The sequence below is a fragment of the Methylobacillus pratensis genome, from assembly GCF_054072455.1.
In genome coordinates this window covers 633,415-690,344 of the sequence record NZ_JBSUSR010000001.1, presented here as the reverse complement: position 1 = coordinate 690,344, position 56,930 = coordinate 633,415, and the positions used below count along the sequence as shown (strand labels likewise).

Here is a 56,930-nt window from a genome sequence, read left to right as displayed (position 1 = left end):
TTAAATTTAATTTAATAAAATTATGTTGTTATAGGTAATTCTCGAGTGGAATGAATTTTGCGAAATAAAAATGCGTATATCGAACACACCTATAAACGGAGGCGGGAGAGTATGGATGAGGAAGCCGTTTTAGATGCATCATTGCCACTGATGTCTGCAATTAGGCCGCTATCGGACAAGGCAACCATGGGATGCTGCATGCTTTTGCAGCCAGCGCCTTAAGGCATGCCGTCCATCCCCGAAACAAATCAGCTCGCGGATAGCCAGCCCCTGTCCCTGGAGCCTGATTCAAAAGCACTCTTGCAAGCGGCAGACTGGTATATTCAATTGCAGGCAAAGGAATGTACAGAAGTAGATCGCACCACGTTCAATGCATGGCTGGCGCAAGATGCATCTCATGCCGTGGCTTATGGCCGCATCGAAAAAATGTGGGCCAACCTGCATGACGTCAGTCCCAATCCAAGAAACGGCACTGAGTGAGGCAATATCTCTAGCACCTTTGCTGCTGTATCGCGTGTTTCATTCTTCTATGACATGGGCTTTTCTTGGCCTGCTTTGCCGGGCACGCTTTTGAAACTGGTCATTCTTCTGGGCGTTTTTCCTCTTCTCGCTTGGTAACTGAACATGTTGTCTTGGCAGCGGCAGAAGGCTGATTATCCTTAATCCTCAAAGCAGTAAGGCGGGGCATAATCTGGTAAAATCCCGCTTTTGCCATCACTTCGAATTTCTTCATGTCCAGCCCAATGATCAGTCTTCGTGGCAGTGCCGCTTTATCCCCGTTCCGTATCGAGAAAATCCTGGCTGCGCTCAAGGGTGCAGCGCCGCGCATTACGCATTTGTACGCCGAATTCTGGCATTTCGCCTGGTCTGATCAGCCTTTGAGCGATGCGCAGCAGGAGGTGTTGAAGCAGATTCTCACCTATGGGCCGCGCATGAGCGAGGAAGCGCCGGCAGGGGAGTTGTTCGTAGTGGTGCCGCGTCCGGGGACGATTTCGCCCTGGGCTTCGCGCGCGACGGACATTGCGCGCCATTGCGGCATCGAGGCCATCCAGCGCCTGGAGCGCGGCATTGCGTTTTACGCTGCCACCGCGGATGGCAGCCCGCTCACGGATACGGAAAAGGCTGCATTGCGCCCCTTGATCCATGACCGCATGACAGAGGCGGTGTTCGCCGCCCTGGAAGACGCGCAAAAGCTGTATCACACGGCAGAACCTGCGCCCTTATCCACGGTGGATATCCTCTCGGGCGGCAGGGCGGCACTGGAAGCCGCCAATGCCGAAATGGGCCTGGCGCTTTCCCCGGACGAAGTGGATTACCTGGTGGAGAATTTCCAGCGCATGGGCCGCAACCCGACCGATGTCGAGCTGATGATGTTCGCGCAGGCCAATTCCGAGCACTGTCGCCACAAGATTTTCAATGCGGACTGGGTGATCGACGGCGTGGCCCAGGCGCAATCGCTGTTCGGCATGATCCGCAACACGCACAAGCTCAACCCCGGCAAGACCGTGGTGGCTTATGCCGACAACGCCTCCATCGTCGAGGGCGGCAAGACCAAGCGCTTCTATCCGCAGACGGACGGCCAATACGGCTTTGTGGAGGAGGACATGCATTTCCTCATGAAGGTGGAAACACATAACCACCCGACCGCGATTTCGCCGTTTGCGGGTGCTGCGACCGGCGCAGGCGGGGAAATCCGCGACGAGGGCGCGACCGGTTCCGGCTCCAAGCCCAAGGCAGGGCTGACCGGCTTTTCGGTGTCCAACCTGCATATTCCCGGCTTCAAGCAGCCGTGGGAGCAGAACAACGGCAAGCCCGGCCGCATCGCCTCGGCGTTGCAGATCATGGTGGACGGCCCGTTGGGCGGCGCGGCGTACAACAACGAATTCGGCCGCCCGAACATCGCCGGTTATTTCCGTACGCTGGAACTCGAGGCGGCAGGGGAAATCCGCGGCTATCACAAGCCCATCATGCTCGCGGGCGGCGTGGGCAATATCTCGGCCAAGCATTCCAAGAAAAACCCGATTCCTCCGGGTGCGGCGCTGATCCAGCTCGGCGGCCCGGCGATGTTGATCGGCCTTGGCGGCGGCGCGGCATCGAGCATGGATACCGGCGCGAACACCGAGAACCTGGATTTCGACTCCGTGCAGCGCGGCAATCCCGAGCTGGAGCGCCGCGCGCAGGAAGTCATCGACCGCTGCTGGCAGTTGGGCGATGAGAACCCGATCCTGAGCATTCACGACGTGGGCGCGGGCGGCATTTCCAATGCCTTCCCTGAACTGGTGAACGACGCGGGTGTGGGCGCGAGGTTCCAGTTGCGCGACGTGCATAACGAAGAGCCCGGTATGGCACCGCGCGAGATATGGAGCAACGAGGCGCAGGAGCGCTACGTGATGGCGGTGCGCAAGGAGGATTTGCCGCTGTTCGCCGAAATCTGCGAGCGCGAGCGCTGTCCGTTCGCTGTTGTCGGCGAGGCGACCGAGGAAAAGCACCTGACCGTGGCTGACAGCCACTTCGGCAACAACCCGGTGGACATGGATTTGTCCGTGCTGCTGGGCAAGCCGCCGAAGATGACGCGCGACGTGACACATGTAGCGCGCGAGCTGCCCGCTTTCGACCATTCCCGCATCGACCTCAAGGAGGCCGCGCAACGCGTGCTGCGCCTGCCCGGCGTGGCGGACAAGACCTTCCTCATCACTATCGGCGACCGCACGGTGACCGGCATGATCGCACGCGACCAGATGGTCGGCCCGTGGCAGGTGCCGGTGGCTGACGTGGCGGTGACGCTGGATGGCTTCGAGACCTATCGCGGCGAATCCTTTGCGATCGGCGAAAAGGCGCCGCTGGCGCTGATCGATGCGCCTGCTTCCGGCCGCATGGCGATTGGCGAGGCGATCACCAATATCGCCGCCAGCCTGATCGACGATATTGCAGAGCTCAAGCTTTCCGCGAACTGGATGGCGCCTGCGGGGCATCCGGGCGAGGACGCCGCCTTGTTCGATACCGTCAAGGCCGTGGGCATGGAGCTGTGTCCGCAGTTGGGCATCAGCATCCCGGTCGGCAAGGATTCCATGTCCATGAAGACCGTGTGGGAAGAGCGTAACGAGAAGAAAGCGGTGACCGCGCCGATCTCGCTGGTGGTGACGGCGTTCGCGCCCACGCCGGACGCGCGCAAGACCCTGACGCCGCAATTGCGTACCGACCTGGGCGATACCCGCCTGATTTTGATCGACCTCGGCGCGGGCAAGAACCGCCTGGGCGGCTCCGCTCTGGCGCAGGTATACGGCAGCGTGGGCAATGCCGCGCCGGACCTGGATGACGCGGATAGCCTCAAGCATTTGTTCAATGCGGTGCAGAAGCTGAACCGCGAAGGCCGCGCGCTGGCCTACCATGACCGTTCAGACGGCGGCTTGTTTGCCACCGTGGCGGAAATGGCGTTTGCCGGCCGCACGGGCCTGGAGCTCGATATCGCCAGCCTGGGCAGCGATGCCGTGGCGGCGCTCTATAACGAGGAGCTGGGCGCGGTATTGCAGGTGCGCGCCGCCGATGCGGACGCCATCGTTGCCGAACTACGTGAGACCTTGGGCGGAAAGGTGCATGTGATCGGCGCGCCAGCCAGCCATGGCGATATCCTGATCCATCAGGGAGGCAGGCTGGTGTTTGCCGAGAGCCGTGTGGAGTTGCACCGCGCCTGGTCGGAGACGACTTACCAGATGCAGAAGCTGCGCGACAACCCGCAATGCGCCCAACAGGAATACGACCGCTTGCTGGATGAGCGCGATGCCGGCCTGCATGCCAAGCTTAGCTTCGATCTCAACGAGAATATTGCCGCGCCTTATATTGCGACGGGCGCACGCCCTAAGATGGCGATCCTGCGCGAGCAGGGTGTCAACGGACAGGTGGAGATGGCGGCCGCATTCGACCGTGCAGGCTTTACTGCTTTCGATGTGCATATGAGCGACATCATCAGCGGGCGCGTCAGCCTCAAGGATTTTGCCGGTTTCGTCGCCTGTGGCGGATTCTCTTACGGGGATGTGCTCGGTGCCGGCGAAGGCTGGGCCAAGTCCATCCTGTTCAACCCGCGTGCGCGCGACGAGTTTTCCGCGTTCTTCAACCGTACGGACTCGTTTGCGCTGGGCGTGTGCAACGGTTGCCAGATGATGAGCAACCTGCACAGCATCATTCCGGGTGCCGAGCATTGGCCGCATTTCGTGCGTAACCGTTCCGAGCAGTTCGAGGCGCGTGTCGCCATGGTGGAAGTGCTGGAATCGCCATCGCTGTTCTTCAGCGGCATGGCCGGCAGCCGCATGCCGATAGCCGTGGCGCATGGCGAGGGTTATGCCGAGTTCGCCGATACGGCGGCGCAGCAGCGAGTGCAGGCGGAGCAGCTGGTGACGCTGCGCTATGTCGATAACAACGGCGCCCCGACCGAAGTGTATCCGTTCAACCCGAACGGCTCGCCCAAGGGGATTACCGGCCTGACTACCGCCGATGGCCGTTTCAGTATTATGATGCCTCATCCTGAGCGGGTTTTCCGCACCGTGCAGCATTCATGGCATCCCGATGGCTGGGGTGAGGATGGGCCGTGGATTCGTATGTTCCGCAATGCCAGGAAGTTCATCGGCTAGCGGTCAACAACGGGTACGAGATGTGCGTTAGGCTATGAGGTGCGGAGGCGATGTCTTCGCGCCTCGCAGCCTCAACAATAATAAGCACACTTAATTAAATGATGATTACTATGGAGAAGTCGCATGAAGAAGATGTTGAAAGTTATCCTGGCAACGTTGGTGCTGGGCTGGGCCGTGATGGCCCATGCCGAGGATCCCCAGGTCGAGTACACCGACGCCATCGGCAAGGGGGATATGAAGGTTGTGAAGAAGTACTTCAACAACCCTTACAAGGTCGATGAATTGTTCTTTGCCTGGACCGGCCTTGAAATCGCGGCCAACAAGGGCCAGTTGAATGCCGTGAAATTCTTTATCGAGAACGGTGCCGATGTGAACTACAAGCACCCGATCACCAAGATGACCGCATTGCACCTGGCTGCCTATCAAGGCAACAAGGAGGTGGTCAAATACCTGATCGACCATGGCGCTGACGTCAATGCCAAGCTGCGCGGGAATGTCTCCATCATCCGCGCCTTGAAGGATGAGGGACGTACCGACATGGTGGAGTTCCTGACCGCTGCCGGCGCCAAGAACGACGGCTGCCAGGAAGAGAAGTGCCATTGATCTAGCATGGTTGCAAACGCCATGTCAGGCATGGCTTTGCTTACTGCATGTTAAATGCCGGACTTGTTCCGGCATTTTCATTTCGTGCGGGGAACCTAAGAGCCTGTTCAAAGTCTTTTTATGGGATACGTTGCTCCGTCAAGGCAGCCGAAGCAAGGCGCAAACCGCAGACGTGCTCATTGCCCGGCGAGGATTTGCAACGCAGCAGCAGCTGCCTTGACGGTTCAACCCACAGGGCATGACTTGAAAACGCGCCCGCTCTGCGTTGCAGTCCTTGGCAAGGCAATGAGCATTACCTGCGGACTGCGTCTTGATCGGGCGCGTTTTCAAGTCATGCGTACCTATAAAAAGACTTTGAACAGGCTCTAAGCCTGATCCCGGGCTCGTAATCTGTGTCGATCCAACTTGAGCAGATATAGGAAATCGCGATGAAGAAACCTTCGATGAGTGTGCTGCCCGCGCTGGCCGCCAGTGCAGCCCTGATGGCGTGCACCACCGTAGCCGCGGTGAGCAAGACGCCGGACGATATTGCAGGCAGCCTCACATTGCCGCCGGGTTTCAAGATCAGCACCTTTGCCAAGCTCAACCCGGCCAAGGGCGATTATTTCCGCGGTCCGCGCTTCATGGCGTTTGGGCCGGACGGCAACCTGTACCTTGCCAGCAGCGTGGACAACACGGTGTATATGCTGCCGGACCGCAATCATGACGGCGTGGCCGATGACGTGGTGCCCGTGGTGGAAGGGCTGAACGCGCCCAATAGCCTGGTTTTTGCCGGCAATACCATGCTGGTGGCGAACCAGGACGGGGTGGTGCGCGTCGAGCAGGCGCAGGATAAAACCCGCCCGGCCGCCAAGCTGGTGCCCTTGATCAGCCATCTTCCCAGCGGCGGGCATACGCTCAAGACGGTCAAGCTGGGGCCGGACAACCACCTTTACCTGAACGTAGGCTCCAGTTGCAACGTCTGCGTGGAAAACGACCCGCTCAGGGCCACGATTTTGCGCTATACCCTGGACGGCAAGCCCGCCGGGGCGCCGGACGGCAGCGTGAGCGGCGCCAGGAGCGCGGTCTGGGCGAGCGGGCTGCGCAATTCGCAAGGATTGGCCTGGCAGCCTGGCACGGGCGATCTCTATGCCACCAACAACGGCGCGGATATGCGTTCCGAAACCAAGGGCGGCGCCATGAACGACGAATTGCCGCCTGAACATATCAACAAGATCGAGCCGGGCAAGCATTACGGCTGGCCGCATTGCTGGGGCAACAGGGTGACGGACCCCAATTTCCCCGGCAAGCCCGGTTTCTGCGAGAATACCCAGCCGCCTGCCATCACCTTGCGCGCTCATTCCACGCCGATAGGCATCACCTTTCTCGATAAGGCTAATTTCCCCGGCGAATACAAGCAGGATGCGATCGTGGCCCTGCACGGCTCCTGGAACCGCGTGCAGCCATACGGCTACAAGCTGGTGCGCATCCGCTTCCAGGACAATAAGCCGGTGGCCGTAGAGGATTTCGTCACCGGCTGGCAAACCAAGAACAGCGCCTGGGGACGCCCGGTAGATGTGATTACCGGGCCTGATGGCGCGTTGTACGTCTCGGATGACCGGGCGGGTTTGGTGTATCGTATTACCTACAACAAGAAATAACCCGTGTGAGGAACAATGCAATGAAAAAATGCGTGATGGGATTGGCAGCCTTGCTGTTGGCGTCGAGCCTGGCCCATGCCGAAGAGCCGCAGCCGACCAGCAAGGTGGCGGTGTACATCAGCCCGTACGAATACACCAACGAGATCAAGCTCTGGCACTTCATGAAGGATTACTGGTTTGCCCAGGGTCCCTTGATCGAGCCGGTGCTGACCAGGACGCTCAGCACCAAGCTGGGTGACACCGTGATGTGCGATGCGGGCGTTACCGCCAATGTGCTGCTGTGGGTCAAGCCCAAGATGTTCTACAACCCGCACATGCGCAATTTCTACGGCACGATCAATGCCACCGTCTATACCGGCAGCGGCAGGGCGATCGCCAGTTATACCGGGGAATCGCGCTTGAGCGGCGATCTCGACATCCTGCCTGCCAACACGGTGCAGGCCACTTACGACCTCGCAATCCAGCAAGTGGCGGACAAGATACAGGCCGATCCGGCCATCAAGAAGCTGATCGACGACGGCCTTTCCGACAGGGAGTCGTATACGCCCTGTGCCATGATCGCGGTATTGCCCGGCCTGAAAAAGCCATAAGTGGTGCGACCTTGCGTAGCGCTTGATCCGCGCTACGCAAGATAACGTATGGTGCATGGCGCTGCCGCCATACTATATTGCTGCTCATCCTGATCATGTATGAGAGCATCCGCCCATGGCGACCTCCCTTGAGGCTGCGACCTTGCCGCAGCATTCCTCCTGGCCTGTTTCAAAGGTTCCTGTCGGTTTTGCCATCGCGGCGATCATTCTGGTCGCAATCGCATTGCGCCCCGGCATTGTCTCGATGGGGCCCTTGCTTCCCGCCATCATTGACGAGTTCCAGCTTTCCCACAGCACGGCGTCGTTGCTCACCACCATCCCGGATTTATTGATGGGCCTGCTTGCCTTGCCCACCCCTTGGCTGGCCCGCCGCTACGGGCGCGACCCCGTCTTGTTGCTGGCATTGCTGTTGCTCTGCGTGGCGATTGCGGCGCGGGCGTTTTCCCGCAGCGTGGACATGCTGCTGCTGAGCACGGCCGGCGTCGGCGCCGGGATCGCCATCGCGGGTGCGTTGATCGCCGGGTACATCAAGGGCAATTTCCCGCACAAGGCGGCGATGGTCATGGGCATCTACGCCACTGCGCTCTCTTTCGGCAGCACCTTGTCCGCCGCCGTCTCTGGCCCCGTCGCCATGCACTCCGAAGCAGGGTGGCGCATGGGCGCCGGCATGTGGAGCCTGTTTGCCGCCATTGGCTTGCTTTGCTGGTTCTGGGTCGCAAGGCTGGAGCGGGGTCATGCGCAGCAGGCAGGCCATCCGGCCCGCTTGCCTTGGGGCAACCGCACGGCGTGGCTGGTGGCATTGTTCTTCGCTGCCGACAATTTCCTGTTCTATGCCGTGCTGTCATGGACGGCGCCCATGTATATCGAATACGGCACCGCACCTTCGGTGGCTGGCTTCATCCTCGCGACGTTCACCACGGTATTCATGATATCCAACCCCATACTGGGCGCGATCAGCAAGTCGATAGATCGGCGGGGCTTGCTCGCCGCTTGTGCGGCCCTGGCCGTCCTCGGCTTGTTGCTGATCGCGCTCGCGCCTGCCTGGTCGCCGTTCCTCAGCATTGCCATTTGCGCTTTCGGCCTTGGCGGTGCGTTCACCCTGGGCATGACCTTGCCATTGGATAACACGCATAGCGTGGATGAAGCCAACGCCTGGAACGCCTTCGTCTTGACGGTAGGGTATTTGATTGCGGCCGCCGGGCCGTTGTCGGTGGGGTTCCTGCGCGATCTGACGCACGATTTCCATCTGGCGAGCTGGCTGCTGGTGTTGGTGGCAGTGCTGATGCTGCTGGTGACGCCATTGTTGAAGCCCCATCATAGCCAATAGGGCGCATACCTGCGTGCCAGGTTGAGTTCGCCTGCGTTCGACCGCATAATCCCATGCATGGCGTCATGCCAGGACAATAATGTAGATGAACGCAGGAGGAGTAGATGGTTAAAACCGTGGTGGCTGCCTTGCTCGGCAGTGCGTTGATGTTTTCCGGCGTGGCCTCAGGGCACGAGTTGAAGGTGGTCAAGGGTTTCAAGAACCCGGAATCCGTGATTTCGGACAAGGCGGGCAGGGTGTTTGTCTCCGAGATCGGCGAATTCGACAAGGACGGCGACGGGCAGATCAGCGTGATCGAGCCGGACGGCAAGCGCAGCGTGTTTGCCAAGGGCATGAACGACCCCAAGGGGCTGGCCTTGGTCGGGAGCGAGCTTTATGTCGCGGACAAGGACCGCATCCTCAAGGTGGACAAGGACGGTGAATGGATGGTGCTGGTCGATAAAAGCGCTTTCCCTGCGCCTCCTAGCTTCCTCAATGACCTGGAGCCCGATTACGAAGGCAAGTACCTGTATGTGAGCGACAGCGGCGACATCGCCAACCAGGGAGGCACCAGCGGCGCTATCTACAGGGTTACCCTCGCCACAAGCAAGGTCGATACCGTCATCAACCACCAGCAGGATGCCAGGATCAAGGCGCCCAACGGACTGTGGATGGACGATACGGGCGAGGTGCTGATCTATGTCGATTTCGCGAGCGGCGTGCTATACAAGCTCGACTTGCTCAACCGCCACCTGATCGAGTTGGCAACAGGGTTTGGCGGCGGCGACGGGCTGGTGCTCGGGGCGGACCGCAAGCTGTATATCAGTGACTATATCAATGGCAAAGTATTCAGCCTCAGTATCGACGATGAAGTCACGCTTGAACACGAGGGATTCCAGAGCGCAGCCGACATCGGCATTACGCCAGACGGCAAGGTATTGCTGGTGCCTGACATGAAAGCGGGCACAGTGACCTGGTTGCATTTGCATTGATGAGCGCGGCTGACATTCTGGATTAAGTTTGCCGGTTTTATCAGCCGTTCTTGCTCTCAGCCTGTCCCGCATTGTTGTATGTGGCAGGCCCTCAGTGATGGTAAACAGCGCAGACATGAGGAGCTGTTTTACCAACTAATTGATTCTTTTGAGCAGGTGCTTGCTCAACGACTTCGTCGCTTCAATCACGTATTTCCGGTCTTTTTCCTCCAGGTTCTGCAAGATCGCGACCAGTCCCTCTATGTCGGGGTCGACGGATGCGGGGCTTGATGCTTCAAAAAATTCCTGTATCGGGCTGGATAATTCATGTGCAATCTTGTTGAGGGTCTTGAGCGACGGTGCGGTGACGCCGCGCTCGATTCTCGACACAGTTTCGATCTCAACCCCCAGCCGCTGGGCGACGAATTCTTGCGTCAATCCCAGGCTTTTCCTGCGGGTTGCGATGGACAGGCCCAATTTCTTTCTGAGTGAATCCTTCATGGACTTGATCCTATATGTCTACATTTTAATAGACATATAGGATCGCTATTGACCTTGCCGTTTATAAGGAACTAATATGTCTATTAACAAATAGACATTAAATATCTATATTTTGTGCGATTTATTTAATGGACTGATTTGCAATGAAAAATAAGGTGGTGGCGTGCTGCTGACCAAGGCAGGGGAGAAATCATATGTATCGGCACTGGACTGAACTTAGCGGTCAATATGGCGGTAGTGCATGCTAATACATAAGTATGTCAAAACGTTGAGGCAGGTTGAGCAACTGAAGGACGAGATATTCAGGCAAAGACAGGAGTTTGAGCGCCAGATCCATCTCCAGCTGGTGCATATCACGGATTTGCGCGACGAATACCAGACGGAGCTGGAAAGCAAGGATGTTGCTTACCGTACGGCATTGCGCAAAATACATGAGGAAGCCTTTCATGCAGGGGTGCTCAGCGAACGCAACGCCATGCGCAGCAAACCGGAGCTGATGCTGCGGGTTGCCCCTTGCATCCAACTGGTGCAGCAAGCCGGCCTGTTGCAAAGCGCTATTGTGAGTTCTGCCTGCATTATCAAGTGATGCTGCGGGGCACGCCATGCCTGGAACCGCATGTCCAGCTCCTGGAAAGCCAAGTCGTGGCTGATGCCGAGCATGATTGGGATATCCTGCTGAAGAAGGCGAGGGAGATGACCAAGGCCGTTAGCCAGGACAGCCTGGATGGGGCCGGCTATCTGGTCGAGCTTTCCGAAAGCACCGTGATCAACAAGCTATCAGCCGATCGCACCCTGCTTGAGTCGATCAGCCTGGGGCCATCCAATCCCGCCAGAGCGGCCCTTGACGAGACCTTGCCGCAATTGCCCTGAGCCTCCGCGTATCCAAATCATTAAGTATTGGCAGGCTGCCATCTCCAATCCCGGATTTCCGGCATGTCCTCGCCGTGCTGCCAGATGTATTGCTTGTGCTGCGCGAGCTTCTCATCCATGAGCGCATCCAGCACCGCGGCGTTCTCGATATGCGGCAGCCAGCGCAAGGTGTTCTTGACCAGGCTGTAGCGGTCCAGGCGGTTGAGCACGGTCATGTCGAAAGGGGTCGTGGTCGTGCCTTCCTCCAGGAAGCCGTGCACGTGGAAATTGGCATGGTTGTGCCGTTTGTAGGCAAGTCGGTGAATCAGCCCGGGGTAGCCGTGGAAGGCGAAGATCACCGGCTTGTCCTGCGTGAACAGTTCGTCGAAGGCTTCATCGGTGAGGCCGTGCGGATGCACTTCGTGAGGCACCAGGGCCATGAGGTCGACCACGTTGACGTAGCGTATCTTGAGTTCGGGCACATGCTCGCGCAACAGCATGACGGCAGCGAGCGACTCCATCACCGGCACGTCGCCCGCGCTGGCAATGATCAGGTCGGGCTCCTCGTCTGTCGCGCAGTTGCCGGCCCAATCCCAGATGCTGGCGCCGCGGCGCGCATGTTCGATCGCGGCGGGCATGTCCAGCCATTGTCCTTGCGGCTGCTTGCCCGCGACGATGACGTTGATGAGGTTGCGGCTTTGCAGGCAATGATCGGTCACCGCGATCAGGGTGTTGGCGTCGGCGGGCAGGTAGATGCGGATGATGTCAGGCTTCTTGTTGGCGGCATGGTCGATGAAGCCGGGATCCTGGTGCGAGAAGCCGTTGTGGTCTTGGCGCCAGACATGCGAGCTCAGCAGGATGTTGAGTGAGGCGATCGGCTTGCGCCAGGGGATGTGCCCGCACTCCTTGAGCCATTTGGCATGCTGGTTGAACATTGAGTCGATGATATGGATGAATGCCTCGTAGCAGGAGAAGAAGCCATGGCGGCCGGTGAGCAGGTAGCCTTCCAGCCAGCCTTCGCAGCTATGTTCGGAGAGTATCTCCATCACGCCGCCATGCGGCGCGAGGTTCTCGTCGCCTTCTAGACGCTCCGCCATCCATTGCCGCTTGGTGACCTCGAACAATGCCTGCAGGCGGTTGGAGTTGTTTTCATCCGGGCTGAATACGCGGAAGTTGTGCTGATTCAGCCGCCATACCTCGGCCAGGTACTTGCCTAGCTCGCCTGTGGTGCTGGCCTGGCGTTCGCCCGGCTGAGTCACGGCATAGGCGAACTTGCGGAAATCAGGCAGTTCCAACGGCTTGAGCAGCAGGCCGCCGTTGGCGTGCGGGTTGGCGCCCATGCGACGTTCGCCCTTGGGGGCGAGCGCGCGCAGCTCTTCCTTGAGCCGGCCTTGTGCGTCGAACAGTTCGTGCGGCGCGTAGGATTGCATCCAGTCTTGCAACAGCTGGATATGCTCGGGCTTGTCCAACTCGCCGAACGGCACCTGGTGCGCATGGAAGGTACCGGTATTCGGCTTGCCGTCCACTTCCACAGGCCCGGTCCAGCCCTTGGGCGAGCGCAGGATGATCATGGGCCAGCGCGGACGGCTGACTTCGCGTTTCAGGCCGGCTTCGCGCTTGATCTGCTGAATTTCCCCGATGGCCTGGTCCATGACGCTTGCCATACGCTGGTGCATGAAGTCCGGGTCGCTGCCCTCGACGAAATAGGGCTTGTAGCCGTAGCCTTCGAACAGTTTCTGCAGTTCCTCATCGCCGATGCGCGACAAGATGGTGGGATTGGCGATCTTGTAGCCGTTGAGGTGCAGGATGGGCAATACCACGCCGTCGGTCTTGGGGTTGAGGAATTTATTGCCGTGCCACGAGGTGGCCAGCGGGCCGGTTTCCGCCTCGCCGTCGCCGACCACGCAGCAGGCGATCAGGTCTGGGTTGTCGAATACCGCGCCGAACGCATGCAGCAGGCAATAGCCCAGCTCTCCGCCCTCGTTGATCGAGCCCGGCGTCTGCGCCGAGGCATGGCTGGGAATGCCGCCCGGGAAGGAGAACTGCTTGAACAGCTTGAGCATGCCGGCCTCGTCCTCGGTGATTTCCGGATAAAGCTCGGTATAGCTGCCTTCCAGGTAGGTGTTGGCGACGACGGCCGGGCCGCCGTGTCCCGGCCCGGTAATGTAGATCATGTTGAGGTCGTGTTCGCGGATGACGCGGTTGGCGTGGACATAGACGAAATTGAGCCCCGGCGTCGTTCCCCAGTGGCCCAGCAAGCGCGGCTTGATATGCTCCGGCAGCAATGGCGTCTTGAGCAGCGGGTTGGCGTAAAGATAGATCTGGCCGACCGAGAGGTAGTTGGCGGCGCGCCAGTAGGCATGCAATTGCGCCAATTCTTGTTCATCCAGGGCGTGGTCCGCGGCTTGGGGCTGCATTTACATTCTCCTTGGGAGGGGCGTTATTTCATGATAACAGCAGGGACGGGTATGGCAACCTTGAAACTGTGAAGTTTCATTGCTGGCGGCTTAGGCAGGCTGGTTCTATACTTTGCGGCATGAACGTACAGACCCTGATGCAATTGCTGCAGGAAATAGAGAGCGAAGATCCGGTCGATTTCTCCGGCTTGCCGTTTGATGCCGATGACTTGCGTCAACTCGCCTGCATCAATGTAGCCGAGATCATGGAAAGGTTTCGTGAAGACAATCCTGCCGAGGATCGGGAAATGGTGATGGCGGCGACCGTGACGCGCCTGATCCTGGAAAACATGGTGCTGCAGGCGAGGCTGGCCATCCTGTTGCAGGATGAGGGCTGATTGCCCTAGCCGATCAATACGTAGATAGCGCCAGGCGGCATGACGTAGCCGCCTCTTCCGGTAGGGTCGCCTATGCGGGCCGCGGGCAAGCCATTGATCAGGACGGTCGGCGATCCCTCCACTATGACATCGGCGCCGGCGCCATGCCCCACGCAGGCTGCAGGCATGCCGCCGATCAAGACCGTGGGGCAGCCATTCATGATGCGGCTGATGCGGGGCATCATCATCCGGTCAAGGGTCAGAAGGTTGTCTCCCGCGCGTGCAGCTGGTTTCATCGGGTTCCCTGCAGTTAGTTGATGCTGACCAGGCTGCCCTTGAGCTTCAGGTTGCCAGAGGTGCTTATTTCCATATTGGTTCCGCTCTTCAGGCGCAAGGAGTGTTTGGCTTCCACGTCCACATTGAAGCCCTTGAGCTTGAGATTGTCGCCTTCCAGGAAGAATTGGTGGCTCTGCAGATGCATCCCGTCGCTGGTAAAGCGGATTCTATTCTGTTGCTGGTCCTCGAGCAGGAAGGTTTCAGCGGCATCCTGGCTCAGGTATAACTTGGTGCCGTCCCTGGCGCTGATCACGATTTGCTGTTTCTCGTCGTCAAAAGCCAGCTTGAGCTGGCCGGGGCTTTGGAATCCGTGCTGATCGGCATTTTCCCAGGGCGCAGGAGTGGCGCTGCTGTGGCAGGCCCCCAATACCACAATGTCGTCCGGATTCGCGCCGAAGAGCCCCAATATCACCTCGCTGCCTACGACCGGGCGGAACACAGTGCCTGAATTCATGCCGGCCTGCAGGGTGGCAAGCCTGGCCCATGTGCCGGCTCCGTGCGGGTCGATCAAGGGCGAGGTGACCTTGATCCTGCCGGCGGCTTGAGGGTCGTTGTCGGTTTCGAGCACTTTCCCGATCAGCAGGCTTGAAAACGCCTGGGTTGATTCTTGGATATCCGTGGGCAGCGGCAAGCCAATGTCAAAGTGCGTTACCGGTGCGGCGCCAGGGGATAGCGCATATGTGATGCCGGCAATGAAATATTGCCCGGAAAGATGGCTGCCGCATTGCTCAAGGAGCAGCGCCTGGCCTGGAGAGGCGGTATGCAACCCATTGGCTGTCACCTTGCCGCGGATCATGGCAAGGCGCGATTGCGCAAGCTGCGCATTGGCCAGGGTCTGTAGTTCCTGCAGCGAGTATTCGCCAGCGAGGCGTATGCTATAAATGCCTTGCTTGAGCAACTGGAGAGTAGCCGCCAGGCGGTCGTTGGCTGGGAAATCGACAGCCTCAGCCTCCACTTGCATGAGTTGCTGGTCGTGAGGGTTCCAGGCGGAAAGCGCGAGCTTGGCAACTTGCCGGCTGGCGTCCACGGCAATATCCGCACTGATAAGGTCTTGCGCTGAAAGGGAAAAGCCACGTTTTGTATCCAATGCCGGTGTCGCGGCGATCACGGCGCGCTCACTGCAATAGGCCACCAGCCCATTAGCCGCCAGGCGCTGCAATACGAAGTCCCAGTCGCTGAGATTGTGCTGGACCACGCTATCGAGATGGAGGGTAGGCGCGTTGATTTCGGCGCTGATGCCATGTGCAGCCAGCACCTCCTCGATAATTTTGCTGTCGGGAATGTCGGTGAAATAACGGCTGCGCGGCTGTGCTGCCAATGCACCGGCGGGATGGGTGCACTCGAGGAGCAGCAGGCATCCTGCTTTTGAATAGTGGATGCTGTGCTTTGTAATTTTCCCGGCGAACAGGGTTTGCTCGCCGTGGCGAAACTCGATCGGTTGGCCCGGCAGCAGGCCGCTGCCAGCCTGGTCGAATTCGTCCATGGATGTGAACGCCAGTTGTACCGAGGCGCGGGGCAGTGTATTCAGGCGATGCTCGATGGATAGCGCATCAAGATTGCGGAATACCTTGTCCTGGACGACGACGTATAGTTGTTGGGCCGGCATCAGGATGGTTCCAGCGATGGCGGCTTGGCTTGTGTGGCGGCAATGTTCTTGATCGCGACATTGAGCGGGCTGGTTTTCGCGCGAACCCTGGTTTTCTTGGGCAAAGGCGCTGTTTTGCGCGATGTCGGCGTCGCGCGTTTGCGGTCTACGGCGACGAGGTGCTGGATTCTCAAGGCCATGAATTCGGCAGGGCGCACGAACGCCAGGCCAATGTCGATGATGAGGCGTCCGGCGGCTATATCGTCGCTGGTCATGGTCTCATTCAGGCCTGACTTCACATAAAAAGCCTGTTCAGGCTTGTTGCCGGCCAAGCCGCCTGCGCGCCAGAATGTAAGCAGGAATTGATTGAAGCTTTCGCGTACGGCTGTCCAGGTCGCGGCGTCATTCGCTTTGAAATGCTGTGCAGCCAGATAACGGTGCAGCGATGCATTGATAAAGCCATGGGTGCGTGCCACGGAGATATAGCGCCATTCGGCGTCATTGCCCGCCAGCGTGCGCCCTCCCCACAGCAGAATCCCCTTGCCGGTGAAGCGGCGGATGACATTGATGGACTTTCCTTCATCCTTATCTATATTCAAGGATGCCTGCTGCTCATCGTTGATCGCTGCAGCGAGGGATTGCACCTCTTTGATCTGCACATGGCTGGGGAGCTTCCATACGCCACGTTGCAGGTCATTCGCATGAAAAAGCCCGATGACGGTGGCGCTGGGAGGAATCATCCTGCTGACGGCCATATCGGGAGATTCCAGCATGCGTTTGCGCAGCAGAGTGGATTGGAGCTTGGTTGCCTTGTGGTATTGGCTCCAGGCATTGGCTACGCCAGGAGTGTACTTGATCTCCAGGTGGGAAAACTGGTGAGTGCTTGGTATGGCCACTGCCAGCCACGGCAGGAAGGCGGCTCCATGGCTCAGGCCCTGCTGGCCTAGGTGGTGGCGGAATTGCGCAACGGTAGTGTTCAGGGATATGTCGTTGCAGTAGGGGACGTCCAGCACCGCCAGGCAATGGTGCTGTTGTTCACAATATTGCAACAGCTGCTGCAGCAATTGGGGAAGCTCTTCCAGCGAAACGGCATCCGGGATGGCGACCATGGTGAACGAGGGATTGGCCGGCAGCTGGGCGATCGCCGATGCAAGGGTTTTTGCATGCGGGGCTTCCGGAAACGGCCCGAGCGAAAGGATTTCGCAAACTCCACCGCCATTGGCAAAATATTGCCGCATGCAGGCGTGCAGATAAAACGGGCTGTAGCTTTCCTTGGTGACAATCCGGCCATGCACATCGAGCATGACCCGGAGGATTTCCGGCGCCCCTCGGCCAAAGCACCGCTCATATTCTGTAAACGAGGTGATGGCGCACCGTTCGCCGCGAGCCAGTAAGCGCCCATCCTGGTCGATTGCCTTTTCGGTATAGCCGATGAACAAGGGCAGGCAGGTCACTGTGGATTGCACGATACTGGTGGTGTGCGGTATTTCTTCCACATAAACCCCAGGAACTTCATACCCTCCCATGATTCGCTCCCTAGTTTATTTTAAATATATCCATATTACTGCAAATTCTGCTTTGTATTTCAGCTTGATGTAAATTTTTGTAAGCCAGGCTTGCCGTTGGTGAACGGGACGCGTGCGGTTAGAATGCGCGCATGACATTGCAAGCAGAAACAGGCCCGTTCCAGGATAGCGGTCAAGAATTGCGCCATGCGGCATTGGCGCTGCTTTGCCTGCGCTCGCCCGAAGACAAGGCGGAAGCCGTCAAAACCTTGCGGCAATCCTGGCTCGCGGGCGAGCTCAGCGTCGATCCGCAGGCGGGTCTGGAAGCGGCGGGGCCCATCCCCGGTCGCCCCGGCAAGCCGGAGCTGGTATCGCCGCTGCTGCTGGAGCGGCGCTCGATGAGGACCGCCGAGGGCAGGGCGGCGCTGATCCATGCCCTGGCCCATATCGAGTTCAATGCGGTCAACCTCGCGCTGGATGCGGTCTGGCGCTTTGCCGGGATGCCGCCGCAATACTACGCGGACTGGCTCAAGATCGCGGCGGAGGAGGCGCTGCACTTCACCATGCTGCACGCGCACCTGCAAGGCCTGGGCTATCGCTACGGCGATTTCACCGGGCACGACAGTTTATGGGAGATGGTGGCGAAAACCAGTGACGACGTGCTGGCGCGCATGGCATTGGTGCCTCGGACCCTGGAGGCACGCGGGCTGGATGCTTCGCCGCCGTTGCGGGCCAAACTGGCGCAGGCGGGCGACCTCGAGGCGGCTGCGATCCTCGATATCCTGCTGCGGGACGAAATCGGCCATGTGGCGATCGGCAACCGCTGGTATGGCTGGCTATGCGAGCAGCGCGGGTTGGAGCCCATTTCCACTTATGCCCGGCTTACTGCGCAATACCAGGCTCCCAAGCTGCGCGGCCCGTTCAATTTCCCGGCACGCAGGGCGGCGGGCTTCAGCGAAGCCGAGCTGGCGCTGATGGCCGAGCGTCACGAATAGCAAGCCGCATTACATTCAGAGCGGCTAATTTTTGCTAGCCGCTCTAAAAGCGCTATTTACACCAGGTTCATTGCACGCATGCGCCGGTATAACGTATTGCGGCTGATGCCGAGTTGCCGCGCCACTGCCGAGACATTGCCGGCATGCGCTTGCATGGCGGCCTTGATGGCTTCCGCCGTCAGGCTGGTCAATGAAGGGGTCGTGTCCTCATCGGCGGCGTTTTCCATGTCGTCGAGGAAATCCTGCGTCAGGTGCATCATCGAGATGGGCGCGGTCCCGGACAGCGCCAGCGCCGTGCGCAGCACATTATGCAATTGGCGGATGTTGCCTGGCCATGGATGCGCCTTGAACAAGGCCGTGACGTCCTGGTCGATCGCTTTTCCTGCGGCGTTCTCGGTGTGCAGGATGGTCTCCACCAATGCAGGCAAATCCTGCCGCTGCCGCAAGGCGGGCAGGGTGACGGTGAGGCCGTTCAGGCGGTAATAGAGGTCGCGGCGGAATTCACCGCTCTCTACCTTCTCGCGCAGTTTCTGGTTGGTGGCGCTCAACAGCGCGAAATTGACGGGTTTGGATTTTGTGCTGCCCAAGGGCGTGACGCTGCGCTCCTGCAATACCCGCAACAGGCGCGCCTGCAACGCCAATGGCATGTCGCCGATTTCATCCAGGAACAGGGTGCCGCCGTCGGCTTGCTCCAGTTTGCCTGGGCTGCCCTTGCGGCGAGCGCCTGTAAACGCGCCTTCCTCGTAGCCGAACAGTTCCGCCTCGATCAGGCCCTCGGGCAATGCCGCGCAGTTGACGGCGACCCAGGGGCCCCGGCTGCGGTCGCTGGCTTCGTGGATGGCCCGCGCGAACAATTCCTTGCCTGCGCCGGTTTCACCCTCGATCAGGATGGGAATGTCCTGGTTGACGACAAGCTCTACCTGGCTGATGACGCGGGCGACGCGCGGGTCGCCGGTATTCAGCATCTGCAGGCTGGCAGGGCAGTGGCGTTTGCTGGCCGAGGCGCTGCTTGCGCGCGCATTGCGGACGGCAAGCGGCTGGCGCAGCTCGATCCGCGCATACAGCCTGGCTTCTCGGGCGGTGTAAAACGGCGTAATCAGGGCGTTTGCCTGCGAGGCCTGCATCAGGGTTTCCGGCCTGCTGGCGAATAATTCGCTGAACAGCGAGTCTTCCATTTCCTCATGCGTCATGCCGAGCTGGAACTGGCCGCTGCGGTTCAATGCTACCAGGCGATGCCGGTCGTCGAAGATGGCGATGCCTTCCCACAAAGTGCCGATGAATTCCGGGCGGGCATGGAAATGCAGCGAGTAAGCCCCTTCATGGCTGGCGGTGAACAGCCGGTTCTCGATCATCTGCGCCGACATGCGCACCAATGCCAGGGTATGCTGTTGCGGCATGCTGGCGTCTGTCGACACGTCCAGCGTGCCCATCACCTGGTTGTGGGCGCTTAATATGGGCACTGCCGAGCAGGCCAGCACATGGTTGCGTTCGAGAAAGTGCTCGGCGCCCTGCACCGTCATGGCGGAACGTTCCACCAACGCCGTGCCGATGGCATTGGTACCGCGCAGGCTTTCCTGCCAGGAAGAGCCGGGAATCAAGGCGACGCGCTGGGCATCGTCGAGGAATTCGCTATTGCCCTGGCTGTGCAGGATGAAGCCATGCGGGTCGGTCAGCACGATGACGCTGCGGGTGTGGCTGATCTGCTCGTTGAGGCTCTCCATTTCGGGCCGGGCCTGCGAGAGCAGCAATTGATGGGCTTCCTGTTTTACCAGCAGTTCCTGACGGGTCAGTATTTCGGTACGTACCTGGGTGCCGGCTTCCATGCCGTTTTCCACGCACCTACGCCAGGAGCGCTCGATCTCCTTGGAGACGCCGCCGCTTTCCACGACGCCGTGCGCAAGGAATTCGCTTCTTGCATTCAAAAGCAGGGTTTCGTCAGTGGCAGGATTTTGCATGGGTTAAGTACCTGATTGTAAGGGATTGAACTAGTGTGCCAACCAATGTAGCACCTGTTCATTCATGACACAACTATCCCTTGTTTTTCTCCGTCGCCGTATGGGCGGGAGGACATTGGCGGCCCTTTGCAATCCCTTGTCCAGCCTGGGTCTTGGCGGTTGTTTCTACATTTTTCAACAGGCTGGCACAGGCCTTGCCATAGTCAATTGCCGGGAAAAACTCCCGGTCAGTATGCGACATAAGAAAATAATTGATGAACGATAAACTATGGAGAATGGCATGAAGGCTAGAACGATAGCGATGGCGGTTGGAGCCGGTTTGCTGGGGCTTGCAGCAATCCCCGCATTGGCAACCGACCTGGAAAACCTGATGAAGGACGACGGCCAGTGGGCGCATCCGCGCAAGGATTACGCCAACACCGGCTATAGCGGCCTGTCGCAGATCAACAAGAGCAATGTGAAGAACCTGAAGTACGCCTGGACCTTTGCGACAGGCGTGAACCGAGGTCATGAAGGCGCGCCGCTCGTGGTCAACGGCGTGATGTATATTCACACCGCGTTTCCTAACAATGTGTACGCGCTCGATCTCAACAACAACCAGAAAATCCTCTGGTCGTATTTCCCCAAGCAGGACCCTGCCGTGCAGGCCTTGCTGTGCTGTGACAACGTCAACCGCGGCCTGGGGTTCGGCGACGGCAAGATATTCCTGCAGCAGAACGACGGCATCCTGGTCGCGCTGGATGCCAAGACCGGCAAGAAGCTCTGGGACGTGGCCGTGGTCGATACCAAATCCGGTGCTTCCACCACCAACGCGCCGCATGTGATCAAGGACAAGGTCGTGACCGGCTGTTCGGGCGGCGAATATGGCGTGCGTTGCTATATCTCGGCCTACAACATCAAGGACGGCAGCTTGGTATGGCGTGCCTACAGCACGGGTTCGGACGCGGATGCGTTGATCGGCAAGGATTTCAACAAGGACAACCCGCATTACAGCGCCTTGTCGCTGTATGAAGATGTGAACGGCGGCAACAAGGAGGGCGGTTCCTTTAAGCCCCTGCCCAAGGAAAAGCTCAAGTTCCCGGAAAAGGACCTGGGCATCAAGACCTGGCTCAAGCCGCAGGCTGTCAAGAACGGTTGGGAGCATGGCGGCGGCCCGACTTGGGGCTGGTACTCCTATGATCCTTCCCTCAACCTGATGTATTACGGCACGGGCAATCCCGGCACCTGGAATCCGGACGTGCGTCCCGGCGACAACAAGTGGTCCATGACCATTTTCGCGCGCGACGTGGATACCGGCGAGGCGCGCTGGGGCTACCAGATGACGCCGCACGACGAGTGGGATTACGACGGCATGAACGAAAGCATCCTCTGGGAAGCCGACGGCAAGAAGCTCGCCACCCATTTCGACCGCAACGGCTTCGGTTATACCTTCGACCGTACCAACGGCACATTGCTGGTGGCCGAGAAAATGCATCCGTTCGTCAACTGGGCGAAGTCGATCGACCTCAAGACCGGCATCCCGAACAAGGACCCTAAGTATTCCACCCATCAGGACTACAACGCGCAGGGCATCTGCCCATCCGCGCTGGGCGTGAAGGACGAGCAGCCGGCCGCGTTCTCGCCGCGCACCAAGATGTTCTATGTGCCGCTCAACCATGTGTGCATGACCTACGAGCCTACCGAGTCCAAGTACATCGCGGGCCAGCCTTGGGTAGGGGCGACCTTGACCATGTTTGCGGGGCCTGACGGCGTGATGGGCGGCTTCATGGCCTGGGACGGCCTTAAGGGCAAGGCTGCCTGGTACAACAAGGAGAAGTTCTCGGCCTGGGGCGGCGCATTGGCAACCGGCTCTGACCTCGTGTTCTACGGTACGCTGGACCGCTGGTTCAAGGCGCTGGATGCCAAGACCGGCAAGGAACTCTGGAAGATGCAGGTCGGCTCCGGCGTGGTCGGCAACGCGATCACCTATACCCACAAGGGCAAGCAATATGTCGGCGTGCTGTCCGGTATCGGCGGCTGGGCCGGTGTTGCCATGAACCTGGGCCTGGAAGAGGAAACTGCGGGCCTGGGCGCTGCTGGCGGCTACAAGGAACTGAAGGACTGGAATGCGGCTCCTGGTGGCGGCGCCATGAACGTGTTCAGCCTGTAAGGACGGTTTTATTGATGTACTGACGCATCATCTCCTCGACTCATTCTGGCTCATCTCCACTGAGTAATGTCTGAGTCCTTTTGCCCGGCCCCTTCCTGCCGGGCTTTTTTTTGTCCATGAACGAATGACTTAGAGCTTTATAAAGGCTTAGCGCCACCTCAATCAGCCGCGAAAATTTTCGCTTGGCGGAACATTGCAGAATTATCGCGATGCAGTGGCATGAGGTCCGTACAGTGATTCGCCAGGCTTCGCGTTCCTGGTCTGGCGAAGGCAGCCTGCGTTACTAGTCCCCCATTCATGCTGAGGTCATCGCCGGCGGAGAGACTCGCTCCATCCATTTTGCTCATGTTGATTAGGGGAGTTGTTATGAAGTTGAAGTCTATCGCTCGAAATCGTTTTGTCGCCGCTGCCTGGATCGGGATCGCGCTCGGCGGGCAGCCGTTATTTGCAGTATCTGCCGCCGGCACGCTTCCTGCCCAGTGGTCCTTTGGTCTCCTTACCGACACCCAGGGTGCCGGAGACCCGCGTGGTGTGTCCGTCAGGCTGATGCAGCCGGTGGTGGACCGCTTCGTGAACAACCACAACATCGACCTGCTCATTTCCATCGGCGACCTCACCGAGAACGGCACGGCGGCTGAATTCGATACATGGAAGCAGGCTGCGAAGCCGCTGGCCGACGCCGGCATTCCTCTCTACCTGACGCGCGGCAATCACGACGTGCGCGCCGAGAGCACCATCGGGGGCATCGACCCCTTGCTCGGGCCTTCGGCTTACCGGGGTACCGACACCTGGTCCTCGGCCTTTCCCAGCTTGAGCGGGCCAACGGTCACGACGGGGCCGGGAGCGTCCTACTCCTTCGCCTACAATAACACGCTCTTCGTCTCGCTCGACTTATATGGCGCGATGCCCAGCGAGCTGATCGGCTGGGTAGGCAGCCAGCAGAAGGGCAGCTACGACCACATGTTCGTCTACGCTCATGAGCCTTTCTTTGGCCGTGCGCGCGAGGGCGTGCTTGGCGACAGCCCGCTGCGGATGCAGGTGCTCAACCAGTTGAGCGAAAATGGCGTTGATGCCTACTTCAGCGGCCATGACCACCAGTACAGCCGCTCGGCGGCGGTCGACGGTCAGGACGTGCTGCTGCACCACATCGTCGCGGGTTCGAACGCCGAGAAATACTATCGCTTCGAGAATGAGTTCAACGTGGGTGAAGAAGTCGGCGCCGTGCTGGTCAATAACGAGGTCGGCTACAGCGTCGTCGATATCAACGGGCCGTTCGTGACCTTCACGCACTATTCGGCGACCCCGCCTGCCTCATCGGACTTCTCCGAGGCCTGGGAGCCCGAGTGGCGCGTGGCCGATCGCACCACGTTCTCGACCAACGGCAAGTCGTATGCCGTCAATGTTGGTGAATCCTATGCCGGCCTCAAGAGCGCGATTGTGGAGGGCAATGGCTTCGTTGGTACCAAAGCCGAGATCTTGGCTGGTCAGAATCTCGATGGGCGCTCCGTGACCACCGAACCCGACTCGGGCACAGGCATTACCCAGCAGCTTGGCAACATCGTCAACTTCGGCTGGGTGGCGAGAACGGACGGACTGTACAGCGATATCCTTTACCTGGGCGGCATGGACGACCAGCTCGATGGCGTGGCCGATCCCTTCGTGCTCACCCTGAGCTACGGCGAAGATATTGCAATCGACGAAGCGTTGCTGCGCTTGGTGTATCAGCTCGACGGCCAATGGGTGCTCGCAGTGGACGCCAACACCGAGGGCACGGCGCGCTTCGTCATTGGCGCCTGGCAGGCCTCGTATGGCTTGGGCACCTACGGCGTGGATACGGCCAATAATCTGGTATGGGCTGTGATCGACCGCAATGGGCAATTCGCCGTGGCTGCCGTGCCGGAGCCTTCCGCGCTGGCGCTCATGCTGTGCGGGTTCGGTGTGCTATTGGCATTGCGCCGTCGCCGCGCCTGAGTGTCGTATCTCGGTCTGCGCCATATAATTTAATTTAGGCAGAAAGGACTGCTGCGGCAGTCCTTTGTTTTTGCAGACTACATTGCTGGGCCGGCAATCAACCGCCGGGCTGCTAGCAGTGAAGCTGGCTTTGCCTGCCAGGGTCATTTTGCAAAGTAGCTTGCCGTCAGGTTCTCTGCCGCATCGGGCTGCGTTTGCGGCGTGACGCTGACAATGAAGCTGGGGATGCTGGCGGCCACTGCCGGCGTCAGTGATACACTGAAACTGCTGGCGTACGACTTGCCTGCGGGGATGGTGATTGCCTCGCGCCCCTTGAAGCTGCCTGCCGGAAGTCCATGCGCCTGGATGGCATAGGTTTCCGCATTGCCGGATTTGTTGCTGATGCGCAATTCATAGCGGTTGCGCAGGCTGCCGTCGGCAAGCTGGGTGACCAGCGGCTGCCTTTGCTGCTGCACGATGGCGGTGAAAGGGGTGAGCGTACTGATGGAATGCCAGGTGAAGGCAATGCTGGCGATCAATACGCAGAGGTAGCCGAGCCGCTTTGCCTTGGACCACCGTTGCATGCGTACGTCGGGCTCCTGGATGTTCTCGTCGCGGTCGAAGCGGATCAAGCCGTGCGGCAGCTTGAGGCTGTCCATGATGTTGTTGCAGGCATCCACGCACAAGCCGCACGAGATGCAGCCGATCTGGAATCCCTTGCGGATATCGACGCCCGTCGGGCAGACGTTCACGCAGTAATTGCAGTCTATGCAGTCGCCGAAGCCTTGGCTGCGACGGATTTCCGCTGTCTTCAGCTTGGCTGTGGGCGCCTGGCGGCCATGCAGGCCTTCGCCGCGTGCCTCGTCGTAGATCACCGTGACGGTGGAAGGGTCCTGCATCACGCCCTGGAATTTGCCGTAAGGGCAGGCGACGAAGCATACGTCCTCGCGCGCGAACCCGGCGGCGACATAAGTCGTGGCGGTAAGCACGGAAATGGTGACATAGGCCGCAATCGCCGCTTCCCCGGCGAACACCTGCCGCAAGAGCGTGCCCGACTCGGCAAAATACAAGGTGAAGGTGACGGCCGTGGCAAATGACAACAGCAGCCAGAGCGCATGGGTGCTGCCGATCAGTGCGGCTTTGCGCAGGCTCCAGGATGCTTGCTGCAAGCGTTTCCTGGCCTGGGCTTCACCCTGTATCCATTTTTCGATAAAGCGGAAGGCATCCGTCCACAAGGTCTGGAAGCAGAAGAAGCCGCAAAATATCCGCCCGAACATGGCTGCGGAGACGAAAAGCAAGCTGGCTGCCACCACCATGATGCCCACGAGCACCATCAAATCCTGCGGGTAGAGCACCAGGTTGAAAATATAGAAGCGCGAATTGCCGATATCAAACAACAATGCCTGCCCGACCTTGTTGGGCCAGGGCAGCCACGGCAGGAGGAAATACACGCCGAAAGCGGCATTAAGGATGATGGACTTCAGGTTGCGGTAACGTCCCTTCACCGAATAAGGCACGATGGGAATGACTTTGCGTGCCGCACTCGGGCGGGCGATGATGGCTTCTGCTTGCATGGCAATTCCTGAGTGAGTGATGCTATACGGAATTGTGCGGAAGCTGGCAGTTTTGTAACAGATTCAGATATGAATTAATTTATAGTATCAGATTGCTGCGATGCATTGCTGTGTCTGTGTTTTGTCAGACAATCAAGGCTGCCGCCACCTGGCGGCTTTCCGCCATCAGGATGTTGTAGGTGCGGCAGGCGGCCTCCGTGGTCATGCATTCCACGCTGATGCCGGCGGCGATGAGGTCGCGGACTATGGAAGGATGCAGGAAGCGGTGCCGATTGCCTGTGCCGAGCAGGATCAGTTCAGGCTTGAGCGCCAGCAGCTCCTGGAAGTTCGCCGCTTGCAGATGGTCGAAACTCTCGACCGGCCACCCAGGTAATAGGCTGCCCGGCAATACGATCAGGCTATGTTCGTGGCGCTGGTGGTTGACTTCGACCCAGCCGTCGCCGTAGCCGGTAATCAGGTGGCTGCCCGCAGCCTGGGTAAGGTGTAATTTCATTAGCGGATATATTGAATAATCAAGGAAGTCTTTTGAGCCGCCATGCTTCAATTGCATGCCAACTCAATGTAAGATAGCACATTTTCCCCAACCGGAATCTGCGGGTCGCCATGCAAGAAATCTCCAAGTCCAGCAAGCTCAGCAACGTATGCTACGACATCCGTGGCCCGGTGCTGGACCGAGCGCGCCAGATGGAGGAGGACGGGCACCGCATCATCAAGCTCAATATCGGCAATCCTGCGCCTTTCGGTTTTGCCGCGCCAGAGGAAATTCTGCAGGACGTGATCCGCAACATGGATTCCGCCTCCGGCTATACGGATTCCAAGGGCCTGTTCGCCGCGCGCAAGGCGATCATGCATTACACCCAGCAGAAGAACATCCAGGGCGTGACCATAGACGACATCATCATCGGCAACGGCGTTTCCGAGCTGATCGTCATGGCCATGCAGGCCTTGCTCAACAATGGCGACCAGGTACTGGTGCCGATGCCGGATTATCCGTTGTGGACCGCGGCCGTGAACCTGGCGGGCGGCACTGCGCGCCATTACGTCTGCGACGAGCAGACCGGCTGGCTGCCCGACCTCAAGGATATCGAGAACAAGATCACGGCGAATACGCGCGGCATCGTCATCATCAATCCTAACAATCCGACCGGTGCGCTGTACCCGCGTGAAACGCTGGAAGGCATCATCGAGATCGCGCGCCACCACGGCCTGGTGATTTTCGCTGACGAAATCTACGACAAGGTGCTGTTCGACGGCAATACCCATACCTCGATCGCCTCATTGGCCGATGACGTGTTGTTCGTGACCTTCAACGGCTTGTCCAAGAACTACCGCACCTGCGGCTACCGCGCCGGCTGGCTGGTGATCTCGGGCGAGAAGCGCCATGCCAAGGATTATATCGAGGGCCTCAATATGCTGGCCTCGATGCGCCTCTGTGCCAACGTGCCCGGGCAACTGGCGATCCAGACCGCGCTGGGCGGCTATCAGAGCATAGACGACCTCGTGGCGCCTAGCGGCCGCTTGTGCAAGCAGCGCGACCTCGCCTACAAGATGCTGACCGACATTCCCGGCGTGAGCTGTGTCAAGCCCAAGGCCGGCCTGTACCTGTTCCCGCGCCTCGATCCCAAGATATACCCCATCGAGGACGACCAGCAATTCATCCTCGACCTGTTGCTGGAGGAAAAGGTCTTGCTGGTGCAGGGCACGGGCTTCAACTGGCGCGCGCCGGACCATTTCCGCGTCGTGTTCCTGCCGAACGTGGATGACCTCACCGAAGCCTTTACCCGCATCGCTCGCTTCCTGGAAAACTACCGCAAGCAACACAGCACCATCACCGTGGTGGACGGCAAAGCCTCAAAAGACACGCAAGCAAGACCGCAGAACGCGACGGCATGACCGCGTGGTCTTGATACAAGATTGAAAAGCAAGATAACTGGAAACTGAATGAAACCCATCAATGTTGGCCTGCTCGGCATCGGCACTGTCGGTGGCGGCACCTATACCGTTCTTACACGCAACCAGGAAGAAATCGCACGCCGCGCCGGTCGTCCCATTGCCATCACGCGCGTCGCCGACCGCAACCTGGAATTGGCACGCAAGGTAACGGGAGGCCAGATTGACGTCACCGACGATGCATTCGCCGTGGTGGCAGATCCGGACATCGACATCGTGGTCGAACTGATCGGCGGTTACACGATTGCGCGCGAACTGGTGATGAATGCGATCGAGAACGGCAAGCATGTGGTCACCGCCAACAAGGCGCTGATCGCGCTGCACGGCAACGAGATTTTCGCCGCTGCGCAGCAGAAGGGCGTGATCGTCGCATTCGAGGCGGCCGTGGCGGGCGGTATCCCCATCATCAAGGCTGTGCGCGAAGGGCTGGCCGCCAACCGCATCGAATGGATCGCGGGCATCATCAACGGCACGACTAATTTCATTCTCTCGGAAATGCGCGAGAAGGGCCTGGCCTTTGCCGACGTGCTCAAGGAAGCGCAGCGCCTGGGCTATGCCGAGGCCGACCCGACTTTCGACGTCGAGGGCGTGGACGCAGCGCACAAGCTGATGATCCTGGCCGCGATCGGCTTCGGCATCCCGATGCAGTTCGACAAGGCCTATGTCGAGGGCATCAGCAAGCTGGATTCCATCGACATCCGCTATGCGGAGGAGCTGGGCTACCGCGTCAAGCTGCTTGGCATCACCAAGCGCACCAGCAAGGGCGTGGAGCTGCGCGTGCACCCGACCCTGATCCCCGAGAAGCGCCTGATCGCCAATGTCAACGGCGCGATGAACGCCGTGCTGGTGAAGGGCGACGCGGTCGGTCCCACCTTGTATTACGGCGCGGGAGCGGGTGCCGAACCCACCGCGAGTGCCGTGGTTGCCGATATCGTCGACGTCACGCGCACGCATACCACCGACGTGCATCAGCGCGTGCCGCACCTGGCGTTCCAGCCCGACCAGCTCGTGGACTTGCCGATCCTCGCTATCGGCGAGGTGAGCAGCGCCTATTACCTGCGCCTGCGCGCAGTGGACAAGCCGGGCGTGCTGGCTGACGTGACCCGCATTCTGGGCGATCGCCAGATTTCGATCGATGCGATGATCCAGAAGGAGCCGCAAGAAGGCGAGGACCAGGCCGACATCATCATCCTGACCCATGTCACGGTCGAGAAGAACATGGATGACGCGATTGCCGCCATCGAGGCATTGCCTGCCATTTCCGGCAGCGTGACTCGCTTGCGCATGGAAGAGCTAAGCCGATAATTTGAGGAAAGGGTTGCATGCAGGCCTGGCGCCTGCTGCATCAGTTGTGCCATGAAATATGTTTCCACCCGTGGGCAATCGCCCGCACTGTCGTTTACCGAAATCCTGCTTGGCGGTCTGGCGCCCGACGGCGGCCTTTACCTGCCCGAGCAATATCCGCAATTCAGCCAGGACGAGCTGAACGCGATGCGCGGCATGAATTACCGCGACCTGGCCTTCACCATCCTCTCGCGCCTCATCGACGATATTCCCGCTGACGACCTGCGCATCATCGTCGACAAGACCTATCGCGCGGATGTATATGCCTATGCGCGCCCGGGCCAGGATGCCGAAGACATTACGCCGACCTACAAGCTGGAGGACGACCTCTACCTGCTGTCGCTGTCCAACGGCCCGACCCTCGCGTTCAAGGACATGGCGATGCAGTTGCTGGGCAACCTGTTCGAATACGTGCTGGCGCAAAAGGGCGAGACTACCAACATCCTCGGCGCGACCTCCGGCGATACCGGCTCCGCGGCGGAATACGCCATGCGCGGCAAGCAGGGCGTCAAGGTGTTCATGCTTTCGCCGCACCAGAAGATGAGCCGCTTCCAGACTGCGCAGATGTTCAGCCTGCAGGACGAGAATATCTTCAATATCGCGGTCAAGGGCGTGTTCGACGACTGCCAGGACATCGTCAAGGCGGTGTCGAACGACCATGCCTTCAAGGCAAAGAACAAGATCGGCGCTGTGAACTCCATCAACTGGGCGCGCGTGGCGGCTCAGGTGGTGTATTACTTCAAGGGTTATTTCGCCGTCACCGCGGACAATGCGCAGCAGGTCAGCTTCGCCGTGCCTTCCGGCAACTTCGGCAATGTCTGCGCCGGGCATATCGCCCGCATGATGGGCTTGCCGATCGCCAAGCTGGTGGTGGCGACCAACGAAAACGACGTGCTGGACGAGTTCTTCAAGACCGGCGTCTACCGTCCGCGCGGTTCTGCCAACACTTACCATACCTCCAGCCCTTCCATGGATATTTCCAAAGCCTCCAATTTCGAGCGCTTCGTCTTCGACCTGGTGGGCCGTGACGCCGCCAAGGTGCGCGAGCTGTGGGGCAAGGTGGATGCGGGCGGCAGTTTCGACCTCAACGAAGGCGGCTGGTTTGCCAAGGTGGCGGATTACGGCTTCGTTTCCGGCAGCAGCAACCACGCCAACCGCATGCAGACCATCCAGGGAACGCATGAGCGCTACGGTGTCACTATTGATACCCACACCGCGGACGGTCTCAAGGTGGCGCTGGAACACCGCGAGGCAGGCACCCCGATGCTGGTGCTGGAAACCGCATTGCCGGCCAAGTTCGAGGATGCGATCGTCGAAGCACTGGGGCAGAGGCCAGAGCGCCCACAGAGCCTCGAGGGGCTGGAAGCCCTGCCGCAGCGCTTTGAAGTGATTGAGGCCGATGCGGCCGTCGTCAAGCAGTTCATTGTTGAGCATATTTGATCGGGAGATGTCATGAAGGTCTATCACGACTTGATGCGCCACGTACTGGAGCACGGCCACAAGAAGGAAGACCGTACCGGCACCGGCACCCTGTCGGTATTCGGCTACCAGATGCGCTTCGATCTGGCCGAGGGCTTCCCGCTGCTCACCACCAAGAAGGTGCACCTCAAGTCCATCATCCATGAGCTGCTCTGGTTCCTGCAGGGCAGCACCAATATTGCCTACCTCAAGGAAAACGGCGTCAGCATCTGGGACGAATGGGCGGATGCGCAAGGCAACCTGGGCCCGGTCTATGGCTACCAATGGCGTAGCTGGCCGACGCCCGATGGCGGCCATATCGACCAGATCAGCCAGGTGATCGAGGCGATCAAGCGCAACCCAGACTCGCGGCGCCTGATCGTGTCCGCATGGAACGTGGCCGATGTCGACAAGATGAAGCTGCCGCCTTGCCATGCGTTTTTCCAGTTCTATGTCGCGGACGGCAAGCTCTCTTGCCAGCTCTATCAGCGCAGCGCCGATATCTTCCTCGGCGTACCGTTCAATATTGCCTCCTACGCATTGCTCACTATGATGGTGGCGCAAGTGTGCGGGCTCAAGCTGGGCGACTTTGTGCATACCCTGGGTGATGCGCATATCTACCTCAATCACCTCGAGCAGGTGAGGGAGCAGCTGTCGCGCGAGCCTTATCCTCTGCCGGCGATGAGGATCAATCCTGATGTGAAGGATATTTTTGCCTTCCACTTCGAGGATTTCACGCTGGAAAATTACCAGTCGCATCCCGCTATCAAGGCGCCTGTCGCAGTGTAAATCCTGGTTTGATTTTATGTTGTCGTCTCCCCTTCATGCTGTTGCGATGAGGGCGCCAGTGGTTGCGCGCTTATTTCCCCTATCAATCTGCCAGCTTCGCCAATCCGCGGCCATCGTGCTCCATGGATAATCCCGCACATCACCAATCCGTGCCGGCATTCGCGCCCTCCAGGCTGCGCATGGCGCATATCCTGGCGGTAGGCCTGGCGCTGTTGATTGCTACCGTGACACTGATCAGCATGGAGTATGCGTCGCTCCGGCACAATATGGCCGTCACCATGCAGGTCCAGATGCGTATCATGGCGGGCAATATCGCCCAGGCATTGGTGCGGGGCGAGCGGGAGGTGGCTTCTGAAGTGCTTGCCAGTTTGGCGGAGGCGCCGGAAATAGATACCGCAATGCTATATGACATGCAGCAGAACCGCTTTGCTGAATATGTGCGGCCTGGCAGCCTGTCGCGATCGTTCGATGTGATTGTGGTGGCCCAGGCCCGGCGCCAGTCTGACCTGCAGAAGAGCGAAATATGGCAGCCCGTGCTGTATGACGGCATGCAGGTTGGCGTGCTGTACATGCGATCCAATCTGAAGGGGCTTTACCGCCAGCTGCTTTGGTACATCGGCACCACCGTGACGGTGATGCTGCTCACCCTGTTTGCCGCAGCATTGCTGTTGAGCCGCTTGCAGCGCGCGATGCTCAAGGCCGAAGAGCGCGCCGGCTTCCTTGCCAATTACGATACGGTGACCGACCTGCCTAACCGTTATGCCTTCAATCGGCGTTTTCATGCGTTGCTGGAGGAAGCGCGGCATCGTTATGGCGTATTGGCATTACTTGTGTTCGACCTGGATGATTTCAAGGTCATCAACGATACCCTTGGCCACGATGTCGGCGACAAGTTATTGCACCTGGTTGCGCAACGCCTGGTGTCCGCCGCCGGAAAAAAAGACCCGGTTTACCGCGTGGGCGGCGACGAATTCGCCATGATCCTCAACCAGCCGGCTGATGTCGAGAATGTGGAAGCCGTCGCCAACCGTTTCATCCGGGCGTTGTCGCAGCCTATCGTATTGAATGACCGCAATTTTTATATCGGCGTCAGCATCGGGGCGAGCATCTATCCCTACGATGGCGATGACGCCGCCCATTTGCTGCGTGATGCCGATGCCGCCATGTATTACGCCAAGAGCCGCGGCAAGAATAACTTCCAGATGTTCTCGGCAGAAATGCATCATAAAAGCTCGACACGCTTGATCCTCGAGACCGAAATGCGCGTTGCGCTGGAGGAAAAGCAATTCGAGCTCTACTATCAGCCGCAGTACAGCCTGCCCGACCGCAAGCTGGCAGGCGTGGAAGCATTGATACGCTGGCATCATCCGCAACGCGGCATGCTGTATCCCAACAGCTTTATTCCGATTGCCGAAGAGACCGGCTTGATCGTGCGCATCGGCGAGTGGGCCTTGCGCGAGGCATGCAAGCAGGCCATGCAGTGGAAGCAGATGGGGGTGGCATTGCGCATGAGCGTCAACCTCTCGGGCCGCCAGTTCCGCCAGGAGAGCCTGGTGCAGGCCGTGACCAAGATCATTGAGCAAACTGGCATGGATAGCAGTTTGCTGGAACTGGAAATTACCGAGACCGTATTGATGGAAGATGCGGAAGCGACGACTACCCGCCTGGTAGACCTGAAAGCCATGGGCATGCATCTCGCGATCGACGATTTCGGCACGGGCTATTCGTCCATGGCGTATCTCAAGCGCTTCCCGGTCAGCCGCCTCAAGATCGACCGCAGCTTCATCCGTGACATCCCATACGATCCCGATGATGTCGCGATTACGACTGCCACCATCCAGATGGCGCACAGCCTGAAACTCGAAGTGGTGGCGGAAGGCGTGGAGACCAAGGCGCAACTGCAATTCCTGCTGGAGCAGGGCAGCGACCTGGTGCAAGGCTACTTGTTCAGCCATCCGATGGATGCGGCGCAGATGACGGAAATCGCCCTTGCAAGCAAAGCAGGGAAAACAATACGTGATTTAATCCCAAATATTTAGGGAGAATTTCCCAAAATGTAAGTTCTTCATTTATAATCGCGGCATCAGACAATGATTAAATGGAGATGAATAATGGGAAAAACCGCCGTTGCTATTAGCGCATTGGCCTTGGCTGTAACCAGCAGCCTGGCATTTGCTGACCACCACTTTCCTAAAGGCAAGGTAAGCCTGGAAACCTGCCTGGAAGCCGCGCTCAAGACCAAGCCAGGCACCGTCGTCAAGGTGGAATACAAGCTGGAAGGCAAGACGCCAGTCTATGAATTTGATATCGAGTCTAGCGATAACACCGCTTGGGATGTAGAATGCGATGCTAACACCGGCAGGATTGTGGAAGTGGAGCAGGAAGTCGATTCTGCAGACCATCCCCTGTTCAAGGCCAAGCAAAAGGTAAGCGAGGCTGACGCGCGCAAGACAGCGCTGGCAGCACATCCTGGCGAAATTATCGAGGTTGAGTACGAAATCGAAGAGAACGGCGCAGCCTCCTACGAGTTCGATATCAAGACCAAGGATGGCAAAGAATTCAAGGTCGAAGTAGATGCAACTACCGGCAAGATCGTAGAGTCTCATCAAGAGTTCTACCAGATCGGCAAGGAATAATGGTTTTTTGACTGGACGGACAGTCGACAACGCTCCTTCGGGGGCGTTTTTTTTGCCTGTCGTGGTGGAAAGCCCAGAAAATCGGCGACAAGCCTTAACTTGTAGCCAGGTTTGCCGTTAATCAATATATCGTTGTTGTGATGGGAACCCCATAATGGATGTCAATGCAATTGCCAGTGTTGCCACCGACCTTGCGGCTACGCGCTTGCAGCAGGAAGTCGGGACGACAGTATTGAAAAAGGCCTTGGATATCACCTCGGCCAATGCCTTGGCTTTGCTGGAGGCATTGCCTACACCTCCCGCTGCCAATTTGCCAGCGCACCTGGGACAGAACGTGAATACGACGGCTTGATAATTTAAGCCAAGACAAAAATAAAGCCCTGCATTTGCAGGGCTTTATTTTTTGAAGAAAAAAAGCAGACCTTCTCGGGGAGGATAAAGGCCTGCTATGAGGAGCTTGGAGATTCAATACATGCTATGCACTTACTAACCGACCACTCTTGAGCTTGACATTGTCTCCCACGGAGTAGCGCGGCGTACTGTACTGGGTAATGGTATGGAAGTGACCATCACCCATCTTGACCTTGATGAGATAAGTTGCGCCAGCAACTTTTTCATTCATCTTGTAACTGTCTGTCATATTGTTCTCGAAAGAACGGATCGACACGATAGTGCCGCAATCACTGCAAGTGGAGCGAGATTGCTCGCTATCGCGGGCATTATCCATTCCCTGGTTGAGCGTATTGCTGATCACCATGGCCGCGTTAGGGTCCGTGATCAATTCCTGCGCCAAGTCGGGACGATAGGTATGCGCTACAGGAATCAGGCCGGTAATCGCGGCGCTGCCAACCAGGCTGAATATTGTCATGGCCGTTGCAGCGACCAGAACCATAGGGTGCGTTTTCTTAATATTGGATCCCATATTCTTACATCTCCGACTATTGGTTTTGCTTTGCGTATGCAGCCGAAATATTTGATGAATATATAGCGAAGAGTGTGCCAACTCTATTAAATCTTTAATAATCAATCGGATATGTTTTTTTTGAGAGTATTTTCCCATTAGGATTTTGTCTCAAAAGTGAGACAAAATCCTAATGGTTTGATTAACCAATTGAAAATAAAAGGATAATCACGTCTCCTGAAAGAGACATCAATTGGCGGTATTGTCGTTCTTGAACAACGCGGGCGTGAGTTGATGGCGTTGCAGCAATTTATAGAACTCGGTACGGTTGCGTTGGGCCAGGCGCGCTGCCTGCGTAACGCCGCCATTGGTGGCCTTGAGCAGCTTGACCAGGTAGTCGCGCTCAAAGTTCTTGCGTGCGACCTCGAACGGTACAATACCGCCGATGTCCTCTTGCAGCGCTTTTTGCACCAGGGTTGCCGGGATCAGCGGTGTGGTACAGAGCACCACCGTCTGTTCGACGATGTTCTGCAATTGGCGGACATTACCCGGCCAGGGTGCAGCAATCAGCAGCTCCAGGGCTTCGGGGGCGAAGCCATTGAGTTTTTTGCGGTATTTGCTGGTCAGCTCGTTGAGGAAGTTGTTGGCCAACAGCGAAATATCCTCGCGACGCGCAGCCAGGGCAGGGATTTCGAGGCCGACGACGTTGATGCGGTAATACAGATCCTCGCGGAACCTTCCCGACTTCATTTCCTCGGCAAGGTTGCGGTGGGTCGCAGAAATCACCCGCACATCGATGTTGATGCTGTTGCTCGAACCCACGGGCCGGATGGCGCGTTCCTGGAGGGCGCGGAGCAGTTTTACCTGCAAGGGGAGCGGCATGTCGCCGATTTCATCGAGAAACAGGGTGCCGCCGTCGGCAGTCTGGAACAGCCCCTTATGATCGCGGAGGGCGCCGGTGAAAGCCCCTTTGCTATGGCCGAACAGTTCCGACTCCAGCAAGGCTTCAGGAATGGCGCCGCAATTGATGGCGACGAAAGGCTTGTCCCGGCGCGGACTGGCCTGGTGGATGGCGCGCGCAAGCAGCTCCTTGCCGGTGCCGCTTTCCCCCTGGATAAACACGCTGGCGTCGGAAATCGCCATGAGTTTGGCTTGCCCGAGCAGGTTTTCCATTTGCGGGCTGCGCGTGATGATGCTCTTGCGCCATTCGTTGTCGGCATCCTGTGCATTGTGCTGCAGCGAGCCTGTACCGATGCGCAATGCAGCCTCTACCTGCTGCAGCAACGACTTGCTGTCGAACGGCTTGGTGAGGAAGCCGAATACGCCGCGTTGCGTGGCGTCGACAGCCTCGGGAATCGAACCGTGGGCCGTGACCATGATTACCGGTAGGGCGGGGTCGGATTGATGGATGACATCGAACAAGGCCAAGCCGTCCATGCCCGGCATGCGCAGGTCGGTGATGACGAGGCTAGGCCGGCTGATGGCAATTTGCGACAGTGCTTCTTCTGCGTTGGTTGCGGTGATGACTTGGTAGCCGGCTGCCTGCAGCCGCATGCCCATGAGCTTGAGGATGTCGGGATCATCGTCAACGGTAAGGATTTTCTTTGCTGCCTCAATCATTTACTACTGCTCCGGTTCGGATCTTTCAGCGATTTCTGCATCATGGTCCTCTCAATTTTCTTTAGTTCGTCCAGCTTTTGCTGCAAGCCATTGGCCTTTTGCTGGTTTTCTTCCGCGCGACGCAGTTCCTCGCGCAGGCGCTGGTTGAGCTTGGCGGTTTCTGCCGCATTTTCGCGGAGGATGGACACAATGGCGCCTTCTTCCTTGCTCAGCCGTTTTTCGCGCGCTAACTCATCAAGCAAGGGTTGTGCCTTGAGCGGATCGCGCAGCTTGCTGGTGGGGACCGCGTAGATGATCGCGACCCGGGTTTTCTGATGTAAGTCGTTATTGTTGCTACTGATTTTCTGCAGGGCTTCTGCCAGTTCCTTTTTCTGGGATTCCAATGGCAGTTCTGAGAAATTGCTGACGAATTCCAGCAAGCTCGGCGCTGTGTGGGGTGGGTGCTCCTTGTGGGCGGCAGGCTGCGCGGACTGGCTTGGCTGTGCTTCCTGGCTTTCAGGCGCGGCAGTTGGCTTGGGCTGGTGGGCGCATGCATTGAGCAGCAAGCCTGTCATTGCAATCGGGAGCAGGTATTTCGTATTCATTTGGTCGCAGCTTTCAAGGGGAGGGAGACGCGGAAGTGGGCGCCGCGTTCTGAAGGTAATAAAATGATTTCACCGCCATGCGCATCCACGTATTCCTTGGCAATCGAAAGCCCGAGGCCGCTGCCGCTGACCAGGCTTTCATAGACGCTGTCGCCGCGGTAGAACGGGTCAAACAGCTTGGCCTTGTCGGCCGACATCACGCCCGGTCCGCCGTCATGCACTTCGATGATGGCCTGGTCGGACTGCTGGGTGATGCTGATGCGGATGCTGCTTGATGACGATGTGTATTTGATGGCATTGGAAACCAGGTTGTCCAGCACGGAATGAATTTTCTCGCGGTCTCCCTCGATTTCGGTAGGGAAGAAGTCCCGTTGGATATCGATATTCTTGCTGCTGATGGTCAGGGAGTAATCGCCCAGGATTTCCTCCGCGAGCTTGGTCAGGGCAACCGGTTCCAGCTTGAGCTGGGGTGCGTGGAATTGCACGGCGGTGTAGCTCAGCAGGTTTTCTATCATTTTTTGCAGCCGCAAGCTGCTTTCGCGCAGGATCCCGGCAATTTCTTGTTGCTGCGGCGTAAGGGGGCCGCCGACTTCGTCGCTGAGCAGTTCGCTGCCTTCCCGGATCGCGGTGAGCGGGGTTTTCAGTTCGTGGGAGACATTGCGCAGGAAACGCTGCTTTTGCTGGTCGAGCTCGTTCAATTGCGCGCGCAGCCAGTCCAGGCGCTCGCCCAGATTGCGCAGGTCGCCGGGACCGTCGATGCTGATAGGCTCGGTATAGTCGCCCTCGCCCAGCTTGCGGATGGCGGCATCCATGCGCCGGATCGGCTGTGCCACCAGGAAGGTGATCATGAGGGCAACCAGCAATGCGACCGGGATCAGGGTGAGCGTCTGCCAGAGCATGATTTGCTGGGTGCGCTCGGCAGTCTCGGCGAGGATGGCGGACTCCCGGTCTATCTGCCGGTTATTCTCATCCAATATCTCCTGGGCTTGCGCCGTCAGGTCGGCAAAACGGCCGACGATCTCTTCGACAGGCGGGGATTCACTGGAGTGTTGCACGACGCTTTGGAAAATCGATTGCTCTTCGGCGGAGAGCTTGACCAGGGCAAGTTTCTGCTTGCTAGTCATCGGCAGCTGGTCCAGGTCCTGCCATGAATCGACGAATTTCTCATGCGCCTTTTCATAGTTTTCCAGCAGCAGTTCATCTTCGAGCACGAAATACTGCCGTGCGCTGCGCTCCATGAACGTGATCTGTTCGACGAGGGCACGGCTTGCCCGCGTGGCCTGAACCGCCTGGGTCACTGCATCGCGGCTCTGGGTGGCGAGGCGGTCTAGGTAGAGGGCGGCGTTGCCAAACGCAAACAGCAGCGGCAGCATGGCAAGCGCGAAGCCGATCAAGAGCAGTTTGAGAAAAGATTTTGGATAGGCAATCTGCAAAACTTGTGTTCCGTTTCTTTATCGTTAGCGATGCTTGAATGATGGAAGAGGAAACCGGCCTTAATCTTAAACTATCTCATTTGGAACGGGCATACGGTGATTGTCCTACAAAACCTTGGCAAGCAACTCCAAGTATAATCATGCCATGGCTAATCTATCCCTTATCGTCGCCGTGGCGCGGAACCGTGTCATCGGCCTGAACAACACCTTGCCCTGGCACCTGCCGGAAGACCTCAAGCGTTTCCGCGCCTTGACCACGGGGCATCATATCATCATGGGCCGCAAGACTTACGAGTCGCTCAATCGCTTGCTGCCGGACCGCACCACCGTCATTGTGACGCGCAACCAGGATTACCAGGTGCCAGGCGCCGTGATTGCCAATAGCCTGGAACAGGCGATTGACCTGGCTGCGAATGACGACGAGGCATTCCTGATCGGCGGGGCGGAGTTATATCAAACGGGATTAAAGCTGGCCGACCGCCTCTACATCACTGAGATTGACGCCGAGTTTGCGGGCGATGCCTTCCTGCCGGAGTTCGATTTGCAAGACTGGCGGGAAGTGTCAAGCGAGGCAGCGGTCAGCACCAAGGGCCTGCCGTTCCGCTACCTGACCTACGAACGCAAGCAATAGCGAGCTTGTAAACAGCTGGGTTGAACTGCAGGATTGTCCCGCAGATTCAACTTAAGCCTTAATTGGCAACGCAATCCACAAAATAGCGCGCCTTGCCATCCACGACTTCCTTCACCAGTCCGTGTACGTCGGTCTCGAAGCCCGGGAAGCGCTCGTTGAAGTCGCGCGCGAAACGTAGGTAGTTGATGATGACCTTGTTGAAGCGTTCGCCGGGAATCAGCAACGGAATGCCGGGCGGGTAGGGCGTCAGCAACACTGCGGTGATGCGGCCTTCCAGTTCGTCGATCAGGACGCGGTCGATCTTGCGGTGGGCTACCTTGGCGAACGCATCGGTAGGTTTCATGGCCGGCACCATGTTGGACAAATACATTTCCGTGGTCAGGCGCGCCACGTCATTGGCCTTGTATATTTCGTGGATCTGCGTGCACAAGTCGCGCAGGCCGATCCGCTCGTAGCGTGGATGCTTGGCGACGAATTCAGGCAGCACCTTCCAGAGAGGCTGGTTCTTGTCGTAATCGTCCTTGAACTGCTGCAAGGCCGTCACCATGGTGTTCCAGCGGCCCTTGGTGATGCCGATGGTGAACATGATGAAGAAGGAGTAGAGGCCGGTTTTCTCCACAATCACGCCATGCTCGGCCAGGTACTTGGTGACGATGGCGGCGGGGATGCCGATCTCGTCGGAGAATGCGCCGTCGACATCCAACCCCGGAGTGATGATGGTGGCTTTGATCGGGTCGAGCATGTTGAAGCCTTCGGCCAGATTGCCGAAGCCGTGCCAGCGTTCGCCGGCCTTCAGCATCCAGGCGGCGCGCTCCTCTATGCCTTCCTCGGAGAGGTCGTCCGGGCCCCAGACCTTGAACCACCAGTCGCTGCCCCATTCCTCGTCCACCTTGCGCATGGCGCGGCGGAAATCCAGGGCTTCCATGATGGACTCCTCCACCAGGGCGGTGCCGCCCGGCGCTTCCATCATGGCCGCGGCGACATCGCAGCTGGCAATGATTGAGTATTGCGGGCTGGTCGACGTGTGCATAAGATAAGCCTCGTTGAAGAGGTCGCGGTCCAGTTGTATGTCCTGCGCGTCCTGCACCAGAATTTGCGATGCCTGGCTCAGGCCGGCGAGCAATTTGTGGGTGGACTGGGTGGAAAACACCATGGATTCCTTGCAGCGCGGACGGTCGGCGCCGATGGCGTGATAATCGCCGTAGAAGTCATGGAAAGTGGCGTGCGGCAGCCAGGCTTCGTCGAAATGCAGCGTGTCGATCTTGCCATCGAGCATTTCCTTGATTTCCTCGACGTTGTAAAGCACGCCGTCGTAGGTGGATTGAGTGATGGTCAGCACGCGCGGCTTGACTGTCTTGTCGCCGATGAACGGGTTTGCCTCCAGCTTTTTCTGGATGTTCTCCCAGGAAAACTCTTCTTTCGGAATCGGGCCGATGATGCCGAAATGGTTGCGGGTCGGCATCAGGAAGATCGGGATCGCGCCGGTCATGATGATGGAGTGCAATACCGACTTATGGCAGTTGCGGTCCACGATCACGACGTCGCCCGGCGCCACGGTGGAATTCCAGACGATCTTGTTGGAGGTGGAAGTGCCGTTGGTGACGAAGTAGAGATGGTCGCAATTGAAGATGCGTGCCGCATTGCGCTCGGAAGCCGCTACCGGTCCGGTGTGATCGAGCAGTTGTCCCAGTTCGTCGACTGCATTGCAGACGTCGGCGCGCAGCATGTTCTCGCCGAAGAACTGGTGGAACATCTGGCCGACCGGCGACTTGAGGAAGGCGACGCCGCCTGAGTGCCCGGGGCAGTGCCATGAATACGAGCCGTCGGCTGCGTAATGGGTGAGCGCGCGGAAGAAGGGCGGTGGCAGGCTGTCCAGGTAGGTGCGCGCTTCACGCACGATATAGCGTGCGACGAATTCAGGGGTATCCTCGAACATATGGATGAAACCATTCAGTTCGCGCAGGATTTCGTTGGGAATATGGCGCGAGGTGCGGGTTTCGCCGTGCAGGAAGATGGGGATTTCCTCGTTACGGAAGCGGATTTCGTCCACGAAATTACGCAGGTTTTCCAGCGCTTCCGGCGACTCCTCGATGAATTCCTCGTCATCTATCGACAGGATGAAGGCGGAGGCGCGGCTTTGCTGCTGGGCGAACGAAGTCAGGTCGCCGTAGCTGGTGACGCCCAGCACCTCGAAACCTTCATCCTCGATGGCCTTGGCCAGCACGCGGATGCCCAGGCCGGAAGAGTTTTCTGAGCGGAAGTCCTCGTCAATGATGACGACGGGGAAACGGAATTTCATGAAGCCTCCTAAAGGCATACAGGGTCTGTTACCAGGCTGTTCACGGACAACCTGGCAACAGACCCCTCATTAAAAAAGCGCAATATAGCACAATCATTCGCGATTAATATGACCGCGAGCCATGTGTTGCGGTCAGATTTTTGGCAGGGTGACTCCCACTTGGCCCTGGTATTTGCCGCCTCTGTCCTTGTAAGAGGTCTCGCACTCCTCGTCGGACTCGAAGAACAGCACCTGGGCGCAACCCTCGCCAGCATAGATCTTGGCCGGCAGCGGGGTGGTATTGCTGAATTCCAGCGTTACATAACCTTCCCATTCCGGTTCGAACGGGGTGACGTTGACGATGATGCCGCAACGCGCGTAAGTGGATTTGCCCAGGCAGACGGTGAGCACGCTGCGCGGAATGCGGAAATACTCGACCGTACGCGCCAAGGCAAACGAGTTAGGCGGGATAATGCAGAAATCGTTCTTGAATTCGACAAATGAATTTGGATCGAAATTCTTGGGGTCGACAATAGTGCTGTTGATATTGGTGAAGACCTTGAATTCGTTGGCGCAACGGATATCGTAGCCATAGCTCGAGGTGCCGTAGGAGACGATTTTCTCGCCGTTCACCTGGCGGATCAGAGTGGGCTCGAAGGGCTCGATCATGCCGTGCTGTTCTGCCATGCGGCGTATCCACTTGTCGGATTTGATGCTCATTGATGTGCTTCCGTTAGAAAGACAAAAAAGCGAAGTGTACGGATAACCAGCTTTTCTCGCCAGCTATCCGGATCACGACGCTTTGATCAGGTTGTCAAAAATTCAAAAAAGGCTTAATGCTTGTCGCCGCCCAGCTGGATGCTGTAGCGCCAGAACTGGTCTTCGTGCTCGAAAATCACCTTGGAGGCTTCTGGATCGCTGCTGCCGGCTGGGTATTGATGCACGGGCTGGCGGTCCTTGGCCCAGGCCTCGATGACCGGGTCGACCAGGCGCCACTGGGCTTCCACTTCGCTGATATGCAGGTAGAGCGAGTTGTCGCCTTCCATCAGGTTCAGCAGCAGGGCCTCGTAGGCGTCAATGGTTTCATCGCCTTCCTGGCGGTTTGCACCGTCGAGCTCGATCGTGCGAGTGGCGATATCCAGGCCGGGAATCTTGGACTGGATTTCCAGCTTGATGCATTCGCGCGGCTGGATGCCGATGATGAGCCAGTTCTGGTCCTGTCCATTGCCCAGTTGAAGTGGCGCTTTCTTGAAGCGGATGGCGATGCGGGTGTCGGCCTCGTGCAGGCGCTTGGCTGTGCGGATATAGAACGGCACGCCTTTCCAGCGCGGATTGTCGATGAACAGCTTGAGCGCGGCGTAGGTTTCGACCACGCTGCTGCTGTCGCCGAGCTCTTCCAGGTAGCCGGGCACTTTTTCACCCTTGACCTTGCCTGCGGAGTATTGCGCGCGGAACGCGTTCTTTTCCAGTTCGGCGACCGGAATCGGGCGGATGGCTTCCAGTACCTTGATCTTCTCGGCGCGGATATCATCCGGGCTCAGGGAGGCGGGCTGTTCCATGGCGGTCAGCGCCAGGGTTTGCAGCACGTGGCTCTGGATCATGTCGCGCAAAGCACCCGTGGCATCGTAGAACTGGGTGCGCTCGCCGACGCCGAGCTGTTCGGTATTGGTGATCTGCACGTGGTCGATGTAGTCCTTGTTCCACAAGGGCTCGAGGATGGTATTGGCAAAGCGTTGCAGCATGATGTTCTGCAAGGCGGATTTGCCGAGATAATGGTCGATGCGGTAGATCTGGCTTTCCTTGAGGTGCTTGGTGATCGAGGATTGCAGTTCCTGCGCGGTCTTCAAATCGGTGCCGAACGGTTTCTCCACCACGACGCGGCGCCAGTATTTGTCTTCCTGGGTCAATCCGACGCCGGCCAACTGGTCGACGATGGTCGCGAAGTCGGAAGGGCGCACGGAGAGGAAATAAGCCAGGTTCTGCGGGAACACGGCTTCGTTCGACAAGGTTTCCTTCAGGCGCGTGAACGCAGTCGGATCATCAGGCGGATTGGCATGGTAGTGATGGCGCTCGATGAAGCGCTTGAACACTGCCTGGTCATAGCCCTTGGGGAACTTGGCATCCAGCATGCCCTTGATGTCGGCCAACCAGGCTTCGCGGGCAACCTGGCCCCGTCCGACAGAAAGGATGGCCATTTTTTCCGGCAAGCGGCCTGCCTGGTCAAGACGGAACAAGCCAGGCATGAGCTTGATGCGGGAGAGGTTGCCGCTCGCACCAAACAGGACAAGGGTACAGGGGTCTATGACTTTCATTCAGTATTCTCTAAATAGGATGGATATCATAAAAGGCCATGCCTGGGCATGGCCTGGGCACATTACTTGGTCTTGACTGCGTGGCCGCCAAACGCGTTACGCATCAGGGACAGCAGCTTGTAGCTATAGCCTTTGGAATCCTGGCTTCTGAAACGCGCTTGCAATGCCACGGTCAACACTGGAGCCGCCACGCCTTGATCCACGGCTTCCACCACGGTCCAGCGGCCTTCGCCGGAGTCTGCGACGTACGGGGCGATCGTGGAGAGTTCCTGGTCATGCGCCAATGCTTCGGCGGTCAGGTCGAGCAGCCAGCTGCGGACGACGGAGCCATGGCGCCAGAGTTCGGTGATCTGGGCGAGGTCGAGGTTGAACTCTTCCTTGCCCTTGAGCAGGTCCAGGCCTTCGGCAAAAGCCTGCATCATGCCGTACTCGATGCCGTTGTGGATCATCTTGGTGAAGTGGCCGGAGCCAACCGGACCGACATGAGCCCAGCCACGGTCTTCGTGGGTCAGCGCCTTGGCAATTGGCTCAATGGTGTCTGCCGCTTCCTTGGTGCCGCCGTACATCAGGCAGTAGCCGTTCTCCAGGCCCCAGATGCCACCGGAAGTCCCACAGTCAATGAAATCAATGCCATGCTCGGCCAGCCATGCGCCACGGCGTTGGCTGTGCTTGTAGTTTGAGTTGCCGCCATCGACAATGATGTCGCCCTTGCCCAGCAGTGGCACGAGGTCCTTGATCTGGTTTTCGGTGATCTCGCCGCTAGGCAGCATGATCCAGACGATTTTCTTGGCTTCGCCCGATAGCTTGGATACTGCATCTGCGACGGAGGTGGCGGGAATCATGCCGTGGGTCAGGGAAATCTGGTTGACTGCGTCCTGATTGAAGTCGAAGCCGACGACTTCAATGCCGTGTTTCAGGAGGCGGCGTGCCATGTTGCCACCCATTTTTCCTAGACCGATGATTGCAAGTTTCATTGAATTTTTTCCTTGATGAGGATCATGCCATCGTCACTTTGAGGCGCTTCCTTTTGGGCAAGACCGTTTTAGATGAGATGGGCCTGGGTTGATAATGTTAAAATTCTCAAGATAGAGCTCGGTAATTATAACGTGAAGGTTTTATATCATGCAAAATACAACACAGTCCCTGGTGATTAACAATCAGGTGAGCCGATGGCAGGTGTACAGCGCGCAGGAGGCGCTATACAGCAGTGCCGTCGAGCATATCGAAGAGGCTGCGCGCAATGCGATCGCCGGCCATGGCAAGTTCAGCATCGTGCTCGCCGGCGGCAGCACCCCCAAGAGCATCTACCAGTTGCTGCCCAGGATCGACACCGACTGGAGCAAATGGCATGTATTCTACGGCGATGACCGTTGCCTGCCGCCTGAGCATGAGGAGCGCAACAGCCTGATGGCGCATGAAGCCTGGCTCAAGCATGTGGCGATTCCCTCATCCCAGATTCACGACATTCCAGCGGAGCGCGGCCCGGTGGAAGCGGCACAGGCCTACAACCAAACCTTGGCAGCCGTGGGCGACTTCGATCTCGTGTTGCTGGGCTTGGGTGAAGACGGCCATACCGCCAGCCTGTTCCCCGGCCATGGCTGGGACGACGCGCAGTCCGCAGTGCCGGTGTTCGACGCGCCGAAGCTGCCGCCAGAGCGGGTTTCCATCAGCGCCGCGCGCCTGAGCCAGGCACGGGAAGTCATCTTCTTCGTCACCGGCGCGGGCAAGCAGGAAGCCGTCGACAACTGGCGCCGCGGCGAGCCTATCCCGGCCAGCCTGATCAAGCCCAAGAACGGCGTGGACGTCTATATCTTTGGCGTGACTTTATAAAACTGACATATCAATCCATCAAGGCCCGGTGAGGGCCTTGATGATTTCGGGGAGCTGAAATCTCTGCCTCAGGTTTTCTGGATCACGATATTGGGGAACTTGCTGCTGTAATCCTGGCTGAGGTTTGCCAGCTTGACCGCGGCCCGGCGGGCAATCGATTTGTAGATGCCGGCAAGCTGGCCTGACGGATCGGTGACGACAGTCGGCTTGCCGCCGTCAGTCTCTTCGCGGATGCGGATGTCCAACGGCAGGCTGCCCAATAGTTCCGTATCGTAGTCGGCGCACATCCTGGCCGCGCCTCCGGCGCCGAATATGTGCTCTTCATGCCCGCATTGCGAACAGATATGCGTGCTCATGTTCTCGACAATGCCGAGGATGGGAATGCCGACCTTCTCGAACATTTTGAGCCCCTTGCGGGCATCCAGCAGCGCAATGTCCTGCGGGGTGGTGACGATGATGGCGCCGGTGACCGGTACTTTCTGCGCCAGGGTGAGCTGGATGTCCCCTGTGCCCGGGGGCAGGTCGACCACCAGGTAGTCCAGGTCCTTCCAGCGCGTGTCGCGCAGCAATTGCTCCAATGCGCCCACGACCATCGGGCCGCGCCAGACCATGGGCGTGTCGACATCGACCAGGAAGCCAATGGACATGGCCTGCACGCCATAGTGCTCTAGCGGCTCCATGCTTTTGCCGTCGGCGCTTTCCGGCTTGCCCGAGATGCCCAGCATTTGCGGCTGGGATGGGCCGTAAATATCGGCATCGAGTATGCCGACGCGTGCGCCTTCCGCGGCCAGGGCCAGGGCCAGGTTGACTGCCGTGGTGGATTTGCCGACGCCGCCCTTGCCCGATGCGACGGCGATGATGTTCTTGACGTTGGGGATGAGCTGTACACCGCGTTGCACCTTGTGCGAGACAATACGGCTGGTGACGCCCACCGTGACGTTATCCACGTCGGGTAATGATTTCACTGCCTGCGTCACCAAGTCCCTGATCTCTCCCAGGATGCTGTGTGCCGGGTAATCGAGCACGATATCGACCGAGACATGGCTGCCGGTAATGGCAATCTGGCGAGCAGACTTGCTGCTGACAAAGTCTTTGCCGGTGTTGGGGTCAATCACGGCGCGAAGGGCATCCTGCACCTGGGATTCGGTAAGCGGCATGTGGTTTTCCTGCAGATTCGTTGGATGGGACATTCTAGCGTATGCGGATTGCTTATGTGAAACCGTGTCAGTTTGCTAGAATGCGAGATTCTCTTTTGTCGCTTGTGATTGATGATCATGTCCGGAAACACGCCTGCTAACACCGCGTCACGCAAATTACTGGTGACCTCTGCTTTGCCCTATGCCAATGGCAGTATTCACCTTGGCCACATGGTGGAGTATGTCCAGAGCGATGTCTGGGTGCGTTTCCAGAAGATGCAGGGGCATACCGTGCATTACGTCTGCGCCGACGACACCCATGGCACGCCCATCATGTTGCGTGCGGAAAAGGAAGGCATCTCGCCGGAAGAGCTGATCGGGCGCGTGCACAGCGAGCACTATGCTGACTTCAGCGATTTCCTGGTGGCGTTTGATAACTATTATTCCACCAACTCCGAGGAAAACCGCGAGTTGTCCGGCCGGATCTACCGCGAGCTCAAGGCGAACGACAAGATCGCCACGCGCACGATCGAGCAGTATTACGACCCGGTCAAGAACATGTTCCTGCCCGACCGCTTCATCAAGGGCGAATGTCCCAAGTGCCATGCCAAGGACCAGTATGGCGATTCCTGCGAATCCTGCGGTACGACGTATAGCCCGACCGAATTAATCGCGCCTTATTCCGCTGTGTCGGGCGCAACGCCGGTGCGCAAGGAAACCGAGCATTATTTCTTCAAGCTGAGCGAGTGCGAGGATTTCCTCAAGCAATGGACGCGCTCCGGCACCCTGCAGCCGGAAGCCGCCAACAAGATGGGGGAGTGGTTTGCCTCGGGCCTGTCGGACTGGGATATCTCCCGCGATGCGCCGTACTTCGGTTTCGAGATTCCCGATGCGCCGGGCAAATATTTCTATGTCTGGCTGGACGCGCCTATCGGCTACATGGCGAGTTTCAAGAACTTGGCAACGCGCGAAGGGCTGGATTTCGACGAGTACTGGAAGCAGGACAGCCAGGCCGAGCTATACCACTTCATCGGCAAGGATATCCTGTATTTTCATGCCCTGTTCTGGCCTGCTACATTGAAATTCTCCGGCTACCGCCAGCCCACGCGGATATTCGCCCACGGCTTCCTGACTGTGAACGGCGAGAAAATGTCCAAGTCGCGAGGCACCTTCATCACGGCGCGCAGCTATCTCGACCACGTGAAGAATCCCGAGTATCTGCGTTACTACTATGCGGCCAAGCTCAATGGCACCATGGAGGATATCGACCTCAACCTGGAGGATTTCGTCGCGCGCGTGAACAGCGACCTGGTGGGCAAGTACATCAATATTGCTAGCCGTACTGCCGGATTCATTGCCAAACGCTTCGACAGCAAGCTGGGTGCCGTGGGCGAGAACGAGGTGATTGCGGAATTGCGCGCCGCTGCGGAGAGCATACGCGACAGTTTCGACAACCGCGATACCGCACGCGCGCTGCGCGACATCATGGCATTGGCGGACAAGGCCAATGCCTATGTGGCGGAACACGCGCCATGGGAGTTGGCGAAGCAGCCCGAGCAAACGGCAGCGCTGCATGAAGTCTGTTCTGTCGCCCTGGAAATATTCCGCCTGCTCACCTTGTACCTCAAGCCGGTATTGCCGGGATTGGCGCAAGCTATCGAGACCTTCCTCAATATCGATCCGTTGACCTGGGCCGATATTGACCGCCCGTTGCCGGCCGGCCACCAGATACAGGCCTATCAGCACCTGATTACCCGCATTGACCCCAAGCATGTGGAAGCCATGGTCGAAGCGAACAAGGAATCGCTGCAAACCCAGGCTACTGCGGTACCGGCACAAAAGCAGGCAGTGTCGGAAGCGACAGCGGAAGATGCTTACATCTCGATCGACGATTTCACCAAAGTGGATTTGCGTATTGCGCGCATTGTCAATGCCGAGCATGTGGAGGGCGCTGAAAAGCTGCTCAAGCTGAGCCTGGACATTGGCGAGGAAAAGCCGCGCCAGGTCTTTGCGGGCATCAAGTCCGCCTACGATCCTGAAAGCCTGAAGGGGCGCCTGACCGTGATGGTGGCGAACCTTGCCCCACGCAAGATGAAGTTCGGCCTGTCGGAAGGCATGGTGCTCGCTGCGAGCGATGAGCGAGGCGGACCATTTATCCTCTCGCCGGATAGCGGTGCCCAACCAGGCATGCGCGTTAAATAAATAGATTGCCAGGTAAAATAAAAGCCCCTATGAAGGGGCTTTTGTTTTTTAATGCGGCGCTTATTTCTTGTCGTTTTTCGCCGTTGTCGCTTTTTCCGCCTTGGGCGTTTTGCCGACGGAAAGTTCACCGCGCAGGTTGTCTACGCTCTTCTTGCCAAACCCTTTCACGTTGCCCAAGTCGTCAACCGACTTGAAATTGCCGTTAGCCTTACGGTAATCGACAATCGCCTGGGCTTTTGCCGGGCCGATGCCTTTTACCGATTCCAGTTCCACCGCAGAGGCGGTATTGAGGTCAACCGCAGCCATGGCATTGAACGTCAACCCAAACAAGATCAGGACTGCAAACAACAAAGATTTCATGATGCTCTCCTCTAAAATGTTGGTAAGACCCTGTTGTTCCAGGGAAAAACCATCATATGCCTCATGCTGGGCATGAGCTATTGGAGGAATGTATAGTTTTTCTGTAAGCGCTTTTCCTTATTTTTCCAGGATTGAGTCCTGAATGTGGTGCAAGGCAGCTAGCGGATCGGCAGCCTTGGTGATGGGGCGGCCTATCACCAGGTAATTGGAACCCAGTGCCAGTGCATCGGCAGGAGTGACTACGCGGGACTGGTCGTCGAGGGCTGCATCGGCAGGGCGGATGCCGGGCGTCACCAGGCAGAAGTCATTGCCCAATGCCCGGCGCAGCACAGGCGCTTCCTGGGCGGAGCAGACCACGCCATCCAGGCCTGCCTGCTGCGTCAGGGTTGCCAGGCGCAGCACATGCTGCTCGACCGGGGTATTAATTCCCAGCTCTGCCAGTCCTTCCTGGTTCATGCTGGTCAATACCGTGACTGCAATCAACAAAGGAGAGTGGCCGCTGCGGGCAACGCCCTCGCGTGCTGCCTGCATCATCTGACTGCCGCCTGAAGCATGCACGTTGAGCATCCATACGCCGAGTTTGCTTGCCGCTTCGCAAGCTTTGGCAACCGTGTTGGGAATATCGTGGAACTTGAGGTCGAGGAACACGCCAAAGCCGCGCTTGACCAGCTCTTCCACCAGTTGCGGGCCGGCAGTCGTGAACAGCTCCTTGCCTACTTTGACCCGGCACAGGGCGGGGTCGAGTTGCCGGGCCAGCCCGAGGGCGCTTGCAGCATCGGCGTAGTCAAGGGCGACGATAATCTTGGGGTCGGTCATACGGCGGATTCTTTGGTTTCGGGTGAGAGGGATTCCCAGGCATTGCATGCCGGACATTGCCAATGGAAGTTGCGCGCGCGGAAGCCGCATTGGTCGCAGTAGTGCGCGCTGCGGTTGCCAATCGCGTAACGCACGGTCTGCTGCATCAGCAACGCATCTTGCTGGTTTGCCCCTTCCAGAAGCGATTGCGCCCGCAGGAATTGATCCAGGGTTTGCAGGCTGGGCTTGCGGCGCAGTTCCTCCCTGGCGAGCTCTTCGGCGCTGGCTGCGCCTTCTTCGCTCAAGGTGGTTTCATAGACCAGGTTGAGGATGGCCGGAAGCTTGTAGGTCTGCAAATAACCCTTGAGCAGGGCGATGCCCTCGTCCAGATTGTTCAAGGCCTTGTAGCTGTTGAGCAGCTTGGGAGCGACGAGCCCGAGATATTCGGGACGCTGGAACTCAACGCGCTTCCAGAAGGAGATGGCCTGTTTATGGTTGCCGGCGCCGGCCTCGAGGTCGCCCAGCATGATATTGGCGCGGACGCAGCGCTTGTCGGCTTCAATCGCCGTCTCCAACTCATGGCGCGCGCTATGGACATCATGCTCGAGGATGGCCTTCATCGCGATTTCACAGTGAAATTGCGCGACTTCCTTGCGGAAGGAGATGCCGGACAGGCGTTCAAGTTCTATCGCGCTCTTGATGGCATGGTGCCATTCGCGCTCGCGGATATAGATTTCCAACAGGGCGCGCAATGCGGTTTGCTTGTAGCGGCTGTCGTGCAACGAGGTGAACAATTCTTCCGCGCGGTCGAACAGGCCGGCTTTGAGGTAGTCCTGCGCGAGCTCGGCCATGACCGCCTGCTTCTGCTGGTCCGGCAGTTCCTTGCGCTCCAGCAGGTTGAGGTGCAGGTGGATGGCGCGGTCGACTTCGCCGCGGCGGCGGAACAGGCTGCCCAGTGCGAAATGCAGCTCCATGGAGTCGGCATTGGCTTGCACCGCCTCGATGAAGGCTTCGATCGCCTTGTCGTGCTGGTCGCTAATGAGGAAGTTCAAGCCCTTGAAATAAGCTGCCGGCAAGGCGGTGGACTCGGTCAGCAATTGGTTGATGTCCACGCGTGCGGCCAGCCAGCCGAGCGTGAAGAAGAGGGGAAGGGCGAGTAGCCACCAGTATTCAAATTCCATGATTGGTTTCCAGGCCTGTGGTCAACATGACAGGCATTCAGCGAGGGATGGCATCACAAGTCATACGCTTGTTATTTGTTCATCTTCAGGTTCTTGATTTCTTTTTCCAGTGCCAGCAGCTTGCGGCGCTGGCTGATCAGTGATCCCAGGCAGGCAATGACGCCGGCAATGATGCCGCTGAAGAATGTGATCAGAAGCATGAGGGAGAGCGGCGCTTTCCAAGAGTAGCCCAGGTAATAGGCAAGCTCGACGGGTTCTGCGTTCTTGAAGGCAAATCCAAGCAGCAGGATGAACAGCAAGACGCCAAGTATCGTATATAAGGTGCGCATGCCCCGATTTTACCCAAGCATCGTCAAGGCGTGCAGGATTTGATGTAAAAAAATAAAAAAGCGGTAGCATCATTGATGCTACCGCTTTTCCTAGCACAGCAGTCTGCGTGCTTAATTGCTGTTGCCGTCTACACGCTCACGCAACTCCTTGCCGGCCTTGAAGTGAGGTACGTGTTTCTCGGGTACCTGCACCTTTTCGCCAGTCTTGGGATTGCGTCCCAGCCGTGGCGGGCGGTAGTTCAGGCTGAAGCTACCGAAACCACGGATTTCAATGCGTTCACCAGAAGCGAGATTATCCGTCATGGAGTCAAGGATTGCCTTGACGGAAAGTTCTGCATCCTTGACGACCAGTTGCGGAAAGCGCGCAGCCAGGTTGGCAATCAACTCCGATTTGGTCATGACGCTATGACCTTACTCGTTGTTTTTGCCGTCGAGCTTGGCTTTCAGCAATGCACCAAGGTTGGTGGTGCCAGCGGAACCGGCATCATTGCTGAACTTCTGCAATGCATCAGCTTCATCGGCAAGATCCTTCGCCTTGATGGACAGGGCGATGGAGCGGTTCTTGCGGTCGATGTTGGTGATGCGGGCTTCGATTTCTTCGCCTTCCTTGAGCACGGTAGAAATGTCGTCTACCTTGTCACGGGAAACTTCGGAAGCACGCAGGTAACCTTCAACTTCGTTGTCCAGGGCAATCACGGCACCCTTGGCTTCGAGAGACTTGACGGTGCCCTTGACGATGGCGCCCTTGTCATTCAGTGCGGTGTAGGCGCTGAACGGGTCGCTGTCGAGCTGCTTGACGCCCAGGGAGATACGTTCCTTCTCAACGTCGATGCTGAGTACGACGGCTTCGAGTTCGTCACCCTTCTTGAAGTTGCGGATCGCTTCTTCGCCAGGCTGGTTCCAGGACAGGTCGGACAAGTGCACCAGGCCGTCGATACCGCCAGGCAGACCGATGAATACGCCGAAGTCGGTGATGGACTTGATCTGGCCGCTGACCTTGTCACCCTTCTTGTGGGAAGCAGCAAAGTCATCCCATGGGTTGGCCTGGCATTGCTTCATGCCCAGGGACAGACGACGACGGTCTTCGTCGATTTCCAGGATCATCACTTCTACTTCGTCGCCGAGTTGAGCGATCTTGGCAGGGTGAACGTTCTTGTTTGTCCAGTCCATTTCGGAAACGTGCACCAGACCTTCGATGCCTGGCTCGATTTCAACGAATGCGCCGTAGTCGGTCAGGTTGGTCACCTTGCCGAACAGGCGTGTGCCGACTGGGTAGCGGCGGCCCAGGGCAACCCATGGATCGTCGCCCAGTTGCTTGATGCCCAGGGAAACGCGGTTTTTCTCTTGGTCGAACTTGAGGATCTTGGCTTCAACTTCTTCACCTACGGTCAGCACTTCGGATGGGTGCTTGACGCGGCGCCATGCCAGGTCGGTGATGTGCAGCAGGCCGTCGATACCGCCCAGGTCAACGAACGCACCGTAGTCGGTGATGTTCTTGACGATACCCTTGACCACTGCGCCTTCCTTCAGGGATTCGAGCAGTGCTTCGCGGTCAGCGCCCATGGTTTCTTCCAGCACAGCGCGGCGGGAAACCACAACGTTGTTACGCTTGCGGTCGAGCTTGATAACCTTGAAGTCCCATTCCTTGTTTTCGAAAGGAGTGGTGTCCTTGACAGGGCGCAAGTCAACCAGGGAGCCTGGCAGGAACGCGCGGATGCTGTTGACCATGACGGTCAGGCCACCCTTGACGCGGCCATTGACCATGCCCTTGATGATGCGGGATTCGTTCATTGCCTCTTCGAGGTCTTGCCATGCAGCGAGGCGCTTGGCCTTTTCGCGCGACAGCTTGGTGGAACCATAACCATCTTCCAGGGATTCGATGCAGACCTTGACGAAGTCGCCTGCATTCACTTCGAGTTCGCCGCGGTCATTGCGGAACTCGGAAGCGGGGATCACGCTTTCCGACTTCAGGCCGGCGTTGACAATAACGAAGTCGTCATCGACGGAGACAACTTCGGCGGTGATCACTTCACCGGAGCGCATTTCCTGGCGAGCCAGGCTTTCCTCGAACAGGGCTGCGAAGCTTTCCATGGAGGAGGTTGTGGTTGAAAGGTTAGCCATTAAAAAAATATCCAGATAATCCCGCCGTGCAGCGGGTCAAATTAAAAAAACCATGAACCGGTGAGATTCACGGCACTCGTACTACTACAAAACCTGATTTCCAGTGTCAGCGCGGCTGTAATCCAGTATCGCATCGACCGCCTGGTCTATGCTAAGGTCGCTGGTTTCCAGCAACTTCGCGTTCTCGCTTTTTTGCAATGGTGCAACGGCTCTTTGGCTGTCCCTTGCATCACGGGTTTGCAAATCCTGCAAGATTTCCGCGAGATTAGCATGGATTCCTTTTTCTATCAACTGTTTATAGCGTCTCTCGGCCCTGACCTCGGCACTGGCAGTGAGGAATATCTTGGTTTGGGCGTCAGGGAAGACCACGGTCGCCATGTCGCGTCCATCCGCGACCAGGCCGGGCGCCTTGCGGAAGCTTTGCTGCAGGTCGAGCAGAGCACGGCGCAATGCCGGGTGGACGGCGACTTCCGAGGCGCCGCGGCTGATTTGTTCGGTGCGTACCGCTTTGGTGATGGTTTCGCCGTCCAGGTAGATTTCTCCTGCAGAAAAGCGAATATCCAGGCCTGCAGCCATGTCTGCCAGCGCGGCTTCATCCTGCCAGCTGATGCCGCGCCTGAGTGCTGCAAGGGCGGCAATGCGGTAAATGGCCCCCGAGTCGAGGTAGTGATAGCCCAGGGTTTGCGCCACGCGCTGCGCAACGGTGCCCTTGCCCGAGGCGGATGGGCCGTCGATGGCGATGACGGGAACGGCGGAGGTTTGCATGTCAGTCATTGGAAATACGAAAGCAATTTGTTTTACGCCTGCAGCAAGGTGGCAAAGCGCTCGAAATAATCCGGGAAGGTCTTGGCGACGCAATTCGGGTCGTTGATCACGATAGGCACGCCGCCGAGGGCGACCAGCGAGAAGCACATGGCCATGCGGTGATCGTCATAGGTGTCGATTTGTGCGTCGGGAACCAGTTCTGCGGGAGGCGTGATGCGGAGATAGTCGCTGCCTTCCTCGACAATCGCACCCACCTTGCGCAGCTCTGTCGCCATGGCGGTGAGGCGGTCGGTTTCCTTGACGCGCCAGCTCGCGATATTGCGTAAAGTGCTCGGACCGTCGGCAAACAATGCCAGGATGGCTAGCGTCATCGCCGCATCCGGTATGTGGTTGCAGTCAAGGTCTAGCGCCTTGAGCTTGCCGGGCGTCGAACGGACCTCGATCCAGTTGTCCCCGGTGCTGACGGTAGCCCCCATCAATTCAAGCGCCTCGATAAAGCGCACGTCGCCCTGGATGCTGTTGCGGCCTACGCCTTCCACCTTGACGGGACCGTGGCCGATCGCTCCCGCTGCCAGGAAGTAGGAGGCGGAGGAGGCGTCTCCCTCGACCTGGACAATGCCCGGGCTCTTGTAGGTGCTGCCGGCAGGGATGGTGAATGCATTCCAGCCGTCGCGCAGCACTTCGATGCCGAACCTGTGCATGAGGTTGAGCGTGATCTCGATATAGGGCTTGGAAATCAATTCGCCGACGACTTCAATGCGGGCTGCACGGCCCGTGAGCGGCAAGGACATCAACAAGGCGGTCAGGAATTGGCTGGAGACGTCGCCGCGTACGCGGAGCGCCTGGCTGGTGTCCAGCTGTGCCGGGCGGATATGCAGGGGAGGGAAGCCGGGGTTCTGTAGATACTCGATGGAGGCGCCAGCAGCATTGAGCGTATCCACCAGGTCGCCGATCGGGCGCTCGTGCATGCGCGCGATGCCCGACAGTTCGTAGTCCCCTTGCGACAAGGCCAGGGCCGCCGTCAATGGGCGGAAGGCGGTGCCGGCATTGCCGAGGAACAATTTGGCCTGCTTGACCGGGAATTGTCCTCCTGTTCCCTCCACCTGCCATTGATGAGTGCCGGTCTGCTCCAGTTTGACGCCGAGCGTGTGCAGGGCTTCGAGCATGCGTTGCGTATCGTCAGATGCGAGCAGCTCGTGAATCTCGGTATTGCCTTGCGCCAGCGCTGCAAGCAACAGGGTACGGTTGGAGATGCTTTTCGAGCCCGGCAGCTTGACTGTGCCGTGGGCGTGACGTGCGGCAGGCAGGGTCAGGGTTTCCATGCTTAATTCTTCCATGATGCGGATGTGTTGCGCCCGGCCCAGGCATTGCGGGCATGGCTGGCACGTTCAAAGGTAGCTTGAAGGCCGGCTGCATCGCCTTGTTCCAGGGTGTGGCGCAGATCGGCGAGAGCTGCCTGGTAGTGGTCCAGCTCCTGCAGCAGGGCAGTACGGTTGGCAAGGCTGATGTCGCGCCACATTTCCGGCGAGCTGCCCGCAATGCGGGTGAAGTCGCGGAAGCCGCTGGCGGCGAACTCGAAGAACTGGTCCGCATCCGGACGGGCGGCCAATTCATCCACGAGGGCAAAGGCCAGCAGGTGCGGCAGGTGGCTGACCGCGGCAAAGACGGTGTCATGCCCGCTCGGGCTCATTTCGCGCACGACGGCGCCGGTGCTGGCCCAGAGCGCGCGAACCGCCTGGACCGCTGCCGGGTCGGTATGCTCGCCCGGGGTGAGCACCACATTCTTGTTCTGGTATAGCGTGGCTTGCGCGGCAGAGGGGCCGCTTTTCTCCGCGCCTGCAATCGGGTGGCCGGGCACGAAGCGCGATGCCGCATTGCCGAGGATGTGCTGTGCCTGTTCGGCGATATCGGCCTTGGTGCTGCCCGCATCGGTGACGATGGTCTTGTCTGCGAGGTGGGGGGCAATACGCTGCAAGATAGGGGCAATCTGCGCCACCGGGGTGGCGATCATGACCACGTCCGCATCTTGGAGCGTTGCGGCGAGGTCGCTCACGGCTTCATCGATGATGCCAAGGGCGAGGGCTTCCTGCAGGCTGTCGCCCGTGCGTCCGACGCCGGTGATATGCCAGCCTGCGTTTGCTGCCTTGAGCGCAAGTGCGAGCGAGCCGCCAATCAGGCCGACGCCGAAAACAAGCAGTTTTTTCAAGATGAGGATAAAGCGCGGAGTTAAAAGCGCAATTGTAACATGCCGGCCGTCATCATCTGGATGGGGAAAGGCAACCAAGACGTTTTGTGCGAAGGCAGATAAGCACAAAACGCCGGTTGCAGGAGATGACAAGGAGTAATGCTAGGAGTGGTGAACGCGGAA

At 58.4% G+C, this 56,930-nt stretch carries 50 protein-coding genes; 23 read left to right on the top strand and 27 right to left on the bottom strand.

Features of this window, described 5'->3' with window-relative positions; genetic code table 11:
* Positions 1–225: 225 nt before the first annotated feature.
* On the top strand, positions 226–480 hold the full coding sequence (locus ACW4YW_RS03110; RefSeq protein WP_457136216.1) for a FecR/PupR family sigma factor regulator: 255 nt from the start codon (positions 226–228) through the stop codon (positions 478–480).
* Between the two features lie 100 nt (positions 481–580).
* Here the strand turns inward: ACW4YW_RS03110 and ACW4YW_RS03105 are convergent, their stop codons facing one another.
* Positions 581–733 carry a hypothetical protein gene (locus ACW4YW_RS03105; protein WP_457136215.1) on the bottom strand — a complete coding sequence of 51 codons (153 nt, stop codon included), beginning with the start codon at positions 731–733 and terminating at the stop codon, positions 581–583.
* Between ACW4YW_RS03105 and purL the strand changes: the two genes are divergently transcribed.
* The 6 genes from purL to ACW4YW_RS03075 all read left to right on the top strand — a co-directional run bounded on the left by purL (position 732) and on the right by ACW4YW_RS03075 (position 9,756).
* Complete coding sequence (gene purL / locus ACW4YW_RS03100) at positions 732–4,625, top strand: phosphoribosylformylglycinamidine synthase (protein WP_457136214.1); 3,894 nt, start codon at positions 732–734, stop codon at positions 4,623–4,625. The genes ACW4YW_RS03105 and purL overlap by 2 nt on opposite strands.
* A gap of 123 nt (positions 4,626–4,748) precedes the next feature.
* Positions 4,749–5,228, top strand: a complete 480-nt coding sequence (locus ACW4YW_RS03095) for an ankyrin repeat domain-containing protein (protein ID WP_457136213.1) — start codon at positions 4,749–4,751, stop codon at positions 5,226–5,228.
* A 428-nt stretch (positions 5,229–5,656) separates the two neighbouring features.
* Positions 5,657–6,868: a PQQ-dependent sugar dehydrogenase gene (locus tag ACW4YW_RS03090; RefSeq protein WP_457136212.1), complete on the top strand. Its 1,212-nt coding sequence runs from the start codon at positions 5,657–5,659 to the stop codon at positions 6,866–6,868.
* Positions 6,869–6,888: 20 nt separating this feature from the next.
* A complete protein-coding gene (locus ACW4YW_RS03085) occupies positions 6,889–7,458 on the top strand; it encodes a hypothetical protein (protein WP_457136211.1) in 570 nt (189 codons plus the stop codon).
* 115 nt (positions 7,459–7,573) lie between these two features.
* A complete protein-coding gene (locus tag ACW4YW_RS03080; RefSeq protein WP_457136210.1) occupies positions 7,574–8,785 on the top strand; it encodes an MFS transporter in 1,212 nt (403 codons plus the stop codon).
* A gap of 104 nt (positions 8,786–8,889) precedes the next feature.
* Positions 8,890–9,756 carry an SMP-30/gluconolactonase/LRE family protein gene (locus ACW4YW_RS03075; protein WP_457136209.1) on the top strand — a complete coding sequence of 289 codons (867 nt, stop codon included), beginning with the start codon at positions 8,890–8,892 and terminating at the stop codon, positions 9,754–9,756.
* Between the two features lie 135 nt (positions 9,757–9,891).
* On the opposite strand, the gene ACW4YW_RS03070 is transcribed toward ACW4YW_RS03075, so the two are convergent.
* Complete coding sequence (locus tag ACW4YW_RS03070) at positions 9,892–10,236, bottom strand: helix-turn-helix domain-containing protein (RefSeq protein ID WP_457136208.1); 345 nt, start codon at positions 10,234–10,236, stop codon at positions 9,892–9,894.
* A gap of 241 nt (positions 10,237–10,477) precedes the next feature.
* Here ACW4YW_RS03070 and ACW4YW_RS03065 point away from each other — a divergent pair, with 241 nt between their 5' ends.
* Together ACW4YW_RS03065 and ACW4YW_RS03060 are read left to right on the top strand one after the other, a co-directional pair.
* Positions 10,478–10,822: a hypothetical protein gene (locus tag ACW4YW_RS03065; protein WP_457136207.1), complete on the top strand. Its 345-nt coding sequence runs from the start codon at positions 10,478–10,480 to the stop codon at positions 10,820–10,822.
* Positions 10,819–11,106, top strand: a complete 288-nt coding sequence (locus ACW4YW_RS03060; protein ID WP_457136206.1) for a hypothetical protein — start codon at positions 10,819–10,821, stop codon at positions 11,104–11,106. The genes ACW4YW_RS03065 and ACW4YW_RS03060 overlap by 4 nt, the downstream gene beginning before the upstream one ends.
* 20 nt (positions 11,107–11,126) lie before the next feature.
* Here the strand turns inward: ACW4YW_RS03060 and ACW4YW_RS03055 are convergent, their stop codons facing one another.
* Positions 11,127–13,502 carry a phosphoketolase family protein gene (locus tag ACW4YW_RS03055; RefSeq protein WP_457136205.1) on the bottom strand — a complete coding sequence of 792 codons (2,376 nt, stop codon included), beginning with the start codon at positions 13,500–13,502 and terminating at the stop codon, positions 11,127–11,129.
* Between the two features lie 119 nt (positions 13,503–13,621).
* Between ACW4YW_RS03055 and ACW4YW_RS03050 the strand changes: the two genes are divergently transcribed.
* Entirely contained in the window at positions 13,622–13,879 is a 258-nt protein-coding gene (locus ACW4YW_RS03050; protein WP_457136204.1) for a hypothetical protein, read from the top strand.
* A 5-nt stretch (positions 13,880–13,884) separates the two neighbouring features.
* Here the strand turns inward: ACW4YW_RS03050 and ACW4YW_RS03045 are convergent, their stop codons facing one another.
* The 3 genes from ACW4YW_RS03045 to ACW4YW_RS03035 are packed head-to-tail and all read right to left on the bottom strand — an operon-like array spanning position 13,885 to position 17,305.
* The gene (locus tag ACW4YW_RS03045; RefSeq protein WP_309564827.1) at positions 13,885–14,154 is read right to left on the bottom strand and encodes a PAAR domain-containing protein; all 270 of its coding nucleotides are present in this window, start codon (positions 14,152–14,154) and stop codon (positions 13,885–13,887) included.
* Between the two features lie 14 nt (positions 14,155–14,168).
* Positions 14,169–15,800, bottom strand: coding sequence for a phage baseplate assembly protein V (locus ACW4YW_RS03040; protein WP_457136203.1), 1,632 nt, complete (start codon positions 15,798–15,800; stop codon positions 14,169–14,171).
* Positions 15,800–17,305 (bottom strand): phage tail sheath family protein, encoded by a 1,506-nt coding sequence (locus ACW4YW_RS03035; RefSeq protein WP_457136202.1) that lies wholly within the window; start codon positions 17,303–17,305, stop codon positions 15,800–15,802. The genes ACW4YW_RS03040 and ACW4YW_RS03035 overlap by 1 nt, the downstream gene beginning before the upstream one ends.
* A 131-nt stretch (positions 17,306–17,436) precedes the next feature.
* On the opposite strand from ACW4YW_RS03035, the gene ACW4YW_RS03030 reads away from it, so the two are divergent.
* Entirely contained in the window at positions 17,437–18,279 is an 843-nt protein-coding gene (locus ACW4YW_RS03030; protein ID WP_457136201.1) for a ferritin-like domain-containing protein, read from the top strand.
* A 56-nt stretch (positions 18,280–18,335) separates the two neighbouring features.
* Here ACW4YW_RS03030 and ACW4YW_RS03025 read toward each other — a convergent pair whose 3' ends face one another.
* The gene (locus tag ACW4YW_RS03025; protein WP_457136200.1) at positions 18,336–20,234 is read right to left on the bottom strand and encodes a sigma-54-dependent Fis family transcriptional regulator; all 1,899 of its coding nucleotides are present in this window, start codon (positions 20,232–20,234) and stop codon (positions 18,336–18,338) included.
* 301 nt (positions 20,235–20,535) lie between these two features.
* Between ACW4YW_RS03025 and ACW4YW_RS03020 the strand changes: the two genes are divergently transcribed.
* Together ACW4YW_RS03020 and ACW4YW_RS03015 are read left to right on the top strand one after the other, a co-directional pair.
* On the top strand, positions 20,536–22,383 hold the full coding sequence (locus tag ACW4YW_RS03020; protein ID WP_457136496.1) for a methanol/ethanol family PQQ-dependent dehydrogenase: 1,848 nt from the start codon (positions 20,536–20,538) through the stop codon (positions 22,381–22,383).
* 366 nt (positions 22,384–22,749) lie between these two features.
* Complete coding sequence (locus ACW4YW_RS03015; protein WP_457136199.1) at positions 22,750–24,354, top strand: metallophosphoesterase; 1,605 nt, start codon at positions 22,750–22,752, stop codon at positions 24,352–24,354.
* Positions 24,355–24,497: 143 nt separating this feature from the next.
* On the opposite strand, the gene ccoG is transcribed toward ACW4YW_RS03015, so the two are convergent.
* Together ccoG and ACW4YW_RS03005 are read right to left on the bottom strand one after the other, a co-directional pair.
* Positions 24,498–25,907: a cytochrome c oxidase accessory protein CcoG gene (gene ccoG / locus ACW4YW_RS03010; protein WP_457136198.1), complete on the bottom strand. Its 1,410-nt coding sequence runs from the start codon at positions 25,905–25,907 to the stop codon at positions 24,498–24,500.
* Between the two features lie 124 nt (positions 25,908–26,031).
* Positions 26,032–26,400 (bottom strand): Mth938-like domain-containing protein, encoded by a 369-nt coding sequence (locus ACW4YW_RS03005; protein ID WP_457136197.1) that lies wholly within the window; start codon positions 26,398–26,400, stop codon positions 26,032–26,034.
* A 110-nt stretch (positions 26,401–26,510) separates the two neighbouring features.
* On the opposite strand from ACW4YW_RS03005, the gene ACW4YW_RS03000 reads away from it, so the two are divergent.
* The 7 genes from ACW4YW_RS03000 to ACW4YW_RS02970 all read left to right on the top strand — a co-directional run bounded on the left by ACW4YW_RS03000 (position 26,511) and on the right by ACW4YW_RS02970 (position 34,436).
* Entirely contained in the window at positions 26,511–27,800 is a 1,290-nt protein-coding gene (locus tag ACW4YW_RS03000; RefSeq protein WP_309564842.1) for a pyridoxal phosphate-dependent aminotransferase, read from the top strand.
* A 48-nt stretch (positions 27,801–27,848) separates the two neighbouring features.
* Entirely contained in the window at positions 27,849–29,162 is a 1,314-nt protein-coding gene (locus tag ACW4YW_RS02995) for a homoserine dehydrogenase (RefSeq protein WP_457136196.1), read from the top strand.
* 51 nt (positions 29,163–29,213) lie between these two features.
* Complete coding sequence (gene thrC, locus ACW4YW_RS02990) at positions 29,214–30,641, top strand: threonine synthase (protein ID WP_457136195.1); 1,428 nt, start codon at positions 29,214–29,216, stop codon at positions 30,639–30,641.
* A 12-nt stretch (positions 30,642–30,653) separates the two neighbouring features.
* A complete protein-coding gene (locus tag ACW4YW_RS02985) occupies positions 30,654–31,448 on the top strand; it encodes a thymidylate synthase (RefSeq protein ID WP_457136194.1) in 795 nt (264 codons plus the stop codon).
* 122 nt (positions 31,449–31,570) lie between these two features.
* Positions 31,571–33,487 (top strand): putative bifunctional diguanylate cyclase/phosphodiesterase, encoded by a 1,917-nt coding sequence (locus ACW4YW_RS02980; RefSeq protein ID WP_457136193.1) that lies wholly within the window; start codon positions 31,571–31,573, stop codon positions 33,485–33,487.
* Between the two features lie 72 nt (positions 33,488–33,559).
* Complete coding sequence (locus tag ACW4YW_RS02975) at positions 33,560–34,084, top strand: PepSY domain-containing protein (RefSeq protein WP_457136192.1); 525 nt, start codon at positions 33,560–33,562, stop codon at positions 34,082–34,084.
* A gap of 154 nt (positions 34,085–34,238) precedes the next feature.
* Positions 34,239–34,436, top strand: a complete 198-nt coding sequence (locus ACW4YW_RS02970; protein ID WP_457136191.1) for a YjfB family protein — start codon at positions 34,239–34,241, stop codon at positions 34,434–34,436.
* Between the two features lie 123 nt (positions 34,437–34,559).
* Here the strand turns inward: ACW4YW_RS02970 and ACW4YW_RS02965 are convergent, their stop codons facing one another.
* The 4 genes from ACW4YW_RS02965 to ACW4YW_RS02950 all read right to left on the bottom strand — a co-directional run bounded on the left by ACW4YW_RS02965 (position 34,560) and on the right by ACW4YW_RS02950 (position 38,622).
* Positions 34,560–34,952 carry a hypothetical protein gene (locus ACW4YW_RS02965; protein WP_457136190.1) on the bottom strand — a complete coding sequence of 131 codons (393 nt, stop codon included), beginning with the start codon at positions 34,950–34,952 and terminating at the stop codon, positions 34,560–34,562.
* A 282-nt stretch (positions 34,953–35,234) separates the two neighbouring features.
* The gene (locus ACW4YW_RS02960; protein ID WP_457136189.1) at positions 35,235–36,605 is read right to left on the bottom strand and encodes a sigma 54-interacting transcriptional regulator; all 1,371 of its coding nucleotides are present in this window, start codon (positions 36,603–36,605) and stop codon (positions 35,235–35,237) included.
* Complete coding sequence (locus tag ACW4YW_RS02955; RefSeq protein ID WP_457136188.1) at positions 36,602–37,189, bottom strand: hypothetical protein; 588 nt, start codon at positions 37,187–37,189, stop codon at positions 36,602–36,604. Before ACW4YW_RS02955 ends, ACW4YW_RS02960 begins: the two co-directional genes overlap by 4 nt.
* Positions 37,186–38,622 (bottom strand): ATP-binding protein, encoded by a 1,437-nt coding sequence (locus tag ACW4YW_RS02950; protein WP_457136187.1) that lies wholly within the window; start codon positions 38,620–38,622, stop codon positions 37,186–37,188. The genes ACW4YW_RS02955 and ACW4YW_RS02950 overlap by 4 nt, the downstream gene beginning before the upstream one ends.
* A 145-nt stretch (positions 38,623–38,767) precedes the next feature.
* Between ACW4YW_RS02950 and ACW4YW_RS02945 the strand changes: the two genes are divergently transcribed.
* Complete coding sequence (locus ACW4YW_RS02945; RefSeq protein WP_457136186.1) at positions 38,768–39,253, top strand: dihydrofolate reductase; 486 nt, start codon at positions 38,768–38,770, stop codon at positions 39,251–39,253.
* A gap of 58 nt (positions 39,254–39,311) precedes the next feature.
* On the opposite strand, the gene ACW4YW_RS02940 is transcribed toward ACW4YW_RS02945, so the two are convergent.
* The 4 genes from ACW4YW_RS02940 to gnd all read right to left on the bottom strand — a co-directional run bounded on the left by ACW4YW_RS02940 (position 39,312) and on the right by gnd (position 44,817).
* The gene (locus ACW4YW_RS02940) at positions 39,312–41,552 is read right to left on the bottom strand and encodes an Orn/Lys/Arg family decarboxylase (RefSeq protein WP_457136185.1); all 2,241 of its coding nucleotides are present in this window, start codon (positions 41,550–41,552) and stop codon (positions 39,312–39,314) included.
* Positions 41,553–41,684: 132 nt separating this feature from the next.
* Entirely contained in the window at positions 41,685–42,251 is a 567-nt protein-coding gene (gene dcd, locus ACW4YW_RS02935) for a dCTP deaminase (RefSeq protein WP_457136184.1), read from the bottom strand.
* A gap of 113 nt (positions 42,252–42,364) precedes the next feature.
* On the bottom strand, positions 42,365–43,843 hold the full coding sequence (gene zwf / locus ACW4YW_RS02930; protein ID WP_457136183.1) for a glucose-6-phosphate dehydrogenase: 1,479 nt from the start codon (positions 43,841–43,843) through the stop codon (positions 42,365–42,367).
* Positions 43,844–43,905: 62 nt separating this feature from the next.
* The gene (gene gnd / locus ACW4YW_RS02925) at positions 43,906–44,817 is read right to left on the bottom strand and encodes a phosphogluconate dehydrogenase (NAD(+)-dependent, decarboxylating) (protein ID WP_457136182.1); all 912 of its coding nucleotides are present in this window, start codon (positions 44,815–44,817) and stop codon (positions 43,906–43,908) included.
* 148 nt (positions 44,818–44,965) lie between these two features.
* On the opposite strand from gnd, the gene pgl reads away from it, so the two are divergent.
* The gene (gene pgl / locus ACW4YW_RS02920; protein WP_457136181.1) at positions 44,966–45,673 is read left to right on the top strand and encodes a 6-phosphogluconolactonase; all 708 of its coding nucleotides are present in this window, start codon (positions 44,966–44,968) and stop codon (positions 45,671–45,673) included.
* Positions 45,674–45,741: 68 nt separating this feature from the next.
* On the opposite strand, the gene apbC is transcribed toward pgl, so the two are convergent.
* The gene (apbC, locus tag ACW4YW_RS02915) at positions 45,742–46,830 is read right to left on the bottom strand and encodes an iron-sulfur cluster carrier protein ApbC (RefSeq protein WP_457136180.1); all 1,089 of its coding nucleotides are present in this window, start codon (positions 46,828–46,830) and stop codon (positions 45,742–45,744) included.
* Positions 46,831–46,941: 111 nt separating this feature from the next.
* On the opposite strand from apbC, the gene metG reads away from it, so the two are divergent.
* Entirely contained in the window at positions 46,942–49,011 is a 2,070-nt protein-coding gene (gene metG, locus ACW4YW_RS02910; RefSeq protein WP_457136179.1) for a methionine--tRNA ligase, read from the top strand.
* A 60-nt stretch (positions 49,012–49,071) separates the two neighbouring features.
* Here metG and ACW4YW_RS02905 read toward each other — a convergent pair whose 3' ends face one another.
* From ACW4YW_RS02905 to ACW4YW_RS02865, 9 genes are all read right to left on the bottom strand, one after another.
* Positions 49,072–49,371, bottom strand: a complete 300-nt coding sequence (locus ACW4YW_RS02905; RefSeq protein WP_309564861.1) for a ComEA family DNA-binding protein — start codon at positions 49,369–49,371, stop codon at positions 49,072–49,074.
* A gap of 117 nt (positions 49,372–49,488) precedes the next feature.
* Positions 49,489–50,187 carry an orotidine-5'-phosphate decarboxylase gene (gene pyrF / locus ACW4YW_RS02900; RefSeq protein ID WP_457136178.1) on the bottom strand — a complete coding sequence of 233 codons (699 nt, stop codon included), beginning with the start codon at positions 50,185–50,187 and terminating at the stop codon, positions 49,489–49,491.
* Complete coding sequence (lapB, locus tag ACW4YW_RS02895; RefSeq protein WP_457136177.1) at positions 50,184–51,347, bottom strand: lipopolysaccharide assembly protein LapB; 1,164 nt, start codon at positions 51,345–51,347, stop codon at positions 50,184–50,186. The genes pyrF and lapB overlap by 4 nt, the downstream gene beginning before the upstream one ends.
* A gap of 71 nt (positions 51,348–51,418) precedes the next feature.
* Positions 51,419–51,676, bottom strand: a complete 258-nt coding sequence (locus ACW4YW_RS02890; RefSeq protein WP_457136176.1) for a LapA family protein — start codon at positions 51,674–51,676, stop codon at positions 51,419–51,421.
* A gap of 111 nt (positions 51,677–51,787) precedes the next feature.
* A complete protein-coding gene (locus ACW4YW_RS02885; protein ID WP_407994225.1) occupies positions 51,788–52,075 on the bottom strand; it encodes an integration host factor subunit beta in 288 nt (95 codons plus the stop codon).
* A gap of 12 nt (positions 52,076–52,087) precedes the next feature.
* Positions 52,088–53,797, bottom strand: a complete 1,710-nt coding sequence (rpsA, locus tag ACW4YW_RS02880; RefSeq protein ID WP_407994224.1) for a 30S ribosomal protein S1 — start codon at positions 53,795–53,797, stop codon at positions 52,088–52,090.
* A gap of 84 nt (positions 53,798–53,881) precedes the next feature.
* A complete protein-coding gene (cmk, locus tag ACW4YW_RS02875) occupies positions 53,882–54,571 on the bottom strand; it encodes a (d)CMP kinase (protein ID WP_457136175.1) in 690 nt (229 codons plus the stop codon).
* Between the two features lie 23 nt (positions 54,572–54,594).
* Positions 54,595–55,884 (bottom strand): 3-phosphoshikimate 1-carboxyvinyltransferase, encoded by a 1,290-nt coding sequence (gene aroA / locus ACW4YW_RS02870; protein ID WP_457136174.1) that lies wholly within the window; start codon positions 55,882–55,884, stop codon positions 54,595–54,597.
* 2 nt (positions 55,885–55,886) lie between these two features.
* Entirely contained in the window at positions 55,887–56,768 is an 882-nt protein-coding gene (locus ACW4YW_RS02865; RefSeq protein WP_457136173.1) for a prephenate dehydrogenase, read from the bottom strand.
* Positions 56,769–56,930: the final 162 nt, after the last annotated feature.

What these genes read in the sequence shown, in the direction of transcription:
- ACW4YW_RS03110 (WP_457136216.1), top strand. Translation starts at nt 226, where the DNA reads ATGCCGTCCATCCCCGAAACAAATCAGCTCGCGGATAGCCAGCCCCTG.
- purL (WP_457136214.1), top strand. Translation starts at nt 732, where the DNA reads ATGTCCAGCCCAATGATCAGTCTTCGTGGCAGTGCCGCTTTATCCCCG.
- ACW4YW_RS03105 (WP_457136215.1), bottom strand. Translation starts at nt 733, where the DNA reads ATGAAGAAATTCGAAGTGATGGCAAAAGCGGGATTTTACCAGATTATG.
- ACW4YW_RS03095 (WP_457136213.1), top strand. Translation starts at nt 4,749, where the DNA reads ATGAAGAAGATGTTGAAAGTTATCCTGGCAACGTTGGTGCTGGGCTGG.
- ACW4YW_RS03090 (WP_457136212.1), top strand. Translation starts at nt 5,657, where the DNA reads ATGAAGAAACCTTCGATGAGTGTGCTGCCCGCGCTGGCCGCCAGTGCA.
- ACW4YW_RS03085 (WP_457136211.1), top strand. Translation starts at nt 6,889, where the DNA reads ATGAAAAAATGCGTGATGGGATTGGCAGCCTTGCTGTTGGCGTCGAGC.
- ACW4YW_RS03080 (WP_457136210.1), top strand. Translation starts at nt 7,574, where the DNA reads ATGGCGACCTCCCTTGAGGCTGCGACCTTGCCGCAGCATTCCTCCTGG.
- ACW4YW_RS03075 (WP_457136209.1), top strand. Translation starts at nt 8,890, where the DNA reads ATGGTTAAAACCGTGGTGGCTGCCTTGCTCGGCAGTGCGTTGATGTTT.
- ACW4YW_RS03070 (WP_457136208.1), bottom strand. Translation starts at nt 10,236, where the DNA reads ATGAAGGATTCACTCAGAAAGAAATTGGGCCTGTCCATCGCAACCCGC.
- ACW4YW_RS03065 (WP_457136207.1), top strand. Translation starts at nt 10,478, where the DNA reads ATGCTAATACATAAGTATGTCAAAACGTTGAGGCAGGTTGAGCAACTG.
- ACW4YW_RS03055 (WP_457136205.1), bottom strand. Translation starts at nt 13,502, where the DNA reads ATGCAGCCCCAAGCCGCGGACCACGCCCTGGATGAACAAGAATTGGCG.
- ACW4YW_RS03050 (WP_457136204.1), top strand. Translation starts at nt 13,622, where the DNA reads ATGAACGTACAGACCCTGATGCAATTGCTGCAGGAAATAGAGAGCGAA.
- ACW4YW_RS03045 (WP_309564827.1), bottom strand. Translation starts at nt 14,154, where the DNA reads ATGAAACCAGCTGCACGCGCGGGAGACAACCTTCTGACCCTTGACCGG.
- ACW4YW_RS03040 (WP_457136203.1), bottom strand. Translation starts at nt 15,800, where the DNA reads ATGCCGGCCCAACAACTATACGTCGTCGTCCAGGACAAGGTATTCCGC.
- ACW4YW_RS03035 (WP_457136202.1), bottom strand. Translation starts at nt 17,305, where the DNA reads ATGGGAGGGTATGAAGTTCCTGGGGTTTATGTGGAAGAAATACCGCAC.
- ACW4YW_RS03030 (WP_457136201.1), top strand. Translation starts at nt 17,437, where the DNA reads ATGACATTGCAAGCAGAAACAGGCCCGTTCCAGGATAGCGGTCAAGAA.
- ACW4YW_RS03025 (WP_457136200.1), bottom strand. Translation starts at nt 20,234, where the DNA reads ATGCAAAATCCTGCCACTGACGAAACCCTGCTTTTGAATGCAAGAAGC.
- ACW4YW_RS03020 (WP_457136496.1), top strand. Translation starts at nt 20,536, where the DNA reads ATGGCGGTTGGAGCCGGTTTGCTGGGGCTTGCAGCAATCCCCGCATTG.
- ACW4YW_RS03015 (WP_457136199.1), top strand. Translation starts at nt 22,750, where the DNA reads ATGAAGTTGAAGTCTATCGCTCGAAATCGTTTTGTCGCCGCTGCCTGG.
- ccoG (WP_457136198.1), bottom strand. Translation starts at nt 25,907, where the DNA reads ATGCAAGCAGAAGCCATCATCGCCCGCCCGAGTGCGGCACGCAAAGTC.
- ACW4YW_RS03005 (WP_457136197.1), bottom strand. Translation starts at nt 26,400, where the DNA reads ATGAAATTACACCTTACCCAGGCTGCGGGCAGCCACCTGATTACCGGC.
- ACW4YW_RS03000 (WP_309564842.1), top strand. Translation starts at nt 26,511, where the DNA reads ATGCAAGAAATCTCCAAGTCCAGCAAGCTCAGCAACGTATGCTACGAC.
- ACW4YW_RS02995 (WP_457136196.1), top strand. Translation starts at nt 27,849, where the DNA reads ATGAAACCCATCAATGTTGGCCTGCTCGGCATCGGCACTGTCGGTGGC.
- thrC (WP_457136195.1), top strand. Translation starts at nt 29,214, where the DNA reads ATGAAATATGTTTCCACCCGTGGGCAATCGCCCGCACTGTCGTTTACC.
- ACW4YW_RS02985 (WP_457136194.1), top strand. Translation starts at nt 30,654, where the DNA reads ATGAAGGTCTATCACGACTTGATGCGCCACGTACTGGAGCACGGCCAC.
- ACW4YW_RS02980 (WP_457136193.1), top strand. Translation starts at nt 31,571, where the DNA reads ATGGATAATCCCGCACATCACCAATCCGTGCCGGCATTCGCGCCCTCC.
- ACW4YW_RS02975 (WP_457136192.1), top strand. Translation starts at nt 33,560, where the DNA reads ATGGGAAAAACCGCCGTTGCTATTAGCGCATTGGCCTTGGCTGTAACC.
- ACW4YW_RS02970 (WP_457136191.1), top strand. Translation starts at nt 34,239, where the DNA reads ATGGATGTCAATGCAATTGCCAGTGTTGCCACCGACCTTGCGGCTACG.
- ACW4YW_RS02965 (WP_457136190.1), bottom strand. Translation starts at nt 34,952, where the DNA reads ATGACAATATTCAGCCTGGTTGGCAGCGCCGCGATTACCGGCCTGATT.
- ACW4YW_RS02960 (WP_457136189.1), bottom strand. Translation starts at nt 36,605, where the DNA reads ATGATTGAGGCAGCAAAGAAAATCCTTACCGTTGACGATGATCCCGAC.
- ACW4YW_RS02955 (WP_457136188.1), bottom strand. Translation starts at nt 37,189, where the DNA reads ATGAATACGAAATACCTGCTCCCGATTGCAATGACAGGCTTGCTGCTC.
- ACW4YW_RS02945 (WP_457136186.1), top strand. Translation starts at nt 38,768, where the DNA reads ATGGCTAATCTATCCCTTATCGTCGCCGTGGCGCGGAACCGTGTCATC.
- ACW4YW_RS02940 (WP_457136185.1), bottom strand. Translation starts at nt 41,552, where the DNA reads ATGAAATTCCGTTTCCCCGTCGTCATCATTGACGAGGACTTCCGCTCA.
- dcd (WP_457136184.1), bottom strand. Translation starts at nt 42,251, where the DNA reads ATGAGCATCAAATCCGACAAGTGGATACGCCGCATGGCAGAACAGCAC.
- zwf (WP_457136183.1), bottom strand. Translation starts at nt 43,843, where the DNA reads ATGAAAGTCATAGACCCCTGTACCCTTGTCCTGTTTGGTGCGAGCGGC.
- gnd (WP_457136182.1), bottom strand. Translation starts at nt 44,817, where the DNA reads ATGAAACTTGCAATCATCGGTCTAGGAAAAATGGGTGGCAACATGGCA.
- pgl (WP_457136181.1), top strand. Translation starts at nt 44,966, where the DNA reads ATGCAAAATACAACACAGTCCCTGGTGATTAACAATCAGGTGAGCCGA.
- apbC (WP_457136180.1), bottom strand. Translation starts at nt 46,830, where the DNA reads ATGCCGCTTACCGAATCCCAGGTGCAGGATGCCCTTCGCGCCGTGATT.
- metG (WP_457136179.1), top strand. Translation starts at nt 46,942, where the DNA reads ATGATCATGTCCGGAAACACGCCTGCTAACACCGCGTCACGCAAATTA.
- ACW4YW_RS02905 (WP_309564861.1), bottom strand. Translation starts at nt 49,371, where the DNA reads ATGAAATCTTTGTTGTTTGCAGTCCTGATCTTGTTTGGGTTGACGTTC.
- pyrF (WP_457136178.1), bottom strand. Translation starts at nt 50,187, where the DNA reads ATGACCGACCCCAAGATTATCGTCGCCCTTGACTACGCCGATGCTGCA.
- lapB (WP_457136177.1), bottom strand. Translation starts at nt 51,347, where the DNA reads ATGGAATTTGAATACTGGTGGCTACTCGCCCTTCCCCTCTTCTTCACG.
- ACW4YW_RS02890 (WP_457136176.1), bottom strand. Translation starts at nt 51,676, where the DNA reads ATGCGCACCTTATATACGATACTTGGCGTCTTGCTGTTCATCCTGCTG.
- ACW4YW_RS02885 (WP_407994225.1), bottom strand. Translation starts at nt 52,075, where the DNA reads ATGACCAAATCGGAGTTGATTGCCAACCTGGCTGCGCGCTTTCCGCAA.
- rpsA (WP_407994224.1), bottom strand. Translation starts at nt 53,797, where the DNA reads ATGGCTAACCTTTCAACCACAACCTCCTCCATGGAAAGCTTCGCAGCC.
- cmk (WP_457136175.1), bottom strand. Translation starts at nt 54,571, where the DNA reads ATGACTGACATGCAAACCTCCGCCGTTCCCGTCATCGCCATCGACGGC.
- aroA (WP_457136174.1), bottom strand. Translation starts at nt 55,884, where the DNA reads ATGGAAACCCTGACCCTGCCTGCCGCACGTCACGCCCACGGCACAGTC.